Here is a 55,395-nt window from a genome sequence, read left to right as displayed (position 1 = left end):
GCGGTCTGCGGGACGGCGGCTGCGGCGCAGCGCGGCGAGGAGGAAGACCTCGTTCACGCTGTCGGCCACCGAGTGCGCCGCCTCGGACAGCAGCGCGGGGGAGCCCGCGAGAAAACCGCCGACGGCCTTGGCGACCGCGATCACGAGGTTGGCCGCGAGGGCCACCAGCACGGTGATCCGCGTCCTGCGGTCGGCACCGCCGGCCTTCCCCCTGCTCTGCCCGCCGGATGTCCCGGTGTGCGCCCCGTCGGCCGTCCCGGGGCCTCTCCCCCGGTCCGTCTCTCCGCCGGACCGCCCGTCGTTCGCTGCCCTGTTCGAAAATGTCCCGCTCACGAGGGGCGACTGCCCTCCCGCAGGCGCGCTCACACCCGGCCCGTGGGTGGCCCGTCAGTGCCGGCGGCGGAAAACTGGGAACGCGTTCCCCAGGGCACGGCGACAACAGGGAGGTACGTCCCATGAGCGGCGACGGCGACGGGACGCCCGGCAACAGCGGTTACGGCAGGAAGGCGTTCAAGCGGTCCAGGAGCCACTTCACGGACCGCATCACCGCGGACGGCCGGGACGGCTGGCCCGTGGAGGCGGGCCGCTACCGGCTGGTGGTCAGCCGCGCCTGCCCGTGGGCGAGCCGGGCCCTGGTGTCCCGGCGGCTGCTCGGTCTGGAGGACGCGCTGTCCCTGGCGGTCGCCGACCCGGTCCAGGACGACCGCAGCTGGCGCTTCACCCTGGACCCGGACGGCCGGGACCCCGTCCTCGGCATCCGCTTCCTCAGCGAGGCCTACGACAAGCGGGAGACCGGCTACCCGGGCGGGGTGAGCGTGCCGGCGGTCGTGGACGTGCCCAGCGGGAAGCTGGTCACCAACGACTACCAGCAGATCACCCTGGACTTCGCGACCGAATGGACGGCCCTGCACCGGCCGGGCGCGCCCGACCTGTATCCGCACGCCCTGCGCGACGAGATCGACGAGGTGATGGCGGGCGTCTACGAGGACGTCAACAACGGCGTCTACCGGGCGGGTTTCGCCACCGGCCAGGAGGAGTACGAGGCCGCCTGCGCGGGCGTGTTCCGGCGGCTGGAGCGGCTGACGCCCCGGCTGGAGAGGCAGCGCTACCTGGTCGGGGACACGATCACGGAGGCGGACATCCGCCTGTTCACCACGCTGGTGCGCTTCGACGCCGTCTACCACGGCCATTTCAAGTGCAACCGCTGGAAGCTGACGGAGAATCCGGTGCTGTGGGCCTACGTCCGCGACCTGTTCCAGACGCCCGGATTCGGCGACACCGTCGACTTCGACCACATCAAGCGGCACTACTACCAGGTCCACACCGGCATCAATCCGACCGGCATCGTGCCGCTGGGCCCGGACCTGTCCGGCTGGCTCACGCCGCATCACCGGGAGGAGCTGGGCGGCCGTCCGTTCGGCGACGGCACCCCGCCGGGGCCGGTGCGCGCCGGGGAGGAGGTGCCGGCGCGCGGCAGGCCCTGACCCCGCGGCGCGTACGCGCCGCTCACCGGAGTCACTCACCGGTGTCGTTCACCGCAGTCATCCACCGAACCCGAAGGAGATCCACGTGGCCAAGAAGAAGAAGCAGAAGCTCCCCCTCGCCTACAAGCCCGTCGGCTTCGTCCTGGGCTGGGCCGGCGGCGCGCTGGCCGGGATGGCCTTCCAGAGGACGTGGAAGCTCCTCCGTCACGAGGACGACGCGCCCGACGCCCTGGACCCGGACCGCGGCTGGGGGGAGATCCTGCTGGCCGCCGCGATCCAGGGTGCCATCTTCGCCGCCGTACGCAGTGCCGTGGACCGGACCGGGGCCAAGGCGATCGAGCGCTCCACCGGTGTGTGGCCGGTCGGCGACAAGGGCGGCCGGGACTGACCGGGCCGGACGGGGCCGTACCCGGGCGGCCAGGACCGGCCGCCCGCGGCACGCACGGCGCAGGCGGCACCCTCCGGGACGCGGGGATCAGCCCTGCTTGGGTGCCGTCGGCGCCGTGCCGCGGCGCAGGGTGAAGGAGTGGCCCGCCGGGTCGGAGAAGCCGCGCTCCTCGTGCGGGCCCGGCGCGTCCTTCGCCTCCAGCGGGCGCCCGCCGAGCCCCACCACCCCGCGCTCCGCCTCGTCGAGGTCGTCCACCACGAAGTCCAGGTGGGCCTGGAGGGAGTTCTCGGGGCGGGGCCAGCTCGGCGGGGTCGCGTTGACGTCCCGGCGGAACGCCATGCGGAAACCGCCGGGCCCGCTGATCTCGATGCGGTTGGCGGACACCTCGGTCTCCTCCGCGTCCAGCAGCCCCTTGTAGAACTCGGCGAGCCTCTCGGGTTCCGAGCAGTCGAGCACCACGACGCCCGCGTTGACCAGTGCCATGTCTCCTCCGAAGGATTCCGGGCACGGGACGCCGTGCCCCGCGGCCCTGTACCTTGCGCATTTCCCGGCCCGGCGAATTCAGTCGGCCGGCGGGCAACGACGCCCGGGGGAGGGCGCGTCGGCCGGCCGTCAGGAGATGCCGGTCCGGCGCCGCGCCCGTCCGCGTGTGCGTCTCAGCGTGCCGACCGGAACGTCCGGCGGTACGCCTGCGGCGAGACCCCGATCGTCGCGTGCAGGTGCTGGCGCAGCGAGGCGCCCGTGGCGAAACCCACCCGGCCCGCGATCTGGTCGACCGGGAGGTCGCTGGACTCCAGCAGATGCCGGGCCCGTGCGACGCGCTGCTGGATCAGCCAGCGGCCGGGGCTGACGCCCACTTCGCCCTGGAAGCGCCGGGCGAAGGTGCGCAGGCTCATCCGGGCGTGCGCGGCGAGATCGGCCAGCGTCAGGGGCTCGTCGAGGTGGTCCAGGGCCCAGGCGCGGGTCGCGGCCGTGCTCGCGGCGCCCCGTTCGGGCACGGGCTGCTCGATGTACTGGGCCTGTCCGCCGTCCCGGAAGGGCGGGACCACGCAGCGGCGGGCGACCGTGTTGGCCAGTTCGCTGCCGTGGTCCTCGCGTACGAGATGGAGGCAGAGGTCGACGCCGGAGGCCGCGCCCGCGGAGGTGAGGACACGGCCGTCGGCCACGAAGAGCACGTCCGGGTCGAGGGGAATGTGCGGATACATGCGCCGGAACAGGCCGGTCAGCCGCCAGTGGGTGGTCGCCCGGCGGCCGTCGAGGAGCCCCGCGGCGGCCAGCACGAAGGCGCCGGTGCAGATGGAGACGATGCGCGCGTCGGGGCGGATCCGGGCCAGGGCCGCGACGACCTCGGGGGGCGGTTCGCCGGTGACCCGGGAGGGCGCGACGGCGGGGATCACCACCGTGTCGGCCGAGTCCAGGACCTCGGGCCCGTGGTCGGCGGTGACGGTGAAGTCCGCGTCGGTGCGCACCGGCCGGCCGTCGACGCTGCAGGTGAGCACTGTGTAGCGGCCGTCGGCGGCGCCCAGGACACGGCTGGGGATGCCCAGTTCGAAGGGGTAGACGCCGTCGAGGGCCAGCACCACGACCCGTTCCGCCCGCCCGTCCGGGCGCTTCGCATGCCGCATGGCACGATCCTATCGAGTCATGGCCATCATGCCATTTTCCTGGGGGGCGCCGGACGGCAGGCTGGGTCAGCATGAGCGATGTGAACACGATGCGAGCGATCAGCCAGGACACCCTCGGCGGCCCCGAGGTGCTGCGCGAGGTACGGCTGGAACGGCCCGAGCCGCGACCGAACGAGGTGCTGGTGCGGGTGCGCGCCGCCGGAGTGAACCCGACCGACTGGAAGCACCGGGCGAACGGCGGTTTCCTCGGCGAACCGCCGTTCGTCCTGGGCTGGGACGTCTCGGGCGTGGTGGAGGCGGTGGGGATCGGCGTCGCCGATTTCCGGCCGGGCGACGAGGTCTTCGGCATGCTGTCCTACCCGTTCGGCCACGGCTCCCACGCCGAGTACGTCGCGGCCCCGGCCCGCGGCTTCGTCCACAAGCCCGCCGGGATCGACCACGTCCGGGCGGGCGCGCTCCCGCTGGTGTCGCTGACGGCGTGGCAGGCGCTGGTGGAGCGGGCCGACGTGCGGCAGGGGCAGCGGGTGCTGATCCACGCGGCGGCCGGCGGTGTCGGCCACGTGGCGGTGCAGATCGCCAAGGCCCGGGGCGCGTACGTGATCGGCACGGCCAGCGCGGGCAAGCACGAGTTCCTGCGCTCGCTGGGCGTGGACGAGCCGGTGGACTACCGGGAGACGGACGTCACCGAGGCGGTGAAGGACGTGGACGTCGTCCTGGACACGATCGGCGGCGAGACGTCGCTGCGGTCCCTGCGCGTACTGCGTCCGGGCGGGGTCGTGGTGTCGATCCTGCCGGTCGGGTCGCAGGAGTTCTTCGAGGAGGCGGAGCGGCTCGGCGTGCGGGCCGTGCGGATGCTCGTCGACGCGGACCGGGCCGGCATGCGGGAGATCGCCGGTCTGGTCGAGTCGGGCGCGCTGCGGGCCACGGTCGAGAGGACGTTCCCGCTGAGCGACGCGGCGCAGGTCCACGCGCTCGGCGACACGGGCCGCACCACGGGGAAGCTGGTCCTCGTGGTCGACTGACGGGACTCCCCGCCGCTTCCGGACGGTTGACGGGCCGTCACGGCGCCGGGGGTGTGCTCGACGAGGGCGGGTGGGTGCGCTTGTCGCGCGCCCACCCGCTGACGCCGTACATGCCGCGGGTCACCGGCACGACGGGCGGTGTCCCGGCCCGGCTGCTCACCGCCGCGCCGGCACCGCACCTGCCACCGCCCCGCACCCGCGCGCCCCCGCCCTTCGTCCCGTCCGCCAACTCCTCTGCCTGCCAAGGGAGATGGCGGGCATCCGGACAGCAGGAAGGAGGGCCGTCGCCATGACGACACCCAACAGGCACCTCCCCCGGCGCATGCCCGGCTGGGCGAAGGCGGTGAGCGCCGTCGCGCTGGTGCTCGTCGTGCTGTTCGCGGGGCTGCGACTGAGCGTCGTGCCGGGACTGAAGGACCTCTTCGGCTCCGAGACCCACGACCGGTCGGGACCCGCCCTGCTGCAGTCCATCCGGGACATGAGCCGCTACGAGGCGGCGTCCGGCAGCTTCCAGGTCGTCGTGGACCTCGAGAAGGACGCCAGGTTCCTGCCCGACGCCGTCCGCGGCACCCGCACCCTGTACGTCGGGGCCGGCACCGTCGGCGCCTATGTCGACCTCGGGAAGGTCGGCGAGGACGACGTGTCGGTGAACGGCGACCGCACCTCGGCCACGCTGCGGCTGCCGCACGCCGCGCTCGGCGAGCCGGCCCTCGACCCGGAACGCTCGTACGCCGTCTCCAAGCAGCGGGGTCTGCTGGACCGGCTCGGCGACCTGTTCTCGGACAACCCGAACGGCGAGCAGGCCGTGCAGAAGCTCGCGGCCCGGCACATCGGCGAGGCGGCGAAGGAGAGCGGACTGACCGCGCGCGCCGAGCACAACACCACGGCGATGCTGCGGGGCCTGCTGCGCTCCCTCGGGTTCGAGGAGGTGCGGGTCACCTACGGGTCCTGAACGGCGGGCCCCGGACCGGGAACGTCCCGGCATCCCCGGCGGCTTCGCGGGTAACCGGCCCGGCACGCGGGGAAGTTGACGACTGGAGGACCACATGGCTCGTGCCGTCCCACGACCGAGTTCCCTGCGGCGCCCCCGCGCCGACGAGGCGCAGGACGCCGGCCGGCGCGAACGGCGCCCGCTCCCTCTCCCGCTGCGCCTGCTGGCGATGGCGTGCGCGTTCGTGTTCATGGTGGCGTTCGCGGCCGTGCTGGCCCGGCTGACCCTGCACCCCTCCCCCGCCTCGGAGGCGCTGACGCACACCAACATGCATCCCGGCCGCTCCCTGCGGGCCTATCTGGACCAGCCCGCGCTGCGCGACGCCGTGAAGCAGATCGGCGGCAACCTGCTGCTGGGCGTCCCCTTCGGCGTCCTGGTCCCGGTGGTCGCGCCGCGCACGCGCGGGGTACTGCGGGTGCTGCTGCTGACCGCCGTGGTGATGCTGCTGGTGGAGTTCGCGCAGGGCTCCCTGGTCACCGGGCGGGCCTTCGACATCGACGACGTGATCCTCAACAGCACAGGCGCGCTGATCGGCTACCTTCTCCTGGGCCGGCGGACCAGCCGCGCGGTACACGCCCGCCGCCCCCGCGGCTGAGCGAAGGGCCCGCTCCTGCCCGGGAAGGGGCCGGACGGACCTCAGCCGGCGCGCAGGACCCGGAAGCGGCCGGGTTCCGCCGGGTCGCGGTCGGCGACCTGGAGGGGCGGCCACGTCCACTGCCAGACGCCGACGCCCGGCGTGCGGGAGAACCGGATCCGCCCGCGGGTGCCCTCGGCCTCGACCCGCGGCCAGGCCTCGGCCGTGCGCGCCCGGTCCACTCCGTGGGCGCGCAGCGCTTCGGCGAGGACGAGGACGGTGTCGTACCCCTCGAGGGCGACGAACGAGGGCGCTTCGGCGAGCCGCTCCCGCAGCGCCGCCGCGACGCGGGTGCCGAGGGGGCCGAGGCGCTCGGGCAGGTAGCGCAGGAACGGGATCCCGGCGCCGTCGCCGCCCAGTGCCGCCGTCCATCCGGCGAACTCCGGCTGTCCGGCGGGTGCGCCGATCAGGACGTGGGCGAGGCGCGCGTCGCGGCGGACGGCCCTGACGACCGGCACCGCGGGCTCCGGGTGGCCGACCAGCAGCAGGAGGGCCGTCGCGCGGTGGGCGACGAGTTCCTCGCACACCGCCGCGGGGTCCGGTGCGCTCATGTCGAGCTCGACGACCGTGCCGCCGTGCGGAGCTAGGTGGTCCCGCAGGATGCGGGTCCCGGAAGCCCAGTAGACGCTCGGCTGGGTCGCGACGGCGATCCGGCGGTGCCCCTCCCCGAGCAGGAAGTCCCCGTAGAACCGCCAGCCGCGGGACTGCGCCGGGGCGAGGCGCGCGACCCGGTCCGCCGGCCGGTCGGTGAGCGCGTCGAGAACCGCCGACGAGCACAGGAAGGGCAGGCCGAGGGCTTCCGCCCCGGCGGCGGCGGCGCGGGCGACGACGCTGTGGTACTCCCCCGCCAGCGCGGCCACGCCCAGGCCGGCCAGTTCCTCCACGGCCGCCGCGGCCCGGTCCGGGTCGGCGGCGGTGTCCCGGACCAGCAGCTCCAGCGGTCGTCCGTGGACTCCGCCGGCGTCGTTGACGTCGCTCACGGCCAGCTCGAGCCCGGCCAGCAGGTGCCGGCCCGCCTCGGTCCAGCCGGGCGGAGCGAGCGGGGCGAGGGCTCCGATCCGGACAGTCGTAGCAGTGCGCCGTGGCGGTCGTGTCTGGGTGGCCATGGCGGTCATTGCATTCGCCGCCGTCGCCGACGGCAACCGATTATGTGTCCGCAGGACCGGCGGGCCCCGCGGCCCGGCCGGTCCGCGCGGTCAGGACCGGCGCGGTGTCAGGACTGGCGCGGTGTCCAGGTGAACTTGTCCCCGCCCACCCAGCGGACCACGTCGGGGTCGTCGAGGTCGTGGACCTTGATGCCGAAGGCGGCGGCGGCCTCCAGGACGTCGACGACGGTCGTCGCCTCTCCGACCACCTGTCCGTCGATCTCCACGATCCGGAACGGCGGCGTGCCCGGTTGCACCCCGAGCACGAGGATCCGCGGACTGCCGATGTGCGGGCTCGCGATTTCGGTCATGAGTCGAGGGTAGGCCGCGAACCCGGGAAGCGGCCTCGCGTCCCCGTCCGCGCGGGTCCCCGTACGGGGTCCGCGGCGGTCCGTGGCCGCGCGGGAAGCCGGTGTGCGGCCACGCGCCGCGCTCAGGGGCGCCGCCAGTCGTCGCTCGTCAGATGCGATCCGGCCATCGGGCCCATGCGGAGCATGCCGCCGTCCACGCTCCAGGACGCGCCGGTGACGTAGGAGGCGTCGGGACCGGCGAGGAAGGCGATGACGGCGGCGACCTCGCGGGCGTCACCGGGACGGCCGAGGGGCACGCCGGGGCGGTGCTCGGTGTGCGGGTCGGTGTCCTCCTGGCCGGTCATCGGGGTGGCGATCTCGCCCGGGGCCACCGCGTTCACGGTGATGCCGTGCTCGGCCAGCTCGATCGCCATGACCTGGGTGAGCAGGCCGAGGCCGCCCTTGGCCGCGCAGTACGGTGCGGCGCCCACCCGCGGCTGGTGCTCGTGCACGGAGGTCACGTTGACGATCCGGCCCCCGCCGCCCTGGCGGATCATGCGCCGGGCCGCTTTCTGCCCGCACAGGAAGGGCCCGGCCAGGTCGACGTCCAGGACGTGCCGCAGATCGTCGAGGCCCAGGTCGAGGAAGGGCGTGGCGGTGCCGGTGCCGGCGTTGTTGACCAGGACGTCGATCCGGCCGAGCCGTTCGCACAGCGCGTCCACCGTGTCGGCGGCCCCGGGCAGCCGGGTCAGGTCCACGTGGGCGGTCTCGGCGCGGCGTCCGAGGGCCCGGACCTCCTCGGCGGTGCGCTCGGCGCCCTCCTCGTCGGCGTGCCAGGTGATGCCGATGTCCATGCCCGCCTCGGCCAGGCGTACGGCGGTGGCGCGGCCGATCCCCGAGTCGGAACCGGTGACGACGGCCACCTTGGTCTCGGTCGGCGTGGGACTGGGCACGACGGGCCTCCTCGCGGGCGCGGACGGTGTGACGGGGCATCGCAGTACCCGGGGGCCGGGCGGACAAACCGCCGGTGCCGTCGTGCGGCCCCGGCCCGCCGGGAACCCCGAAGGCGCCGGCCCGGACCCGGGAGGGCCGGCCGCCCGGCGGTGTGGCGGATCCCGGAGTGACGGGCCGCTGACGTGGTACTCGCCCGGCTCACGCAGCGAAGGCACGGGAGAAGGGAACGGCGCATGCAACGGGCGGCCGTGTTCGACGTCGACGGAACCCTCGCCGACACCAATCATCTGCACGTGGTCACCTGGTGGGAGGCGTTCCGGCAGGCGGGCCATCAGGTGCCCATGCACGCCGTCCACCGCGCCGTCGGCCTGGCCTCCACCGACCTGATCGCCCGCCTGCTGGGCGAGGACCGGGACAAGGACGGGGACGCGCAGCTCAGCGCCGCCCACAAGACGCTCTACGCACAGTACTTCGACCGGCTGCCGGCTCTGCCGAAGGCGGGGGAACTGCTGCGGCGGCTGGCCGGCGACGGCTGGAAGGTCGTCCTCGCCACCTCGGCGGGAGGCGCGGAGCTGGAGGCGCTGCGGCGGGCGATCGACGCGGACGACGCGATCACCGCCACCGCCAGCGCCGACGACGTCGACGCGGGGAAACCGGCGCCCGAACCGGTGCAGCACGCCCTGGAGCTCGCCGGGGTGCCGGCGGAGCGGGCGGTGTTCGTCGGCGACACGGTCTGGGACATGCGCGCCGGGAGCAGCGCCGGGGTGCGGTGCGTGGGCGTGCTGTGCGGGGGTCTGCCGCGCGCCGACCTCGAGGAGGCGGGCGCGGACGCGGTGTACGCGGACCCGGCCGATCTGCTGGCCTCGCTGGCGGACAGTCCCCTTGCATGAGCCGACGGAACGCGGGCAGGCCCCGCGGCATGTGGAACGTATGACGGAACCGGAACACGCCGCCCGGCGAGCGGCCGGGGGCGAGAAGACGGACGGCGGGGCGGGACGGCGGGGCCGGTGGTGGTCCGACACGGTGCGGGCGGTGCGCGGAGCACGTCCGCTGGACCGGGTGCGGCGGGAGGCCGGCGCCGCCTGCCAGGCCGCCCGGGCCGCCTGGCAGGGCCCCGGACGGGAACGCGACCTGGTCGTCCAGTCGCTGAAGGCCGCGGGGGCGGCACTGCTCGCCTGGGCCGTGGCCGGCGTCTGGCTGGACGATCCGATGGCGATGATGGCCCCCTGGGTGGCGGTGGTCCTCGTCCAGGCCACCGTCTACAGCTCCGTGCGCCAGGGGGCGCAGCAGTTCGCGGCGATCTGTCTCGGGTCGCTGGTGGCGTCGGGGGCCCAGGCGCTCACCGACGACAACACCGGGGCGCTGGCCCTGTCCCTGCCGCTGCTGATGCTGCTCTCGAACTGGCCCCGCTTCGGTCAGCAGGGCGTCTACGCGGCCACCACGGCACTGTTCGTCCTGGCCGCGGGCACGCCGGTGTCCGCGTCCGCGGTCGGGCACCGGGTGGGGCAGGCGGCGCTCGGCGCGGTCATCGGCATCGCGGTGAACGCGTTCGTGCTGCCGCCGATCCATCTGCGCGACGTCCGGGAGAACCTCGCGGCGCTGGCCCGGGAGGCGGGCGACGTGCTGCACACCGTCGCGGCGGACCTGCGGGAGTCCGAGTGGGACGAGCAGACCGCGGCCGGCTGGACGGGCGAGGCCGCCCGGCTGCAGCGGAGGGTGGACGCGCTGGCGTCGGCCCGGTCCTGGAGCCGGGAGAGCCTGCGCCTGACCTACGGCCCGCTGCGGGTGCTGCACCGGGCGCCCCCGCCGGCGCCGCCGGAGGAGGAGGACCAGCGGTGGGGCCGGGTCACCGGGAACATCACGGCGCTGACCCGGACGCTGGCGGTGGCGGCCGACGAGCACCGTACGCCCGCGCCTCCCGAAGGCCCGGTCCTCGGCCTGTACGCGCGGCTGCTGGAGCTGATCGGCGACTCCTGCCACGCGGAGGCCGGCCGGGTGGTGGGCGAGAACACCGGGGCCCGTCCGGAGGCCGCGACGGAGGCGACGATGCGGGAGCTGCACCGGCGGTTGCAGGAGGGCCTGCGGGAGCACGCCGGACAGGGCGCGGCACAGGCGGCGGTGCTGGGATCGCTGCTGCTGCAGGCCGAGAACCTGTGGGCCGAGATCGTGCCCGAGGCCGAGGACGGCACCCAGGACGTCACCGGCGCCGGCACCGGTGACGCCTGAGGGCCAGTGACGCGGATCACCCCAAAACGCGACAGACGGTGGAACACCGGGAGGGTGTCCGCCGTTGAAAAGGGCGTGGGTACGGACGGGACAGTGTCCCCGGGCCTCACCTATCGCCCACAGGGACGATCGTTCGGCTGAAGCCCTGTGGAGCCCTTCGCCGAGAGGCGACCGCCGTCCGTATCCACCACAGACCGCCCCGACCGTGATCCCCCCGTCCGGTCGGGGCTCTTCTTTGTCCCGGCCCGCGAGGGGTACCCGGCCCCTGCGAGCGAGCAGGCGGACGGGAGGAGCGGAAGGTGAGCAGTTCAACGGGCGGCCGGATCGTGGTCACGGGAGCCACCGGCAATGTGGGGACCAGCGTCGTGAAGGTCCTCTCGGAGGATCCGGAGGTCGGTTCCGTCCTGGGACTGGCCCGGCGGATCCCCGCGTGGTCCCCTCCGAAGACGGAGTGGGCCGCCGTCGACCTGGCCTCGGAGGGGGCCGATCCGACCGGACTCTTCGCGGGCGCCGACGCGGTGATCCATCTGGCGTGGGCTTTCCAGCCGACGCACGATCCGGTGACGACCTGGCGCACCAACGTCCTCGGCTCCCTGCGGGTCTTCGACGCGGTGGCCGCGGCCGGGGTGCCGACGCTGGTGCACGCCTCGTCGGTCGGCGCGTACTCGCCGGGGCCGAAGGAGCGCGCCGTGGACGAGTCGTGGCGACGCACGGCTGGCCGGACGCGGCGTACTGCCGGGAGAAGGCCTATCTGGAGCGGGTGCTGGACACCTTCGAACGCGACCATCCGGGTGTCCGTGTCGTACGCATGCGGCCGGCGTTCCTCTTCAAGCGGGAGTCGGCGAGCGAGCAGCGGCGGATCTTCGGCGGCAGGTTCCTGCCCGGCCCGGCGGCCCGTCCGGAGCTGCTGCCCTTCCTGCCGGACGTGCCGGGGCTGCGGATGCAGGCGCTGCACACCGACGACGCGGCGGGCGCCTACCGGCTGGCGGTGCGCACGCAGGACGCCCGGGGACCGTACAACCTGGCGGCCGATCCGCCGGTCGACGCGGAACTGCTGGGCGAGATGCTCGGCGTCGACCGGCGGGTCCGGCTGCCCCGCACGGTGGCCCGGTCGGCGATCGCCGCCGCGTGGGGCCTGCGTCTGCTGCCGGCGTCCCCGCACCTGTTCGACGCGGTGCTGCGGCTTCCGCTGATGGACTGCACCCGCGCGCGTGCGGAGCTCGGCTGGCGTCCGGTGCGCACGGCGACCGAGGTGCTGGAGGAGTTCCTGCGGGGCTTCCGGGAGGGCGCGGGAGCGGAGACGGAACCGCTGCGGGGACGCAAGGCCGGCTGAGCGCGTACGGGCGGCGGGCCGGGACGCGGGGCGCCCCTTCCGTACGTACGTCCTGGTACGGCGAGCGGCCCGCCGGGCGGACCCGGCGGGCCGTTCTCGTCCCGGGGCGCCGGCGGTCGCTCCGTGCGGTCCCGCGAAGGGGGCCGTCCGCCGGTGCCGCCGGCCGGTGCCGTCAGCCGGAGGACTCGTCCGGCACGGGGTGCTCGGGGTGGACGTTGCCCGACCGCGGCCCGTTCTGGCGGCCGGTCCCCGCCTCGTCCGTGTCGGGGACGTCGTCGCCGGAGCCGGAGGTCTCGTCGCCGTCGCCCTCGGTGTCCCCGGCGCCGTCGGAGTCCGCCCGGGCGGGCGCGGTCTCCCAGGGGTCCTCGCCGCTGCCGGCCTGCTGGTCCGGCATGTCCCGCGGCACGGGGGCACCGTTCTCGCCGGGTCCTTCGAGGCGGTGGTCGGTCACGGCGCGCTCCTTCCTGCGGTGTCCGGGCTCGTCCGGACGCCGTCGGGTACCTCCGGGCCGGCCGGTGAAACCCCGGCGCGGCGCTCAGTGCCCCACGGAAAAAGCCTTTGGCTCTCTCCCGGGCGGCTATATACCCTAGGCAGCCGCCTAGACACCCTAGGCATTGCCGGGTGACCGGCACCCACGACCGCCTCCGGAGGCTTCCCATGCGCAGACTCACCGAGCGGGACATCCGCGATTCCTTCATCAACTGCTCGAAGGGCGAGGCGAAACGCCTGGCCGTGCCCCGCGATCTCGACGAGCGCCCGTGGGAGGACCTCGATTTTCTCGGCTGGCGGGATCCCGGCGCGCCCGACCGCAGTTATCTGGTCACCGAGCAGGGTGACCGTCTGGTGGGGGTGGCGCTGCGCTTCCAGGCGTCCCGGCGCGGCTTCCTCCACCGCAGCCTGTGCTCGCTGTGCCTGACGACCCACCCCGGTGGCGGCGTGTCGCTGATGACCGCGCGCAAGGCGGGCCCGGCCGGCCGCGAGGGCAACTCGGTCGGCCTGTACATGTGCACCGACCTGGCGTGTTCCCTGTACGTGCGCGGCAGGAAGGTGCCGGAGTCCGGCGGCCGTTTCGAGGAGAGCCTCACCCAGGAGGAACAGATAGCCCGCACCGTGGACAATCTCTCGGCCTTCCTCGCCAAGCTCACCGGCTGATCCCCGCGCCGCGCGGCGGCACCCGGCGCGCGGGAACCGTTATGGCCGCCTGCGTCCGGTTACCGTCCTGTCCGGATACGTTCGTTGCGCCGGGGGAAGGGGAACAGCCTGAGGATGCTGGATGTACGTGAGGCCGCGGTGTCCGCCGTGCGCCGGGTGAAGTCTCTGCTGAAGTGGCACCGGGACCCCGTGGTCGCACAGGCGGTGCGGTCGGCCGCCGCGGCGTCGATCGCCTATGTGATCGCGGTGCGGCTGAGCCCCGACAAGTCGGCGGCGCCGCTCACCGCGCCGCTCACCGCTCTGCTGGTCGTCCAGGTCACCCTGTACGCCACGCTCAAGATGAGTTTCCGCCGGGTGAACGCCGTGGTGGCCGGTGTCCTGGTCGCCATCGCCTTCAGTCAGCTGGTCGGTCTGAGCTGGTGGAGTCTGGCCCTGGTGATCCTGGCGGCGCTGGGCGTCGGGCATCTGGTGCGGGCGCACGAGTTCACGGCCGAGGTGGCGATCAGCGCCATGCTGGTGCTCGGCGTCACCGCGCACGGCTCGCTGGCGTGGGCCCGGGTGGTGGAGACGCTGATCGGGGCGATCGTCGGTCTGGTCTTCAACCTCCTGTTCGCGCCGCCGGTGTGGGTGGAGCAGGCCGGGGAGTCGATCGAGGGTCTGGCCCGGCGGGTGCGGCAGCTGATGCTGCGCATGGGCGAGGAGGCCGCGGGCAGCACGGCGTTCCACGAGGCGGCGGCACGGCTGCACGAGGCCCGCCGCCTCGACCACGACATCGCCGAGGTGGACGAGGACCTGCGGCAGGCCGAGGACAGCCTGCGGCTGAACCCCCGCGTCCGCGAGGGCCTGCTGCACCGGGTGGTGCTGCGCACCGGTCTGGACACCCTGGAGATCTGCACGGTCGTCCTGCGGGTCCTCGCGCGCACCTTCACCGACCTCGCGAAGGAACGCGAGCCCGACCCCCTGTTCCCGCCGGAGACGGGCGCGGCCGTCCAGCAGCTCCTGTCCGAGATCGCCGACGCCGTGGTCAGCTTCTCGGTGCTGGTCACCACCAGCGTCAGCGAGAACGCCGAGTCGGCGGAGGAGCGGCTGACCGCCGAGCTGCGGCAGGCGGCGCTCACCCGGGACAGGCTCGCCCAGCTGCTGCTGGAGAACGTGCAGCGCGACGCCCGGCAGTGGCAGCTGCAGGGCGCGGTGCTCACCGAGGTGAACCGCATCATCGACGAGATGGACACCGAGCACCGCTCGCGCAGGCTGCTGGAGGAGCTGGACCGCCACACGCGCGAGCAGCGCGAACGCCTGCCGCGGCTGACGGGCCTGCGGGACCGGATGCGCGCGCTGTCACGCCGCCGCCGGAACCGCGGCGCCTCGGGACATCGTTCTCGCTGAGAGAGGGACGGACCGGCACCGGCTCGTCCGCCGGCGGGCAGAACGGAAAGAGGGACGCGGGGATGACCGACACCGGTGTGCGCATCGACGGGGACACGCTGCGGCTGCCGGGCGGGGCGGCGGTGCGCTTCAAGCGCACGCTGCGCCTGCCCGAGACGGGCACGCACGCGCTGCCGCCGGGGCTGGGCACGTTCCCGCTCCGCCGGGTCGCCGACCACGCCGACACCGTGCCCGAGGCGTGGCGGGCGCGCGGCGGCGTGATGCTGCCGGTGTACCTGCGCGAGGCCATGTGGCTGAATTTCGTCGGCACCAGGGAGCCGACGGCGCTGCAGGTCGGGGTGGGCAAGGTGTGCGCGGTCTCCGGAAAGCCGTGGAGCGATCGGCTGTCCCGCGACCCGCAGAACTACGTGGTGCTCCCCCGCCAGCCGTGGCTGGACGGCATCAACTCGGGGACGGGCACGGTCCGCCAGTTCGTGGCCGTGCCGCTGGGCATGGGGGCCACCGTCGAGGGCCAGGTGACCGGCGAGGAGGTGTGGGGCGGCGTGCAACTGCAGGTCTTCACGCTCGGCGACCGGGCGCTGGCCCGCTGGCGGGAGGAGGAGCGGCGCCGGGCCGAGGCGCTGCGCGCCCGGGGCGCCAGGCCGCGCGGCGCTCTCGCGGCCTCGGCGCCGATGCCCGCGCCGGGCGCGGCACCGGCGGCCCCCGGCGCGGCCCCGCGCCGTTCGGCGCCCGCCATGGGCCTGGGAGTCGGCGGGACCATGCGGCAGGAGATCTACCGGGACGAACGGCCCCTCGGGGACTGGGCCGGACAGCCGGCGGGCCGGGTCTTCGTGCACCTGGTGACGCCCCCGCAGTGGCGGCGCATCACCGGCGAGGAACCGCCGCCCTCCCCCGTCGACCGGGCCGCGTACACCAGGGCGGGACTGCCCTGGTACGACTACTACGACGAGGACGCCCACGACCTCGCGCCGTCCGGCACCCTGGGGGACGTCAAACCGGTCGGGGAGTGGATCGGCGACGACCACGAGCCCTGGCAGCCCCCGGCCCCCTCGCAGGTGCACCCCCTCGGGGACGCCCCGGGCGCGCCGGTGCAGGACGGCGACTGGTAGGACGCCGCCCCGCGGTCCGCGCGGGTGCGTGCGGGAACGTGCGGGTCACGCCTCGCCGTCGGTGTGCCGGCGCTGCAGCGCGGCGCGCGGGCACGGGGCCGCGCCCGCCTGCCCGAGCAGCACGTGCACGCGTTCCGTGAGCTGCGCGAGGTCGTCCGCGGGCGCGTGGAACGGCAGGCGTACGTCGCCGTGGGCGCGGAGGCGCTCGATGCGCAGCGTCAGCCCGTGCCGGTCGACGGCGAGGGGACGGACCCGGACCGCGCCGAGCAGACTGCCGGCGTCGACGAGCCGGGTGAGCCGCTCGACGGCGTCGCCGTGGCAGTCGGCGAGGTGGGTCAGCAGCCGGGCCTCGGCCGTGGCCAGCGGGTCGGGCGCCGCGGCGGCGAACTCCTCGAGGCCGACCACCGTGACGCCGGACGGCCGGCGCAGCACCACGCGGGTGGGCCGGAACGCCAGGTGGCCGTCGTCCGGGGCGAACCAGCCCGCCAGCCAGAGCCGGGCGCGGATCCGGGAGCGCACCGGGACGGGTGCCACGTCGGCGAACTCCAGCACGGCGGACGGCTCCCCGCGGGGTGCGCAGACCGCCGCCGCGAGCAGGGCGCTGTCCTCCGGCACGCGGAGCAGCACCCGGCCGTCCTCGGTCACGGTGTGCGCGCCGGCGAACTCCTCGCGGGCGCCCTCCGCGGTCACCGCGCAGGACCAGGCGGTGGCGAGCACGGAGCGGGCCTGCTCCGCCGCGGCGGGCGCGGCCGTCCAGGTGTGGTGGTCACCCATCCCAACCTCCGTCGTTCAATCAATTAGGTAAGGCTTGCCTAAGCTATAGGAGATCGGAGGGTGAGCCAACCAGGACGGGTGTTCCACGGGGATTCGGGCCGGTATTCCGGACACGGCCGTCGCCGTCAGGTGGGCGGAGGAGATACGCGTAATAGCCGCCACTTCATAGCAGAGCGTGATGGTCGAATACGGTGAGTGTGCGTACGCTTCGTGATCTGGCCCTGGCCCCGCTACCGGGATCGTCGCTGTTTATGGTGGCCGCTGTCAGTCGGTCGGGCGTGGGGCGGTTGGTGTGGCGTCGCTGGAGCGGACGGCGTATCCGAGGTTCAAGAGGCTTATCTCGGAACGGGAGTTGCGGGAGTTCTTCACGCCGACGGCGGAGGAGGTGACGTGGGCCCGTGAGCGTACGCATGACCGCCCGGGCCGGGTCTTGGCGCTGCTGGTGTGATGCTGAAGTCCGCGGCACGGCTGGGACGTGTCCCCAAGCTCGGGGAGATACCCGAGGCGGTCGTGGCCCACGTGCACGAACAGGTGGGACTCGCTGCGGGGACGGTGCCAGAGACGGACTCCGAACGGAGTGAGGAGCGCTACCGTTCCGCCGTACGTGACCGCCTGGAGTTGTAGCACAGGCCGGGCGAGGCCCGCGCGGTCGCGGAGGCGGCGATGCGGGTGGCGGCGCCGGTGAAGGCGCATACCGCGGACCTGGTGAACGTGGCGCTTGAGGAGCTGGTCCGGCAGAAGGAGCGGCTGGAACTGCCGGCGTTTTCCACCCTGGACCGGATGGCTGCCCGTATCCGCTCTGCGGTGGAAGCCTCGCAATGCGAGGCGATCGTCTCACGCATGAGTGACGCGGCACGGGAGCGGGTCGCAGGCATGCTGGAAGTCGTCGGGGGCGAGTATCAGAGCCTGTTCGCGTGGATCAAGCAGCCCGCCCGGCGGGCGACCTGGTCGCGGTTTAGGGCCCATGCGGAGCGGATGGAGAGGGTGGACGGGCTCGGGGATGCCGTCTTCTGGGTGGGGAAGACACCGTCGGCGAAGGTGGCCGCGCTGGCCGAGCAGGCGAGGGTGCTGTCGGTGGGCGAGATGAAAGACATCGCCGAGCCCCGCCGCACCGCGATGACCGTGTGCCTGCTGGCGCAGGTTCAGGCGGCGGTGCGGGACGAGACCGTGGTGATGCTCTCCACGCGCATGTCCCGGCACCTCAAGCGGGCCCAGGAAGAGCTGCTGGAGATCGAGAAGCGGCAGAAGGAGACCACTGTGCAGCTCCTGGCCACCTTCCGGGACGTGCTGACCGCCCTGCGTGGCAGCGGTGAGGCCGCTCCCGGCGCGTGGGAGGGGGAGGCGTCGCTGGATGACCTGCTGGCGCTGAAGAACGCCCGGGCTGCGATCGAGGCGGCGGGCGGGTTCGAGGCCCAGATGGCGGAGCTGGAGGCCCTGGACGCCTACCGGGGCAGCAACTACACGGCGCTGGTGGAGCGCTTCTTCAAGCCGGACCGGCCGACCATGTTCAAGATCGCCCGCCGTCTGTCGTTCACCGAGACCTCGACCGACCGCAGCGTGCTGGACGCGCTGGACCACGTCCTCGCTCACCAGCACCTCACCCGGCCCCTCGTGGCGGACACCCATCCCACCCGCACCGACGAAAACGGGGAGCCCGTACGGCTGGACCTGTCGTTCGAGCCGAAGATGTGGCTGAAGACCGTCTACTCCCGTGAACAGCCGGGGATGCTGGTCCGCCGCCATTTCGAGGCAATGGTGTTCTCCTGTCTCGTGGAGGAGCTGCGCTGCGGTGACGTCGCCGTGATCGGCGCCGAGGACTACGGTGACTGGACCCGCATGCTCCTGCCCTGGGAGCAGTGCGAGCCCAAGCTCGCCGGCTTCTGTGAGCAGGCCGGCATCCCGGCCACCGCGAGCAAGTTCACCGTTCGGCTGCGCGAGCGGCTCACCACGATCGCCGAAACCGTGGACGCCGGGTATCCGGACAACAAGGACCTCACCATCGACCCGGTCACCGGCGTCCCCTCCCTTGCCCTGCGCAGAGCAGGCGAGCGCACCGCCTCCGCAGAGAAGCTGGAAGAAGCTCTCTCCGAGCGGCTTCCCGCCCGCAGTGTGCTGGAGCATCTGGCGCGGGCGGCGCACTGGACGGACTGGTGGAAGCGGCCCGGCCCGCGCTCGGGCAGCGAGCCGAAGCTGAAGGAGCCTCTGCCGCGCTACGTGACCACCGCGTTCGTCTACGGCTCCGGGCTCGGCCCCGCCCAGGCGGTGCGCCACATGCGGGGCAGCGTGGCCGCGCACGAACTCGGTGCCATCGCGAAACTTCACCATCCCGGTTCTCAACCGGTGCGGCGCCGACGTCGTCAACGCCCACGCCGGCCTGGACCTGACCGCGGCGTGGGGAATGGGTCGGTGGCGGCAGTGGACGGCACCATGATGGACACCGTCATCGACAACCTCCTCGCCGAGACCTCGATCCGCTACGGCGGCTACGGCGGGATCGCCCACCACCTCGTCTCCGACACCTACGTCGCGCTCTTCTCCCCGTTCGTCCCCTGCGGGGTCTGGGAAGCCGTCTACCTCATCGACTCGCTCCTCGCGAACGAATCGGAGGCCAAGCCGGACACCGTACACGCCGACACCCAGGGCCAGTCCTTCCCGGTCTTCGGCCTCGCCCACCTGCTCGGCATCGACCTGCTGCCACGGATACGCAACTTCCAGGACCTCACCTTCCACCGCCCCGACCCCCAGCTGCGCTACCGGCATATCGACGCGCTGTTCTCCGCCGATCCGCGCACCTGCATCGACTGGCAGCTCATCGAGAACGGCTTCAAGGACCTCATGCAGGTCGGCCTGTCGGTACGGGAGGGCACCGTGTCCCCCGTCACCCTCCTGCGGCGCCTGAACAACCACTCCCGCAAGAACCAGATCTACCGGGTCTTCCGCGAGGTCGGCCGCGCCGTCCGAACGACCGTTCTGCTCCGCTACCTGTCGGACCCACAGCTGCGGGAGCAGATCACCAGGGCGACGAACAAGGCCGAGGCATACAACGGGTACACGAAATGGCTGCACTTCGGCGGAGACGGCTACCTGCGCTCCCGCGATCCCGAACTCCAGGAGAAGGCCGTCAAGTTCCTCGACCTGATGGCCAACAGCATCATCTTCTCCACCACCGTCGACATGACCGACACCCTGCGCCAGATGGCCGCCCAGGGCTGGGAGCTGAGCCCCGACGACATCGCCGCGCTCAGCCCGCACCGCAGGGACAACGTGCTCCGCTTCGGCGACTACGACACCGCCACCCTCCACATCCCGCCCGGCCCGTACGACAGCGCGCTTCGCCTTCCTGCGGATGGCCTCTGACGGTGTTTGAAGAACGCGCAGGTCACACGAGGGGACCTGTCCCCGAGCGGTGGACAGGTCCCAGCCCATGCCGGGACGCCTGCCCTTTGCCGGGTAGGGTGATCACATGCAGCTGTTTCTGACCCCTCCGCCGCCCGCCGCTTAAGGCGGGCAGTCATGCAGAGCCATCCCGGGGTTACCGGGGTGGCTGCGCGGGTTGCCCACGGAGACATCGTGATGGCAATCAATCGAGGAGATCTCAGTTGCAGTCCTCTTCTGCCCTGCACGTTCGGCAGGGTGTTCTCTACGTCGCAATTGCGGCCACAGCATGGGGCACTGGTGGCGCAGTGGCCGCCGAACTGTACGACGTCGGCGGAATCGGCCCCATCTCCGTTTCCTTCTGGCGGTTCCTCAGCGGGCTCGGGCTGCTTCTGGCAGCTCACCTGGTCCGACGATCCCGGCGGCCGGAGACGGCGCTGTCGCTGCGCGCAACGTTCGCGGCGAACCCGCGGCGAGCCCTGATCACAGGCTTCGGACTGGCGGTGTACCAGACGGCCTACTTCGCCTCCGTGCAGCAGGCCGGGCTGACCGTGGCCACGGTGGTGACCCTGGGCTCGGGTCCGGTACTGGTCGCCGTCGGAGCCCGGCTCACGCTGGGCGAGCGCACCGGCGTCGCCGGAACCGCCGCAGTGGCGAGCGGCGTTGCCGGCCTGGTGCTGCTGATGGGGGGCGCAGACGGGAGCACCGGCCCGGCTCCCCTCCTGGGCATCGGATACGGGCTAATCTCCGCAGTCGGCTACGCGGGCGTGACTCTGCTGGGCCGCTTCTCCGGCCGAAAGAACACCGGGGGCGCGTTCGAGTCCACGGTGACCGGCTTCGCGGTGGGCACGGTCTGCCTTCTGCCGATGGCTCTGCTGGAGGGCTTGCTGCCCGAAATGGAGCGTCCGGCATGGACCTTGGGCCTGATCCTCTACTTGGGGGCGGTGCCGACGGCGCTGGCGTACACGTTGTTCTTCGCCGGCCTCGGCGTCGTACGGGCGACCACGGCATCCGTGGTCGCCCTGGTCGAGCCGCTCACCGCGGCGGTCATCGGCGTCCTGGGCTTCGGTGAGCGGCCCAACGCGATCGTCCTGACCGGCACGGCCCTTCTGCTGTTCGCCGTTGTCTTCCTCGCCGCCGACGAGGGGGTCGGCCGAGCGGCCTCCCGAAGGGCGTCCGGTCCAGATGCTGACCACGGTCAGCGCACGTCGCATCCGGCCACGCAGGCCAAGGACTGACGCCCAAGCACCATGCACAAGGCGGGCGGCGGCTGTTGAGGCCGTCGCCCGCCATTACTACCGGTAGCGGATGATGCACATCGCGCCACATGGATTCAGCGGACATCCATCCTCATATCAGCCCTGTCAAGAACCCTCATCACGTCAACCTCACGGTGCGATGAAGCTCCTTGAACAACAATGCAGTTAGCGTTCCGCAGGTGGCCATGCCGCTGGCATGGAGAACCGGCATACGACAGGAGACGATGTGAGCACAGGAGCTCACTTACTCGACCAGAAAACGGGCTTGGACGCCTATCTGGTGGTGGGGGAAATATCCTCGCTGCTGAATCGTTCCGCAGAAGATCTTGACACCTCATTGGCTCCGGGCGAGCGGGCGGACCTTCGTAAAGCCGTCAGCGAACTCAACGCGCAGTCCGCAACCGGTGATCAGGCAGCCTTCTATGGCCAGCAACTCCTGCTCTCCCGTATCTACGGGCTCTCGACGCAACTACCCGAGGCGCCCACCGCCGAGGGATCCGTGGTCGTCCAAGAGGTACTCCGCCTGCTCGAACAGGCCACCATGGACGCCGAAGACGCCATGCTGGAGCCCGGCGCACTCGACGCCGCGCCGACGGAGCCCTCCGCGTTTCTCTCGTGGCTGAAGAAACTCGCCCGTGAACACCGGGTCTACAAGCACCCGTACTACCGGGAGTTCATCCGCAATCAGGCAACGGAAGGCGACCTGCGGAACTACGTGATCCAGGAATCGGTGGTCGACGGGCGATTCGACGATCTGCTCGCCATGATGCAGGTCGGCACCAGTGGCGCCGCGAAGATGGAGATAGCTGAAAACTTCTGGGATGAGATGGGAAACGGGGACCCGTCGCAGGTCCATACCCATCTCTTCAACCAGATTTTTCGTGTCTTCGAAATTCCCGCCGATGAACTGGAGCGGTCACTCACCGCCAACGCGCTTCTGTCCGGAAATCTCGCGGTGCTTCTCTGCCGGTACCGGCACCTGTACCCCGAAGCCGTCGGATTCCTGGGAATGACCGAGTGGCTGGCGCCCGACCGCTTCGTGCAGGTCGTGCACGCCTGGGAGCGCCTCGGACTGCCCGACGTCGGCATCGTGTACCACCGGAGGGTGTGCACCACGACGGCCACGAGTACGTCATGATCGCCGTACTGCGGCGGAACAACGTCGGCGGAAGCGAGACCCGTCTGTGGAAGCCGGGCGCCGACGCGCCGTTCTGGACGGGCACACTGGCGGCCGGACAGGCCGTCCTTCTGGACGACAAGGCACTTCAGCACGACGTCACGGACGTGACTTCCGCTGACGGCGGGCCCGGCCACCGGGACATCGTGATCATCGCCTTCTCCCGCTGGAAGGACAAGTGGTACGGCGACGAGCACGACGAGGCGGCCCTCGCCAACCGCCCGAAGAACTGACCCGCCGTAGCCGTCAGCTCATGGTCGACTTCGTGAAGTATCAGGCGCTGGGCAACGACTACCTGCTCGTCGACCCTCGATGCGGCGATAAGGCCCTCGGCCCCGAGCCCGCCCCCGAGGCCGTCCGCTTGCTCTGCGACCGGCACTACGGAGCAGGGGCGGACGGGCTGCTCCTCGGGCCGCTGGAATCCCCCAAGCCCGACACCCCAGTAGCGCTGCGCATCTTCAACGCGGACGGCAGCGAGTGCGGGATGAGCGGCAACGGACTGCGCATGTTTGCCCTGTACCTCGCCGAGCACCACCTCGAGCAGTGGCGTGCGGGCAGGCCGTTCACGATACGGACACGAGGCGGCGACGCGGAGGTTCGGATCGTGGATTTCGCCGACGGCCTGGTGCGCGTGGGCATGGGGCTGCCGCGGTTCACCACCGTGGAGGGCGACGGGGACAGCGACGTCGGTGGCGTTGCCGTCCCCCTCGCCGGTGAAGGGCGGGACGCGGCGGTCACCGTCACCGACCTGCACCTGGGCGTTCCGCACACCGTCGTGTTCAGGGATCGGATCGACGGGGAACTGGCTCAGCGCCTGGGCCCCGCTCTGGCCTGGCATTCCCGCTATCCCGACGGCACCAACGTGGAGTTCGTGCGCGTACACGACGACCACACGTTGGATGCGGTGGTCTGGGAGCGTGCCGCCGGCCATGTACCCGCTTCGGGGAGCGGCGCGTGTGCCGCGGCGGCCGTGGCACACGCGCGCGGCTTCGTCGGCCGGGACGTGAGAGTCCGCATGCCTGGCGGTGAAGTCCAGGTGAGTGTGGCCCGGGACGGCCAGGTCAGCTTGACCGGAACCGCCCGGGAGGTGATGCGGGGCGTCCTTTCGCCCTCGCTGCGCACAGAGCTGGCCGCTCGGCGCGCAGCGCCGGGGCCATCTGGAAGGGAGGGCACATGAGTGTCACGCAAGTCCCCGGAGCATGCCCGCTGGACTGTCCGGACGGCTGCAGCTGGCAAGTGACGGTCCGAGACGGTAAGGCCGTCGCGCTGCGCGGCACCCCGGACCATTCCTACACCAGGGGCACCCTGTGCGTGAAAGTCAACCAGTTCCTGGAGCACACGCGCGCGCCCGACCGGCTGCTTCACCCGCTGCGGCGCATCGGCCGCAAGGGCGAGGACCGGTTCGAGCGCATCAGCTGGGACAGCGCCCTCGGCGAGATCGCGCGGCGGTTGAAGGAGACCATCGAACGTCACGGTGGCGAGGCGATCTGGCCGTACCAGGGCACCGGAACCCTCGGCTTTCTCCAGGGGCTTCAGGGGCGGGCCGGCAGCAGGCTCTGGAACGTACTGGGTGCTTCGCGCCACGACATGACGATCTGCTCGATCGCCGGTCTCGCCGGACTCCAGTACGCACTCGGCACCAGTACCGGGATCGACCCGGAGAATCTGGTTCATTCCCGGCTGATCCTGCTGTGGGGGAGCAATCCCCTCACGACCCACCACCACCTGTGGAAGGTGATCCAGCGTGCACGGCGCGACGGTGCACATGTCGTCGTCATCGACCCGGTCCGCAGCCGCACGGCGGCCCAGGCCGACGAGCACATCGCGCCCCTTCCGGGCACGGACGCGGCGCTCGCCCTCGGTCTCATGCACGTGGTTCTCCAGGAGGGTGCCGAGGACCAGGAGTACCTGGAAACCAACACCGTGGGGTGGGAAGCGTTCCGGAAGAGAGTGCTGGAGTTCAGCCCGCGGCTCACTGCGCGGGAAACGGGGGTTGCCGAGGAGGAGATCGTCCGGCTCGGACGGCGTATCGCCAACAGCCGGCCCACCGCCATACGGGTGTCGCAGGGCATTCAGCGCCACGCCGGGGGCGGCACTGCCCTGCGAACTCTCGCCTGCCTGCCCGCCGTTACCGGCGACTGGCGGCGACCCGGCGGCGGTCTGCTCTACTCGACCGACGGCTACTTCGGCGGGAACCGTGAGGCCCTCTACCGGGACGACCTGCTGAGCCGTCCCGTTCGGAGCCTGTCCATGACGCGGTTGGCCGAAGGGCTGTTGGAGACGGACGATCCGCCTGTCGAGGCCCTGATCGCCTACGGCGCCAACCCACTGGCCAGTACCCCCGATCAGAACCGAATCCGCCAGGGACTGGCCCGGGAAGACCTCTTCACCGTGGTCATGGATCACTTCCAGACCGACACCGCCGACTACTCAGACATCGTGCTGCCCGCCACCATGCAACCCGAGCACCTGGACGTGCACGACGGCTACGGCCATCTGTACATCACCTGGAACGAACCGGCGGTTGCCCCACCCGGGGAGTGCCTGTCCACCACCGAGACCTTCCGGCGCCTGGCCAGGGCCATGAAACTGACGGAACCGGCGCTGTACGCCAGCGACGAAGAACTGGCGAGCGAACTCCTCGACTCACGGCATCCGTCCCTGGCCGGCATCACCGTGAACACACTGCGCGACAAAGGATGGGCGCGGCTCTCCTACCCGAAGGGGTACGTGCCCTTCGCGAACGGATTCCCCACCCCCTCGGGGAAACTCGAGTTCATTTCGGAGACCGCCCGGACGGACGGCTTCGACGCCGTGGCCGGATACATTCCGGCCACGGAGACCCACGACAGCCAACTGGCACAGTCCTTGCCCTTCGTCCTCCTCTCCGTTGCGAACCACTTCTTCCTCAACACCATCTTCGGGAACAAGCCGGCGCTGCGCCGCCGGGCTGGCCCGCCGTATGTGGTGCTGCACCCGAAGGACGCCGCGGCGAGCGGCATCGCGGCCGGCGACCGCGTCGAGGTGGCCAACAGCCGAGGCGCCTTCGATGCCTTGGCCAGGACCGACGACGTCGTACGCCCAGGAGTCGCCATGACGACCAAGGGCCACTGGCCCAAACTGACTGACGGCTCCGGCCCGAACGCCACCGTCGACGAACGGGACGCAGACATGGGCGGCGGAGCGGTCTTCCACGACAACCGCGTGCGGATCACGCCCCTGCCTCCGCGTGGGGACGACAGCAGTGAGGATTGCGGATGAAATTCAGACAACTGGGCTGTAGCGGACTTCAGGTCAGCGAGATCGCCTGCGGCAACTGGCTCACGCACGGCGCCCAGATCAACGACGACCAGGCCGTCCAGTGCGTCCACACCGCACTGGACGCCGGAATCACCACGTTCGACACGGCCGACGTGTACGCGGGCACAGCCGCCGAGGCCGTACTCGGCGGGGCGCTGAAAGGCCAGCGCCGCGAGTCCCTGGTGATCTCCACCAAGGTGTTCTTCCCGACCGGTCCCGGACCGAACGACGGTGGTTTGTCCCGCAAGCACATCACCGAGGCCATCAACGGCTCACTGTCGAGACTGGGCACCGACTACGTCGACCTGTACCAGGCGCATCGCTTCGACCACCGGACTCCACTGGAGGAGACCCTCAAGACCTTCGACGACCTCATCCGGCAAGGCAAGGTCCTCTACATCGGCGTCTCGGAGTGGACCGCGGACCAGATCGCACGGGCCATGAAACTCGCCGGCGAACTGGGCCTGGACCAGTTCGTATCCAACCAGCCCCAGTACTCGATGCTCTGGCGTGTCATCGAGGAGGAGGTTGTACCCCTCTGCGAACGGGAGGGGCTCAGCCAGATCGTCTGGTCGCCCCTCGCCCAAGGCGTACTCACCGGCAAATACCTGCCCGGGCATCCTCCGCCCGCCGGATCGCGAGCCACGGATGAGGTGGGCTCCGGCTGGGTGAAGACCTTCCTGCGTGACGAAGTGCTCGAGAGGGTGCAGCAGCTCACCCCCATCGCTGAGGAACTGGGCCTGACCCAGGCTCAGCTCGCTGTCGTCTGGACGCTGCAGAACTCGAACGTCGCCGCGGCCATCGTGGGCGCCTCCCGGCCGGAGCAGATACGTGAGAGCGCGAAGGCTGCGGGCGTCCGTATCGACCCGGCGCTGATGCGTCGCATCGACACTGTCCTCGGCCCGGTCGTCGAACGTGATCCAGCCAAGGTGGACAGCGCCCAGTAGCGCCACCTCCCATGCGTTCATTCCGCCAAGTCCCTGGGGGATATCCATGACCTTCACCCCGTTCGAACTGCTGGAATGGCAGGGGCGACTGGGAGCCACCGCCACGTACAGCCTGGCCGACAGCGGCTGTCGGCCGATCCGGCTGCGCGACCTCGTGGACAGCGAGCAGTCGCTGAGCCGACTTCTCAACAGCGAGCTGAGCTACCCCCCGACATGCGGCACCCACCAACTGCGCGCGCAGATAGCGCAGTGGCACGCCGGGAGCGCGGACCATGCCTCGGAGGTCATCGTCACGGTCGGGGCGGCAGAGGCCAACACAGTCGCCGTCGAGACCCTCATCCGCCCTGGGGACCATGTGGTGACCATGTCACCCGGCTACCGTCAGGTCTGGGGTGCCGCCCTCAACCGGGGCGCCGTCGTCGAGGATTTCCCACTGGACCCGCAGCGTGGGTGGCGACCCGACATGGACGCGCTGGCAAAAGCGGTCCGCCCGGACACCCGAGCCATCTCGGTGACAACCCCTAACAACCCGGCGGGCACCATCCTCACCGAGGAGGAGATACAGGCGATCGTCTCCATCGCGGACCGTGTAGGCGCATGGATCCTCTCCGACGAAGTGCACCGCGGCACCGAACTCCACACCGACGAGGCCAGTCCCACCTTCTGGGGGCGGTACAACCGAGTCGTGTGCGTCGGCAGCCTCTCCAAGGCATTCGGCATGCCAGGTCTGCGTCTCGGCTGGCTGATCGCACCACCCACGCTCACGCCGCAGCTTCGCCAACGACACGAATACACCACCGTCTCCGCGGCCGGGCCGGCCATGGCTCTCGCGGAACTGGCGCTCACTCCCATCACCCGCGCCCGGCTGCTGAACCGCTACCGCGGCTTCCTCCGCGAGAGCTGGACCCAGATGCAGCAGTGGATCGACTCCCACGACCAGCTGCTGTCGGCCGTGCCGCCCCAGGCCACATCCCTTGCCTTCGTCCGCTACCACCTAGACCTGCCCAGCACCGAAGTCGCCGAGGCACTGCACGCCCGCGGCGGCGTGCTGGTCGGTGCCGGCGCCCACTTCGGAACCGAGCACCACCTCCGGTTCACCTACGGGCAGGAACCGGCCCAACTGGCAGCCGCACTGGAGAAGACCTCACACGTTCTGAAGGAACTGAGTGCGTGAACCCCACAGCACTGCCACTGATCGACGCCGACGAACTGGCGCGCCGCCTGCCCATGCCACAAGCCATCCAAGCAGTGGAACAAGCCCTGCGCGCAGGGCTGGACCCCGAAGCGGACATCCCCCGCACCGTGCTCGACGTCGACGCGGGCCAGCTGCTGCTGATGCCCTCCACGACATCCGCGTACACCGGAGTAAAGATCGCTGGAGTCGCTCCCCGCAACCCCGCCCGCGGGCAGCCACGCATCATCGCCTCCTACCTCTTGATGGACGCGGCCACACTCCGTCCAAAAGCCCTGATCGACGGCTCCGCCCTGACCCTGCTGCGCACCCCCGCGGTTTCCGCCGTGGCCGTGGACCACCTGGCGGTCCCGGATTCCGAACGGCTCGTCGTCTTCGGCGCCGGACCACAGGCATGGGGCCACGTGGAGGCAATCCGGGCCGTGCGCCCCATCTCCTCGGTCGGTGTCGTCGCGCGTCGCCCAGAGCAGGCAGCGACTCTGATCAAGCGCTGCCGGGAGGTCGGCCTGGACGCAGAGGCAGTCTCGTCGGAAGCCGTCGCGACCGCCGACATCGTGGCTTGCTGTACGACATCGCGTACGCCGCTGTTCCCGGCCGCAGACGTCGCATCCCACACGGTCGTCGTAGCCATCGGGTCTCACGAACCGACGGCCCGAGAGGTAGACACCGAATTCGTCGCCCGGGCCACAGTCGTTGTCGAAGCCCGCGCGGCGGCGCTGAGTGAGGCAGGCGACATCCTGATTCCTTTGCGCTCCGGCGACGTCGGTACTGGGGCAATAGCGGGCAACTTGTCCGAGCTTGTATGCGGAGCTATGAATGTCAGGCCCCTGAGGCCAAAGCTTTTCAAGAGTGTGGGCATGTCATGGCAGGACCTGGTTGTGGCCGCTGCCACCGTCGAACGGCTCTCATAAGCGCACAAATGTGGCCGGAATCCGATGCCAGGTGACAGCCGTGCCGCTGTCGCCATGCCATGCCATGCCAATGACCAGGCTGGGAGCCATGAACAACACCTTCGACACCACCGTCCAGACCGTCATCACTCTGGCCATACTGGCAATCGCGGTACTCCCCGCGATCATCGGGACCATCCGCGACCGCCGTATCAATGTCCAGTTACGGGACGCGGAGGAGGGCCGAGACCGTCGCACCGGCGTCCTGGTCGTGTTCGACCTCGCTTACGGTCCGCATGAGGACAGGGTCTTTCGCGCGCATGCGGGCCGAAGCACCTGGGGGACACGCCGTTGAGCTGGGCAGCACCCTGTACGGCGCCATCGCCTCGCCACCGCCCTCTGGCAAGGCGGTCGGGAAGGCCCTAGAAGCAGTTACCCACAGTGACAAATCGCGAGTAGCTGATCCTCTACCGCCCTGTAAAACAGCTCTCCTCCAACCGCCCGTCACCGCGGAAACAGTTCGAAGCCGACGGCGGGCCGGCCGCCGAAGCGGCGGCCCGTCTCCTGGGCGGCTCGCGTGAGAAGTCCACGCGCGTATGCCTCGGGCTCCTCGTCGGTCAGCGCCTCGATGTAGGTGCGGTGCTCCAGCAGCGAACGGACCGCGCGCTCCAGTCCGGACGTCGCGTCCACGGCGTGGGTGGGGGTGTCGGAGCCCGCGACGGCGACCCAGCGGACCCCGTCCCAGGGCTCGAGACCCTGCTCGGCCAGTTCCGGGAAGATCCACCGGTTGCCGGCGTCGCCCGCGGCGTCGAGCGTGGCACGGCCGACGGCGACGTGGTCCGGGGTGTTCCAGACGACGCCGCCCCAGGTGTCCCGGTGGTTGAGCGTGACGACCAGCTCGGGCCGGTGCCGGCGGATCGCGGCGGCGATGTCGCGGCGCAGGGCGGTGCCGTACTCGACGACGCCGTCGCGGTGGCCGAGGAACTCCACCTCGCTCACCCCGACGACGGCGGCGCTCGCCCGCTGTTCCCGCTCGCGCAGGGGGGCGCACTCGGCGGGCGGCAGGGTGTCGATGCCCGCCTCGCCGCGGGTCGCGAGGAGGTAGGCGACCTCGCGTCCGCCGTCGGTCCAGGCGGCGACCGCCGCCGCGCAGCCGTACTCCAGGTCGTCCGGGTGGGCCACGACGGCGAGGGCTCGCCGCCAGTCCTCGGGCATGGGCTCCAGTTGCGTGCTCGTCGGCTCCGTCATGCCCGCACACTAACCGGCGACGCCGCCCTCGCACCCGGTGTCCGCACGCCGCCGCGGCACCCCGCCCGGGCCGGCTCCCGTCGCCCAGGCCTCGTCGCTCAGGCCTCGTCGCGGGCCAGCGCCAGCAGCCGGTCCAGGACGCGGGGGCCGCCGGCCCGCACACCGTCGTGCTCGAACTCGTCGGTGACCCAGGTGCGCAGTCCGCGGATCGCGCGGGCCGTGGCCAGCGAGTGGCCGGTGTCGACGTACATGTCGTCGTGGTAGACGGCCGCGGCGACCGGCACCTCGTTGGCGGCGAGACGCGCGGGGTCGTACAGGGGCGTCCAGTCGGTGCGGGCGGCGAGCAGTTCGGCGGTCTCGCGCAGCGGGCGCAGGGCCGGGTCGCAGTCGAACATCCAGGGGTGGACCGTCTCGCCGGTGAACAGCAGCGGTTCGTCGCCCGCGAGGGCCCTGGCGGCGTCGAACCGCGGGAACTCGGCGCGGACCCGCTCGGCCGACCAGTTCGTGGGACGCGCGTCCTGGGCGTAGATCGCCTCGTGGACGAGGGCGTACAGGGGGTGGCCGGCGTACGACAGCAGACCCTGGACCTCTTCCTGGAAGGCGTCGGACAGTTCCGTGCCGTGCGGGGTGGGCACGAAGGCGTCCTCCAGCAGGAAGTGCAGGCGGTGGCTGCCCTCGCCGCCGCCGAGGAGGATGCCGAGGGACTGGAAGGCCTCGACGGTGAGCCGGTAGCCGTTCGGCAGGACCACGTCGTGGGTGAGCAGGTGGTCGGCGATGCGGCGGGCGCGCTCGACGTCCTGCGGGTAGCGGGCGTAGTGCGCGGCGACCTTGCGCTCGATACGGGGGTAGGCCGCGCGGTAGACGTCGTCGGCGTGGGCGTCCAGGGAGGGCAGGCCGCCGGTGATCAGCGCGGTGCGCAGGCCCTCGGGGGCCAGGGAGAGGTAGGCGACGGTGCAGAAGCCGCCGAAGCTCTGCCCGAGGACGGTCCAGGGGGCGCCGCCGGTGACCTGGGGGCGGACGGCCTCGCAGTCGCGGACGATCGAGTCGGCGCGGAAGCGGGTGAGGTAGTCGGCCTGCTCGGCGGGGCCGCCGCGCAGCGGGAGCGTCTGCCGGTTGGCGGGCGTGGACGCGCCGGTGCCGCGCTGGTCCAGGAGCAGGACGCGGAACTCCTCCAGCGCCCGGCCGAGCCAGGCGGGACGGCCGATGAAACGGTTCGCTCCGAAACCGGGGCCGCCCTGGAGGTACACCAGCCACGGCAGGTCGTCCCGGTGCGCCTTGTCGCTCGCGACGACCTCGCGGGCGTACAGCTCGATCGTCTCCCCGGCGGGGTCGGCGTGGTCGAGGGGCACGGTGAAGCGGCGGTCGGTGAGGACGACGCCGGGCTGGCGGTAACTGGCGCTCAACGCAGGCTCCCGGGACGGACGGATCACGGCGGCCGGGTCTTCCGGCCGTGTCCCAGTTCAGCACACGGTCCTGCGGCCTCCGTCCCCCGGGACCGGGAAACCGCGCCCGACGGCCGGTCAGCGGACGACGAGGCTGGAGCGGCGCACCACCAGTTCGGGCTGGAGGACGACCCTCCGGTGGGTGTGGGCGCCGCCCGCGCCGCGCGACTCCGTCTCCTCCAGCAGGAGTTCGGCGGCGAGTGCGCCCATGGTGACGGCGGGCTGGCGCACCGAGGTGAGCGGGACGGCCGCCGCGGCGGCGAACTCGATGTCGTCGTACCCCACGATGGCCAGATCCTCCGGCACCCGGACACCCGCCGCGTACATGGCCTGCAGCAGCCCCAGCGCCAGCAGGTCGTTGGCGCAGAAGACGGCGGTGGGCCGGTCGGCGAGGCCGAGCAGGCGGGCGCCGGCGTCGCGGCCCGCGGCCACGTCGAGGCGTTCGGTGGGCAGTTCGCGCAGGGCGTCGGAAGGGAGTCCTGCCTCGGCGAGCGCGTTCAGGGCGCCGGTGCGGCGGTCGCGGACCTGGTGGAGGCCGGGCGGGCCGCTGACGTAGGCGAGGGAGCGGTGTCCGGCGTCGACGAGGTGGCGCACCGCCAGCGCGCCTCCCGCGACGTCGTCGACGGAGACCGAGCACTCGGTGGTGCCCTCGGCGACCCGGTCGACCAGCACGAAGGGGATGTTGTGGCGCCGGAAGCCCTCGATGTTGCGGCCGGTGGCGTCGGCCGGGGTCAGCAGCACGCCCCGCACCCGCTGTTCGGCGAAGAGCGAGAGGTACTCTGCCTCCTCGCCCGGACTCTGGGCGCTGTTGCAGACCATCACACCGAGCCCCGCCTCGCGCGCGGCCCGCTCGGCACCGCGCGCGACGTCCACGAAGAAGGGGTTGCCCATGTCGAGGACGAGCAGTCCCATGATCCGGCTGCGGCCGGCGCGCAGCTGGCGCGCGGACTCGCTGCGGACGTAACCGAGCCGGTCGATCGCGGCCAGCACCCGTGCGCGGGTATCGGCCGCGACGCTGGCCGGACGGTTGATGACGTTGGAGACCGTGCCCACGGATACTCCGGCGGCGCGGGCGACGTCCTTGATACCCACCGAAGGGGCCATCGGGCAGGGACCTCCAGGGTCGGTCTGGGAGGGGCGGCGGGAGGACCTTCAGATTACCCGCGCCGCACCGGGTCGCCCTGGTCACCCAGGACAAGCCGCTCTGCCCCCGCTTCACCGTGGCCGACACGCTGCGCATGGGCGGCAGGCTGAACTCCGTGTGGGACGCCGCGGTCGCCGAACGGGTCGTCCGCGAGGGCGGCATCGCCCGGACGGCGCGCGTGGGCGAGCTGTCGCCGGGCCGGCTCACCCGTGTGGCGCTCGCCCTGGCCCTCGGCAAGCGGCCCGGTCTGCTGCTGGACGAGCCGCTCGCCGGCCTCGACCCGGTGGTGCGCGGCGAGATCATGGCGACGCTCATGGCCGAGGCGGCCGAGCGCGAGGTGAGCATCGTGCTGTCCTCGCACGTCCTGCCCGAACTGGAACAGACCTGCGGCCGGGTGGTGCTGCTGCGGGACGGACGGGGCGAGCTGGGCGAGGACGCCGACGCGCTCCGCGAGGGCCGCGCCCTGGCCACCGCGCACGTCGGCGAGGAGCCCGCGCCGGACGGCCGCACGGTGGTGCACCGCCGGGCGCACGGACGGCGGCTGACCGCTCTCGTCCGGCCTCGGGGGCGGCTCGGCGGCGACTGGCACGTGGAGCGGCCGAGCCTGGAGGAGATCCTGCTCGGCCCCCTCCGCTCGGGCACCGACGGCCCGGCCGGCCACCGCCCTGCCGGTGACGGTCCGGCCGGCAGGGGTCCGGCCGGAAGCGGTCCGGCCGGCGAGACGAAGGAGGCGGCGTGAAAGGCTCGTTGTGGCCGGCCTGGCGTCAGCAGCGGAACCCGGCCGCCTGCGGCGCCGCCGTCCTGCTGGCCGTCGCCGCGCTCGCCGCGTACTTCCGCTCGGACATGCTCGACGATCTGCGCAGCGGGCTGTTCGACCACTGCGGTCCCGGGCCGCTGTACTGCAGCGGCCCGGACGACGGAGTGCCCCGGTTCCTGGACGTGGAGCCGCTCAGGCTCCTCGGGGCGCTCGACATCGCCCTGCTCGCCCTGGCCCGCAGGCACGGTCTGCACGCGCGGTTCACGGAGGACTGGGAGACGCGGCCGCACGGCCAGTCCAAGATCCGCGTCAGCCGCTCGCCCCTGCCGGCGTAACCGCCCGCCTCCGCTCCGCCCCGCGGCCGTGGTGCGGGACGAGTCGTCCGGCACCACGGCCGCGTCCCGTCACCCCGGGCCCACGGCTTCCGGGGGCAGACGCCCCCGGCGTCCTACGGCCGCGGATTCACGCGCCGCCACGCGGGGCGGGCGTCCGCGCCGTGCCGGCCTGCGACCGCGGCGCAGCGGGGGCAGACCCGGCGCACGGCGTCGGCCGCGCCGCCGGACTCGGGCAGTACGTCGCTCCAGGCGACGCCCGCGAAGCGGGTGAGCCGCGAGCGGTGCAGGGACAGTCCGCACACCGTCTGGTTCGTGCCCTGCTCCCACGCGTGCACCTCGCCGGCCGGCAGCCGGCGGTTGTCGTCCTCGTCCCACCAGCTCCCGGAGGCCGCCACCTCGTAGCGCCGTCTCCTGGCCATCGGCTCCGCCCGCCGCCTTCCCTCGTCGTGTACGCCTTCGCGCCCGCCCCGGGTTCCCCGGGCGCCGGACGGCCACACGCGCGTACCGCCTCCTGTGTGATCACCCCGCACGCCCTGCCCGTTTTGCGCGCTTCGTCTGCCTAGCATGCGGGGTCCGCGTCTCACGGGCCGGCGTCGTCGCACGCCGGGGCCCCGGGCGTGGACCGCGCACACCGGTCCGTCCCGACGCCGGCATCCCGGGGCCGGTGTGCGCGCGGCGACCGCCCGGGACCCCACCCCGCCTCGCCCCGTGCCGTTCGCCCCCGGACCCCCGCCCCCGTACGAGAGGACACCAGATGGCGCCCACGGGCCGTCACCGCGCACTGGCCGAGCACGCCTTCTCCCCGCACGACGCCGTGATGGGCGCCGCCGTCCGGCACCTGGGCCGCCGGCGCTTCCTCACGGTCACCGCGGCGGCCGCCGCCCTCGCCTTCTCCACCAACCTGCCCGCCCGCGGCGCGGTCGCCGCGCCCGAACGGGGCGGTGCCCGGATCGGCAAGGACCCCTTCACCCTCGGGGTCGCCTCCGGGGACCCCCTGCCGGACTCGGTGCTGCTGTGGACCCGGCTGGCGCCCGAGCCGTTCCTGGAGGACGGCGGGATGGGCACGGAGCGGGTCACGGTCGAGTGGGAGATGGCCGTCGACGAGCGCTTCGCGGCCGTCCTGTTCCGGGGCACCGCCGACGCCCACGCCGAGTACTCCCACAGCGTGCACGTCGACGTGAAGGGGCTGACGCCGGGCACCGTGTACTACTACCGCTTCCGGGCCGGGACGTGGATCAGCCCGACGGGCCGCACCCGTACCGCGCCCCCGGCCACCGGTGACGTCTCCGCGCTGCGCCTGGCCGCCGTCGCCTGCCAGGCGTACCAGGACGGCTACTACACCGTGCTCCGGCACGTCGCCGAGGACGACGTCGACGTGGTCTTCCACCTGGGCGACTACCTGTACGAGTACGCGGTGAACCCGGCGGGCGGGGAACGCCGTTACACCGGCGTCACGCTGCCCGACGTGTTCAACCGCGAGACCGTGACCCTCGCCGACTACCGGCTGCGCTACTCGCTCTACAAGAGCGACGAGGACCTGCGGGCCGCGCACGCCGCGCATCCGTTCGTCGTCACCTGGGACGACCACGAGACGGAGAACAACTACGCCGGCAGCGTCCCGGAGAACGACGTGCCGCCGGCCGAGTTCCTGCTGCGCCGCGCCGCCGCCTTCCGCGCCTACTGGGAGAACCAGCCGCTGCGCGCCGCCCAGCTCCCCCAGGGCCCCGACGCGCAGCTGTACCGCCGGCTGCACTGGGGCACGCTCGCCCAGTTCGACATCCTGGACACCCGCCAGTACCGCTCCGACCAGGCCTACGACGACCGTCCGCACGCCCCCGGGCCCGAGTCCGACGACCCGGCGCGCACCATCACCGGGGCCGCGCAGGAGAAGTGGCTGATCGACGGCTGGCGGGACTCGGCCGCGCTGTGGAACGTCATGCCGCAACAGGTCTGCTTCTCCCAGCGCAAGCTGGACGCGACGGCCGACGCCGCGCTGTCCATGGACGCCTGGGACGGCTACCGCGCCTCCCGTGACCGGGTCGTCGCCGGCGCCAAGTCGGCCGGGGTGGACAACTGGCTGGTCCTCACCGGCGACGTCCACGTGGCGTACGCCTTCGACATCAAGGACGACTTCGACGACCCGGAGTCCAGGACCCTCGGCACGGAACTGACCTGCTCCTCGGTGGCCAGCGGCCGGGACGGCGTGGAGAAGCCCGCCAACTGGGACACGTACATGCGGGCCAATCCGCACCTGAGGTTCTACAACGGCAAGCGCGGCTACGCCCGGGTCGAACTCGGCCGCCAGGCGGCCCGCGTGGACTTCCGGACGGTCTCCGCCGTCACCACGCCCGGCGCCTCCGTCACCACGGCCGCCTCGTTCGTCACCGAGGCGGGCGCCCCCGGGCTGAAGCCCGCCTGATCCGGGCGCCGCCGTACGGGCGCGTACTGCACTTGCCGCCCGCCGCGTCCCCCATCGCGCGAAAGACACCCCCGTTCCGCATCGCCGCAAAACCCCGCGGCAAGGCCTGTGGCTTCCCCGCGGACGCACCGTGCCCACGGTGGGCCGACGTCCCGCTTCTCGCACAGCCCTCGAAGGAGGCACATCGCATGGTCGGCAGACATGCCGCGCGCAGCCGCCGCGCCGCCCTGACCGCGCTCGGCGCCCTCGTCCTGACCACACTCCCGGCGGCCGCGGCGACGGCGCCCACGCCGGGTGCACAGCCCGCCGCGCGGACGCCGGCCGCGGGCGGGGCGCCGCCGCGGCTGCTGCGCGCCATGGAGCGCGACCTCGGCCTGACGGCGGGCCAGGCGTCGGTCCGGCTGGTCAACGAGGCGGAGGCCGGCACCCGCGCGGGTCTGCTGCGCAACGCCCTGGGCGACCGTTTCGCCGGGGCCTGGGTCAGCGGCACGACCTCCGCGCAGCTGACCGTCGCCACCACCGACGCCGCGGACACGGCCGCGATCGAGGCGCAGGGCGCGAGGGCGGCCGTCGTCGGGAAGTCACTGGCGGAGCTCGTGGCGGTCAAGGAGAAGCTGGACGCGGCGGCCGCCCGCACCCGGACCGACGAGACACCGGTCTGGTACGTCGACGTGCGGGCCAACCGGGTCGTGGTGCAGGCCACCGGCGAGCCGGCCGCGGCGGCCTTCGCCGAGGCCGCCGGGGTCCCGGCCGGGGACGTGGGCGTCCGGGTGTCCGCGCACCGGCCCCGGCTGCTGAAGGACCTCGTCGGCGGCGACGCCTACTACATCGACGGGCGGGCCCGCTGCTCCATCGGCTTCTCCGTCGTCAAGGAGCAGCAGCAGGGCTTCGCCACGGCCGGTCACTGCGGCGGGCCGGGCGCGAGGACCACCGGCTCCGACGAGAGCGAGCAGGGCACCTTCCAGGGCTCCGTCTTCCCCGGCAAGGACATGGCCTGGGTGGGTGTCAACGCCGACTGGACCGCCACGCCCGACGTCAAGGCGCAGGACGGGCAGAAGGTGCAGGTCGCCGGCTCGGTGGAGGTGCTGGTCGGGGCATCGGTGTGCCGCTCGGGCTCGACCACCGGCTGGCACTGCGGCACGGTCCGGCAGCACGACACCAGCGTCAGCTACGCCGAGGGCACCGTCGACGGGCTGACCGAGACCACGGTGTGCGCCGAACCCGGCGACTCCGGCGGCCCCTTCGTCGCGGGCGTCCAGGCCCAGGGCACCACATCGGGCGGCTCCGGTGACTGCACCGGCGGGGGCACCACCTTCTACCAGCCGGTCAACCCGCTGCTCGGCGCCTTCGGCCTCACCCTGAGGACCACCTCAGCCCAGTCCGCCACACCCTCGCCGCAGGACAACGCGGCGGCGGACGCCTGGGCCGCGGGCCGGGTCTACGAGACCGGCGTCACGGTCTCCTACGAGGGCCGGCGCTACCGCTGCCTGCAGAACCACCAGGCGCAGGGCGTCTGGGCACCGGGGAGCACGCCGGCCCTGTGGCAGCGCGTGTGACGGGAGCGCGGGACGCCTGACGGACACGCCGGTGGCGCGGGGAACGGCCCCGCGCCACCGGCGTGTCCGCGTCCGCTGTGCCGCTGTCCCGCTATCCCCCGGCGAGGAGCGCGTAGGCGGTGGCGATGAACGGGTCGCGGGCGCGGAAGCGACGGGTGCACACCGCCGCCAGGGCGGTGCCGGTGTCGGGCCGGAAGCCGAGGAAGGCCTGCTGGCCGAGGGTGGCCCCGCTGTGGAAGTACATCGGCCCGCCGTCGGTGGGGTGCCGGAACCAGGCCGTCGTGTGCACGTGCCGGTGGCCCAGGCCGCGCCGCAGCACCGGTACCCGTACCGCGCGCAGGGCGCCGGCCAGGGGCGAGCCGTCCGGGGCGAGGTGGGCCTCGAGGAAGGCGAGCAGGTCGTGCGGGGTGGCGCGGACGGCCCCGGCCGCCTGGAAGCCTCCCGCGTCGAAGGGCGGGACGGGGGTGCGCCCGTCCTTGCCGTGCCCGACGGCGTCGGTCTTCGGGTCCTCGGCCCTCAGGGCCGTGCCGCTCAGCCCGAGGGGGCGCAGGACCTGCTCGGTGAGCAGGTCCTCCCACGCCGTGCCGGTGACGGCGGCGACGGCGTGGCCGAGGACGGAGACGCCGAAGTTGGAGTAGTGCCAGCGGGTGCCGGGCCGGTGCCGGGGGCGGTGGCCGAGGAAGGCGTCGATCACGCGGGCGGCCGGGTAGCGGGCGTAGGGGTTGGTGCGCCAGGCGGGCAGGGCGCGCGGGAGGAAGTCCCGGGGCAGCGCGGGCAGTCCCGCGGTGTGGGTGACGAGGTGGGCGAGGGTCACGGGGTGGGGGCCGGCGGACCGGCCGGGGTCCAGGCAGGCGGCGGCCGGTTCGCCCCCGGTCAGCACGCCGCCTCGGATCAGCCGGGCCAGCAGCAGGCCGGCGAAGGTCTTGGAGGCCGACCCGGTCTCGTAGCGCAGGTCCTCGCGGGGGGTGGCGGGGGGCGGGCCCGTGCCGCCGCTGTGGAGGGTGCGGCGGCCGTGGCGGGACACGGCGAAGACGGCGTCGGGCGCGTCGGCGGCGTCGACGGCGGCGGCCAGCCGCTCGCGCAGGCCGCCGTCGGCGGGAGCGGGGGCGGGGGCGGCCTGCGGGACGGTCTCGTCGTCGGCGGGGAGGCCCGGCCAGGGACGGTGGGGGGCCGTCATGAGGCCGCGTGCGCCAGCTCGGTGAGGGCGCGTGAGGTGGCCAGCAGGGAGGCGAAGGCGGCGACGAGCGTCGGATGATAGACGATGTCGAACACCGTGTCGGGGTCGCCCTCGGGCATGGTGCGGATCGCGGGCATGGCGCCGTCGGGCTGCTGAGCTGCGGCGAAGCCCTCCCAGGCCGCCCGGTCGAGGGTCGGGCGGGGCAGGCAGGCGTCGACGACGAGGAGTTCGCCGAGGAGGTCCCAGCGCTGCAGGTCCAGCCAGTCGTCGAGCCAGACCGGCAGCCAGGTGGCGAGGTAGTCGGCGATGCCGGGCGGCAGGCCGCCCGGGTTCTCGCCCCAGTCGGTGAGGTGGAAGACGGTGTGCGTGATGTCGTAGGCCGTGTGGCCCTCGACCGTCCACGGTTCGGGGGTGGCGGCGAGCCAGGTGCCGGCGACGAGGTCGGCCTCGGGCGGCCGGGCCGGCAGGCCGAAGCGGCGCTGGAAGGCGGACAGGCCCAGCCGGCGGGTGGGCGTCACCGGGAACCGCACCCAGCTGTCGAGGCGGTGGTTCAGTACGGTGGCGCGCTCGATCTCGGGCTGGCTGTAGCCCAGTTCCTTGAACGGGACGTACACCTCGAAGGGGACGGGTGAGAACGGCTCGACGCGCTGGCCGCGCACCAGCATGCGGCCGCCGTCCAGGGTCTCCCGCCAGGTGTGGTCGAGGAGCCGGCGGGCCAGTTCCGCCTGGCGGGAGCCGGCCACGCCCTCGCGGAACAGCACCGTGCAGACGAGGGCGAGTTCGCCGATCGGCTTGAAGCGTTCCAGGAATCCCACCTCGGGGTCGACGTCCGGCTCCAGCCGGAATCCGTCGCGGTGGGCCCACAGCCACTCCAGGGCGCCGACGCCGACGTGGTGGATCAGCCGGGTGTCCGTCATCGCAGCGCTCCTTGTCCGACGGGCCGGGGCTCCGCGTTCCGGGACCGTGCCGCCGTCAGGGCCGCCGCGAACGCCGCCATGAGGGTGGAGTGGTAGCAGTCGGTGAAGTCGTAGGGGTCCTTCGCGGGGGCGGGCGCGGCGGCGTCCTGCACGGCGCCCTCCTCGGGGACCGTGCCCGAGGGGTGCTGTGCCGCCGCGAGGCGCTGCCAGGCGTCGCGCAGGACGGCCGGCGGGGGCGGCTGGGGGACGCTCGCCGCGACCGCCAGCAGTTCGCAGCTCAGGTCCCACATCCTGGCCTCCAGGCAGGTGTCCAGCCAGGGCGGCAGCCAGTGCCGCAGGTACGTCGCCAGGTGCGGGGGCACGCCCCGGGCGGTGCGTCCCCAGTCGGTGAGGTGGAAGACGACGTGGGTGAGCGCGTAGCCGGCGGCACGCTCGAAGGTCCAGGGTTCGGGCAGGCCGCCGAGCCAGGTGCGGTCGAGCGCCTGCCCCGGCGGGGCGTGCGGGGGGATGCCGCTGTGCCGTTCGGCCTCGAGGACGCCGAGGCGCCGGGTGGGGTACTGCTCGGTCAGCCGCCAGCCGCGGGTGCGGGCGATGAGGGCGGCGGACGCCTCGTAGCCGGGGTGGCGGTGGCCGGCCGAGGCGAAGGCGGCGTACACCTCGAGGGGGTAGGTGGCGAAGGGTTCCAGCGACTGCATCAGCCGGAACATCTCGCCTTCGCCGGTCTGCTGCCAGGCGAAGTCCAGCAGGGCGCGCACGCGGGCGTGCAGCGGGTCCGCCGACGGGGTGCACAGGGCGACCGACGCGCAGACGCGGGCCAGTTCGCCCAGGGGTTTCCAGGTGCGGTTCACCTGGCCGTCGGCCGCCAGCGCGTCCTCGCCGAGCGCGAAACCCTCGCGGTGCTCCCACACCCAGTCCAGCGCGGCCTCCTCGATCCGCCGCACCCGCCGGGCGTCCTCCTCGTCCCACCCGCCGTCCCGCGCCGCCCCGGCCGTGCCGACGGCGTCCACGGTGCTCACAGCAGGACCGCGGCGGGCATCAGCCGCGCCGCCTCCAGCTGCAGGGCCACTCGCGGGTCGCCGCCGCCCATGAGCCGTACGAAGTCCAGGCCGGCCTCCAGGCCGAGGGTGTCCGGTACGCCGTCCAGGAGGGTGAGCCAGCGTCCGGCACCGGCCGCCTGCTGCCAGTCACGGCGGCGTACCGCCCGCACGAAGCCGCGGGCGACGTCCACCGGGCGGCGCCGGGCCGCCCGGGTCACCGCGCACTCCTCGCCGGGCAGCGCCAAGGGGGCGAGCACGGCGAGCTGGTGGGTCAGGTACTGCCAGCCGGCGTCGTCGAGCCAGCCGGCGTCGGGTTCCGCCGCCCCGTCACCGGCGAGCGGCGCGGGCAGGGGTTCTCCGAGGCGCCGCAGGGTCCGGGCCATGGCCCAGTGACTCCATACGACGGCGGGGGCCGCGTCGGCGCGCGGCGGATGGGCCGCCACCGCGTCCTTGAACACGGCGAGTCGCCCCGGGTCGGCCGGAACGCCCAGGAGGACGGCGGGCAACAGCGTGTCGGCGCCCAGTACGCGGACCGCCGCACGTGCGACGCTCCCGCCCGCACCGCTTCCCGCCGGGGTGCCGCTCGCTCGCACGTGGTCTCCGCCCCGAAGGGCGGAGACCACGTCGGAAGCGAGGTCCAGCACCGTTCCCTGAAGAAGGGACGACGTGCTCGACTGCTCCATCTCACTGCTCCCGTCGGTCCGTCAGCCCTTCTTCGGGCGCGGGGTCGGCGGGGAGAGCAGCAGGTGGGTGCCTCCGGACTGCAGGGCGAGCGCTGCGCACTCGCGGCTGTCGCGGAAGACTCCGTCCGGCTCGGCGGGGTCGAGCACCGCTTCGATGTCGACGTTCTCGATGACTTCCTCGAGCACCTTGTCGTTGGAAGGCATTTCACCATCTCCCTCTGGTAGCCAAAGGCCTTCACACCACAGGTGTCCGGTAAGTCACAAAACATGCCTCTCTTCTCAAAAATCCCCGAAGGCAGTTTTTTGACAAAACGGGCAGTCAGAGTGCTTTGCGGACCACGCGCAGCGTCCGGAGCGAGGGGTCGGCGGCGTCCGGGATCAGAACGCCGTGCTCGACGCCGCTGCGCAGGTAGTCGAGGACCTCGTCGGTGACGACCTCGCCGGGGGCGATCACGGGCACGCCCGGCGGATACGGGCTGACCGTCTCCGCGCAGACACGTCCGGCGGCCCGTTCGGCCGGCACGTGCTCCGTCTCGGCGAAGAACGCGGTACGCGGCGGCATGGCCTGTTCCAGCTCCAGCACCGAGGGCTCGGGCAGGTGGACGGGCGGGCGGCGTCCGATGGAGCCGGCCCCTTCGGCGAGCGCGCGCAGGGCGCCGGTCAGGACCTCCTCGGTGTGGTCGTCGTCGGCGTGGGTGATCGAGGCGCTGATCCGGCAGGTGTCGGAGCCGCCGAGGTCCACGTGGTGGTGGTCCCGCAGCCATTCGGTCGCCTGCATGCCGCTGATGCCCAGTTCCCGCACGTCGATCACGATCTTGAGGGGGTCGTAGGCGGCGGCGAGTCCCGCGTCGACCACCTCCTGCCCCATGGGCCGCAGACCGGGCAGGTCCGCGGCCGCCGCCCGGATCCGCTCCGCGCGGCCGAGGGCGGTGTCCAGCAGGCCGTGGCCCTGTTCGACCATCTGCCGGCGCCAGCCGTCGAGCGCGGCGTACACCAGTGTCGAGGCGCTCGTCGTGCCCAGCAGGTCCTCGCGCTGCGCCAGCACCTCGGGAGATACCCGGTCGTACTGGAGGTGGAAGACGGAGCTCTGCTCGATGGCGCCGCCCATCTTGTGGACGCTGGTCACCACCAGGTCGGCCTCGGCGTCCATCCCCCAGGCGGGCAGGGCGGGATGGAAGGGCAGATGGGCGCCCCATGCCTCGTCCACGATGAGGGGGACGTCGTACTCGTGGCACACCCGGGCCACACCGGCGATGTCCGCGCAGGTGCCCCAGTCGGTGGGCGTGATCAGCAACATGCCCTTGGCGTCCGGGTGTTCCTCCAGCCTGCGGCGTACGTCGTCCGGCTCGGGCGGGTGGGCGAGGTGCCGCTCGGTGTCGAACTTCGGGTGCACCCAGACCGGTTCGACGCCGTTGACGACGACCGCCGCGACCACCGCCTTGTGCGCGTTGCGCGACAGCAGCAGCTTCTCGCCGGGGCCGGCCACGGCCAGCATGGCGGTCTTGACCGACAGGGAGCTGCCGCAGGTGGAGAAGAAGGCCCGGTCGGCGCCGACGGCGTCCGCCATCAGCTCCTGGGCCTGGCCGATCACCCCCTGGGACTGGCGGCGGTCGTCGAGTCCGTTGAGGGACAGGACGTCCGAACGGAACACGTCCATCCCGAGGATCTCCGCGACCCGCGGATCGACCCCGCGCCCCTGCTTGTGTCCCGGCGGGCCGTAGGCGATGTCGCCCCGGCGCCGGAAGTCCCGCAGCGCCTCCAGCACGGGCACCCGTGAGTGGTCCATCGTTCCTCCCGCGTCGGTTCGGGCGCCGCCCGTCCGTGATCCACGGCTCCGCGGCGCATGGAACGTATTGCACCCGCCCGGCCGGCGAAACCCGGCGGGTGTCACGGCACCCGGACGGTGGCACCCGCACCGTACGGACCGTCAGGCCGTCAGGCCGTCAGGAACGCGACACGAGGAGGCCGCGTGGCCCGCACGCCCGAGGACGTCCACGAGGACGTCCACGAGGAGATCCGCCGGGAGGTGGCCGGCCGGGCCGCGGCGCTGTGGGACGTCGCGCTGCGGCTGCACGCCGACCCCGAGTACGCGTTCGCCGAGCACCGGGCGGCCGCCCTGCTCACGGGCGAACTGGAGGACGCCGGATTCACGGTCGAGCGCGGTACCGCGGGGATGCCGACCGCGTTCACCGCCCACTCGGGCGAGGGCCGCCCGGCCGTGGCGCTGCTGCTGGAGTACGACGCGCTGCCCGGCCTCGGTCACGCCTGCGGCCACCACCTCATCGCGGCGGCGGGCCTCGGCGCGGCGCTCGCGCTGCACGCCGTCCTGGGCGGCTCCGCGGGCTGCGTGACGGCGGTGGGCACGCCCGCCGAGGAGGGCGGGGGCGGGAAGGCCGTCGAGGCGGACGCCGGGGTGTTCGACGGGGTGGACGCGGCGCTGATGTTCCACCCGGGGGTGTACGACTGGCGGCGGGCGCCGCTGACCGCGCAGGTGCAGTACCGGGTGGCCTTCCACGGGCGGGCGGCGCACCCCACGGGCAACCCGACCGAGGGCGTCGACGCGCTCGCGGCCCTCGTGGAGCTGTTCAACGTGCTGGCCGTGGTGGGCCGGCGGCTGCCGGAGGCCTCCCACGTGCAGGGCATCGTGACGCACGGGGGCACCGCCACGAACATCGTCCCCGACTTCGCCGAGGGGCGGTTCGGGCTGCGCGCGGCCACCTCACGGGCGCTGGACGAGCTGATCGGGCAGCTGCGCGCGTGCGCGGAGGGCGTAGCCCGGGCGACCGGCACCCGGGCCGAGGTGGAGCGCGCCACGGTCCGCTACGACCACTTCCGGGACAGCGGGGTGCTGTCCGACCGGTTCGCCGCGCACCTGTCCGCGGCGGGGATCGAGCTGACGCCGCCGGTGCCGGGCGTGTACCTGGGCTCGTCGGACATCGGCAACGTGAGCACGCGCGTGCCCGCCGTCCACCCCTTCGTCGCGATCATGGGCGAGGACGGTTCCGACCACACCCCCGAGTTCGCCGCGGCCGGCGTCTCGGAGCGGGCCCGCCGGGTGCTGGTCGCCGCGACCGCGGCACTGGCGTGTACGGCAGCCGACGTGCTGCTGCGCCCGGAGCTGCGGGAGGAGGCCTGGGCCGGGCACCGCGCGGCGGAGGCGGCGGAGGGCTGATCCGCCGCCTCCGTCCCGCCGTCCGGTCCGCCCCGCCGCCCGGGCCCGCTTTCCCGGCTCCGTCCTTCCGGGATGTGCGGCCTCGGTTCCGTCGCCCGGGCCGGGCGCGTCGTTCAGGCCCCGGGCTCCTCGTCGCGGGGGTCGTCCGTCCGGTCCGCGTCCCGGGTGCCGACACCCTTCAGCGGCTCGCCCGCGGTCGTGCCGCGCTTCGGCCGGTAGCCCTCGTCGGCGGTCGCCGTGCCCCGCACCGTGCGCTCGCGGGCCTGGCTCTCGGAACCCGAGTGGGCTCCCGGTTCGTCGCCGCGTGCCCGCGCGTACCGGTCGTCCGGGCGGTCCTCGCGCTTCTTGTCGCCGGTCATCTGCGCACCTCCGGTCGGTGTTCGGCTGACGGTGCCGGGTTCCCCCGGGGCGGAGGGGGAAACGGCGGCGAGGGACGCGGAGGCGCTCACGCCCCGCCGCCCTCCCGCGGGAGCACGGCGGGCAGGCCGTCGCGGCCGGCCGGGGCCACCGGTGACACAGCGTGCGGTGGGCGGCGGCGGCAGGTCACCGGCCGCGTCCGCGTCTCACACGCGCCGCAGCCGCCACACGTGGTCGTCGCGGAAGCCCTCGGTGCCCTCGGGCGAGGTGCTCGGCCGGCGTACGGTCTCCCTGGTCCCGACGGCCCACCCGGCGTCCGGCAGGGCGAGTTCCCCGAGGACTCCGTCCAGGGTGGGGAAGTCGGCGTCGAAGGGCGGCTCGGTCTGCCAGGAGGGCCAGCCGGCGTGCAGGACGACCAGCAGGGTGCCGCCGTCCGCGACGGCACGCGCGGCGGCGCGCAGGACCGTCTGCCGGTCCAGGGGCACCGGGGACTGCAGGTAGTGGGCGCTCACCAGGTCGAAGGTGCCCTCGGGGAAGGAGCGCCCCAGCTCGTGGCGCTCCCAGGCGACGCGGTCGCCGACCCCGGCCTCGGCGGCGTGCGCGGCGGCGCGTTCGAGGGCCGTGGCGGAGATGTCCACGCCGGTCACCCGCCAGCCGCGCGTGGCCAGCCACACGGCGTCCGCTCCCTCGCCGCAGCCCAGGTCCAGGGCGGTCCCGGGGGTGAGGCCGGCCGTCTCGCGCACGAGCAGGTCGTTGGGGCGGCCGCTCCAGACGCGGGCGGTGTCGCGGTAGCGGGCTTCCCAGAAATCGGCGGGTGCGGGGGTGTCGGTCACGGGTGCCTCCTGAGGAACGGGCAGCGTCGTCGGTTCGGGGCGGGCACGCGAGGCGCGCGGTCCGTCCCGGGCCAGGCTGCCCCCGTCCGGGCGCCGGCGGCGAACGGCTTTGCCGGAACGGCAAGCGGATCATCCCCCTCCGGTCGCAGGCGTCAGCGCAGGGGCGCGGCCCCGGACTCGGACGGATCACCGCCGCGCACCCACACGTTGCGCGCGAAGGGGATCTCGGTGCCCGCCTCGTCCAGCGCTTCCTTGCCCCGGCGGCGCAGTTCGCGGGTGACGGCCCACTGCTGCAGCGGCGCGGTCCTCGCCGCGACGCGCACCACGACCCCGTCGGGCTCCAGCACGGCGCTGCTGAGCACCGAGCCGATGGTGCGGGCCCGCTGTTCGCGCCGCCGCCTCGCCCGGGTCCGGTCGCGGTGCGGTACCGCGGGGCACGGCCCGGCCGCCGGGAACGGGCCCGCTCGGGCTCGCCGGCCGACGGTTCCGGTACGCGCTGCACGACCCGGACCCGGAGGCACGCCCCGTCCCGTTCGCCGGAAAAATTGCCTTTCACGCCATGTGTCCGGCCGTTGCCCCGTCTTCACACGCGCGGGCCCATCACCGGTCCCGGCCGGGGCATCCGGGAGGAAGTCGTCCCAGCGGAGGAGGCCTGTGCCGTGGTTGCCGTCGCCGTCCTGCTGCTGCCCGGACTCGGGCTGCTGCTCTTCACCATGACGTGGCTGGAGGACCGGCTCTTCCGGGAGGCGGAACCCGCCCGGCACGCCCGGCGCCGCCATCTGCGGCTGATCCCCGGCGGCAGGGCCGGCACGGGCCGGGGGCCGGCACCGGCGGCGGTGCGGTCCTCGGACCCGTCCGCGGGCCGTTCCCCCGCGCCGGCCGGGCGACGCCCGTCCTCAGCGGGCCGGCACGCCGCCTGACCCGGGAACGGCCGGCAGGACGCGCGGGCGGGCGGTGCGCCGCTCGGGCCGCCAGGTGGTCACCAGGGCCGCGGCGAGCAGCAGTTCGGCGATGTCACCGCCGTAGTACATGATCTCGGCGCCCTGCCGCACCTGGTCGGCGGGCGCGTGGACGCCGGGGAGGAACCCGCCGTACATCGCCTGGGCGATCAGGGCGTGGGCGGCGACGGCGATGCCGAGGTACACGAGCCGGGCCGGTACGCCGGGCCGCGCGGGCGCCGGGTCGGGGCCGGCGACGGCGTACGCGAAGAGGCAGCCGGAGAGCAGGAAATGGGCGTTCATCAGCCAGTGTCCGGCGGGGTGCGCCATGGCGGTGGCGTGGAGCGGCGTGCCGTACAGCGGGATCAGGGTGCCGGTGCTCAGCGCGAGGGCCGTGGCGGGGTGGGTGAGCAAGCGTGCGGGACGGCTGTGCAGCAGCCGGGTCACCCGGCGGGCGCGCGCCGGCGGCAGGACGCGCAGCAGCAGGGTGACCGGTGCCGCGAGGACCAGCAGCAGCGGCGCGTACATGCCGATGAGCATGTGCTGGGCCATGTGCCCCCGGAAGTCGGTGTGCGCGGCCGGCCCGAGCGGCGGCAGCACGGCGACGGCGAGCACCGCCAGCGCGCCGAGGAACGACGCCGACCGCCGGCCGTACCCGCCGAGGGCGGGGTTGCGGCGCCGGGCCCGGCGGACGGCGAGCAGATAGCCCGCGGCCGCGGCCAGGAGCGCCAGGACGAGCAGCAGGACGAGCGGGCCCGTCGCGTCGCCGGGGACGGTGTCACCGGCCGGTCCGTGGTGGTGCGGGGTGTGCGCGCCGTCCGCGCCGTCCGTCGGCCCCATCAGGCGCGGCCTTCGGCCCGGCCGGTGTCCCGCGGCGTGCCGGGGCCGGCGCGGCGGCCTCTGCGCTGCAGCAGGAAGCCGCCGGCCAGGAACAGCACGCCGAGGAGGAGGAACCCGGCGTCCCACCAGGCCTGGTGCGGGCCGCCGCGGACGTGGTGGATGCCGAGGATCTGGTGGTCCAGGAGGCCCTCGACGAGGTTGAACAGGCCCCAGCCGGCCAGGATCCAGCCCCACAGCACCCTGGAGGCCCACACCGCGCGCCGGTTGCGGGTGACCCGCGCGTACAGCACGGCCAGGCCCAGCAGGACGGAGAGCCAGCACACGGTGTGGAAGACGCCGTCCCACACGGTGTTCATCTCCAGGCCCGGGACGGTGTCCGGGTCGTAGTACTTCACGCCGATGCGGTCGTGGTCGGTGCCGGTGAGCATGTGGTGCCACCGCAGGAGCTGGTGGAGCAGGATGCCGTCGACGAAGCCGCCGAGCCCGACGCCGAGGAGGATGCCGGGCAGCCGGATGCCGTCCGGCGCGGTCCCGGCCGTCCGGGTCCCGTCCGTCGTGGTGGCCATGTCCGTCCTCCGTCCCGTCCGCGAGGGCGCGCGGACCTCCCGGACACGGTTTCCCCGTCCGGCGGGATCCCGCCGCCGTTGCGCGGCACTCGGGTGACGGCGCCCCCGCGCGCCGCGCGTCGTAGGGTGAGGGGCCGACGGGCCGGCCGCCCGCGGCGGTGCGGGGACGGCCGGGGCGACAGACACCGAGGAGACCCATGGAGACCGGGCAGCACGACGACGCCGACGCGGAGTTCACCGCCTTCTGGCAGGAGCGCCGGGTGTGCTTCCTGTCGACGCCGCGGGCCGACGGCAGTCCGCACCTGGTCCCGGTCGGTGTGACGTACGACCACGCCACCCGCACGGCACGCGTCATCACGAGCCGCGGCACCGCCAAGGTGCGCAACGTCGAGCGGGCCGGCCGGGCCCGCGTCGCCGTGAGCCAGGTGGACGGCCGCCGCTGGTCCACGCTGGAGGGCGTCGCGACCGTACGGGACGACGCCGGCGCGGTCCGGGACGCGGAGGCCCGGTACGCGGCCCGCTACCGGCAGCCCCGGGCGAACCCGGCGCGGGTCGTCATCGAGATCGACGTACGGCGCTTCCTCGGCACGGTGCGTCCCCACCGGGACGCGGCGGACGGCGCCGGGACGGGCGGCGCCCCGGCCGGGTGAACCTCGCCGGCCTGGCGGCGCCGTGTCCCGGCGTCAGGGTGCGGGGCGCGTCCCGGCGGGCCGCCCGCCCGCCGTGTCGCCGGCGGCCCGGTGGCCGGGGCGGCCCGGCCACCACGCGACGTCGCCGATGTCCCGGGCGAGGGCCGGGACCAGCAGCGAGCGCACCACCAGCGTGTCCAGCAGCACGCCGAAGGCGACGATGAAGGCGATCTGCACGAGGAAGGCCAGCGGGATCACGCCGAGGGCGGCGAAGGTGGCGGCGAGCACGACTCCGGCCGAGGTGATCACACCGCCCGTGGCGGTCAGCCCGCGCAGGATGCCCTGCCGGACCCCGTGGTGCAGGGACTCCTGCCGGACCCGGGACATGAGGAAGATGTTGTAGTCCACGCCGAGGGCGACCAGGAACACGAACCCGTACAGCGGGACGGAGGCGTCCGTGCCGCTGAAGCCGAACACGTGGCGGAAGACCAGGGCGGAGACGCCCAGGGTCGCCAGGAAGTTCAGCGCCACCGTCACCACGAGCAACACGGGCATCAGCAGCGAGCGCAGCAGGACGGTCAGGACGACCAGGATGATCGCGAGCACCACGGGGACGATGAGCGTGCGGTCGTGCTCGGCGGTGCGCTGGGTGTCGTACTGCTGGGCGGTGTAGCCGCCGACGAGGGCGTCCGCGCCCGGCACGGCGTGCACCGCGCTCCGCAGGCGGGCCACCGTCTCCTTGGCCGCGTCGCTGTCCGCCGGGGCACGCAGGGTGGCGTCGATCCGGACGCGCCCGCCGACCGTCTTCGGGGCGCCGTCGCCGGGCCGGCCCGACGCGGTGGCCGCGGCGGCGGAGGCGACGCCGCGCGTGTCACGGGCCGCCGTGAGGACGGGGCCGAGCCGGTCCGCGTCCGCGATGATCACGGCCGGGTTGCCGGAGCCGCCGGGGAAGTGCGCGGCGAGGGTCTGCTGCGCGGCGACCGAGGGGGCGTCGTCGACGAAGATCTCGTCCAGCGGGACGCCCTTGGAGTCCAGGGCCGGGGCGAAGGCGGCGCAGGCGAGGAGCGCGGCGAGGCAGATCGCCCAGATGCGGCGCGGTGCCCGGTCCACCATTGCGGCGACGCGGTGCCACAGGCGGTGGCCGGCCTGCGGGTCGTCGGCCCGCACCGGCCTGGCCGGCCAGTAGGCGGCCCGGCCGAGCAGGGCCAGTACGGCGGGCAGGAAGGTGAGCGTGCTCAGGACGGCGCAGACGATGCCGATGGCGCCGACGGGGCCGAGGGCGCGGTTGTTGGTCAGGTCGCTGAGCAGCAGGGCCAGCAGGCCGAGGGCGACGGTCGCCGCGCTCGCGACGACGGTCGCCCACGAGGCGCGCAGCGCGGCGCGCACGGCGCCGAGGCGGTCCGGGTGGCGGGCCAGTTCCTCGCGGAAACGGGCGGTGAGCAGCAGCGCGTAGTCGGTGGCGGCGCCGATGACGAGGATGGAGAGGATGCCCTGGACCTGCCCGTCGACGCGCACGACGCCGTGGTCGGCGAGGGCGTAGACGACCGCGCAGGCCAGGCTCAGCGCGAAGACGGCGCCGAGGATGATGACCAGAGGCAGCAGGACGCTGCGGTAGACGAGCAGCAGGATCACCAGCACCGTGACCAGGGCGACACCGAGCAGCAGCCCGTCGATGCCGGAGAAGGCGTCGGAGAGGTCGGCCTGGGAGGCCGCCGGGCCGGCCAGCTGCGCCCTGGTGCCCGGGACCCGCTCCGCGGCGACGCGGATGCCGTCCAGGACGCCGGGCAGGCGGTCCCCGAGCCCGGGTTCGACCTGTACGACGGCCTGCAGGGCCTTGCCGTCGCCGGAGGCGGAGGCGGGCGTCGGGGGGCCGACGACGCCGGGTCCGCCCTTGAGGGCAGCGACCGCACGGGTGGCCTCCGCCCGGTGGGCGGTGACGTCTGTCCCGCCCTCTGCGGTCCACACGACGATCACAGGCAGGGTCTCGTACCGCTGGAACGCCTTCCGCGCGTCGATGACCCGGGTGGACTCGGCGCTGCGGGGCAGGAAGGCGGCCTGGTCGTTGGTGGCGATCTCGCCCAGTTTCCCGGCGTACGGGCCGAGCGTCCCGCCGATGCCGAGCCAGACCAGGAGCAGGACGACGGGGACGAGCCACCGGGCTCGTGAGGAAGGGGGCATCGGGCCGGGGTCTCCAGGTCTTCCGTGGTGCGGGGCGCCGGCGGAGCCGCTCGCTCGTGAACGGTCCCGGCGACCGGGTCGTGTTCGCCTCCGTGCCGTGCCGGCACACCGACTGGTGCCCGCGCCCCGTCCCTCGATACCGGCGGTCCCCCGCTCTTGATACCGGCGGTCCCCCTGTCCGTCGGCCGGACGGCGGAGCCGGCGGCCGCCTGCCCCTCCTCGTCGGGCCCCCGCTCGTGCGCGCGCCGGCCGCCCCGGAGGGAGCGGAGTCCCCGGAGGCGGGAGGACGGCCGGCACGCCCCCGGTCAGGCGCCGACGTACGCCGCGAGGTGTTCGCCGGTGAGGGTGGAGCGGGCGGCGACGAGGTCGGCGGGGGTGCCCTCGAAGACGATCCGTCCGCCGTCGTGACCGGCGCCCGGGCCGAGGTCGATGATCCAGTCGGCGTGGGCCATGACCGCCTGGTGGTGTTCGACGACGATGACGGACTTCCCGGAGTCGACGAGCCGGTCCAGCAGGCCGAGCAGCTGCTCCACGTCGGCGAGGTGGAGGCCGGTGGTCGGCTCGTCGAGCACGTAGACGCCGCCCTCGTCGGCCATGTGGGTGGCCAGCTTGAGCCGCTGCCGCTCGCCGCCGGACAGGGTGGTCAGGGGCTGGCCGAGGGTGAGGTAGCCGAGACCGACGTCGGCGAGCCGGCCGAGGATCCGGTGCGCGGCGGGCGTGCGCGCCTCACCGGCGCCGAAGAACTCCGCGGCCTCGGTCACCGGCATGGCGAGCACCTCGCTGATGTCGCGGCCGCCGAGCCGGTACTCCAGCACGGACGCCTGGAACCGCTTGCCCTCGCAGTCCTCGCAGGTGGTGGCCACGCCGGCCATCATCGCCAGGTCGGTGTAGACGACGCCGGCGCCGTTGCAGGCGGGGCAGGCGCCCTCGGAGTTGGCGCTGAACAGGGCGGGCTTGACGCCGTTGGCCTTGGCGAAGGCCTTGCGGACCGGGTCGAGCAGGCCGGTGTAGGTCGCCGGGTTGCTGCGCCGTGAGCCCTTGATGGGGCTCTGGTCGACCGTGACGACGTCCGCCCCGGCGGGGAGCGAGCCGTGGATCAGCGAGCTCTTGCCGGAGCCCGCCACGCCGGTGACCACGCAGAGCACCCCGAGCGGGATGTCGACGTCGACGCCCTGCAGGTTGTGTGTGGTCGCGCCGCGGATCCCGAGCGTGCCGGACGGCTCGCGCACGCTCTCCTTGATGCGGGCCCGGTCGTCGAGGTGGCGGCCGGTGACGGTGCCGCCGGCCCGCAGCCCCTCCACGGTGCCCTCGAAGCAGACGGTGCCGCCCGCCGTGCCGGCGCCGGGGCCGAGGTCGACGACGTGGTCGGCGATGGCGATGACCTCCGGTTTGTGCTCCACGACGAGCACCGTGTTGCCCTTGTCCCGCAGCCGCAGCAGCAGCTCGTTCATCCGCTGGATGTCGTGCGGGTGCAGCCCGGCCGTGGGCTCGTCGAAGACGTAGGTGACGTCCGTGAGCGAGGAGCCGAGGTGGCGGATCATCCTGACGCGCTGCGCCTCGCCGCCCGACAGGGTGCCCGCGGGCCGGTCGAGGGAGAGGTAGCCCAGTCCGATCTCCACGAACGAGTCCAGCGTGCCCCGCAGCGCGGTGAGCAGGGGCGCCACCGACGGCTCGTCGAGACCGCGGACCCACTCGGCCAGGTCCCGGATCTCCATTGCGCAGGCGTCGGCGATGGAGACCTTGCCGATCCGCGACGACCGGGCGCCCTCGCTGAGCCGGGTGCCGTCGCACTCGGGGCACGTGGTGAAGGTGACCGCGCGCTCCACGAAGGCCCGGACGTGCGGCTGGAGCGCCTCCTTGTCCTTGGCCAGGAACGTCTTGCGTATCTTGGGGATCAGGCCCTCGTAGGTGAGGTTGACGCCGTTGACCTTGACCTTGACGGGGTCGCCGTACAGGAAGTCCCGCAGTTCCTTCTCGGTGTAGTCGCGGATCGGCTTGTCCGGGTCGACGAAGCCGGACTGGGCGTAGACCTGCACGGTCCACTGGCTGTCGGACTTCCAGCCGGGGATGGTGAAGGCGCCCTCGCTCAGCGACCTGGAGTCGTCGTACAGCTCGGTGAGGTCGATGTCGGAGACGGTGCCCCGGCCCTCGCAGTGGGTGCACATGCCGCCGGTGCGCTCGTAGGTGGCCCGTACGGCCTTCTTGGCGCCGCGCTCGACGGTGATCGCGCCGCTCGCGCGGACCGAGGCGGTGTTGAAGGAGTACGCGCTGGGCGGGCCGATGTGGGGGTCGCCGAGCCGGCTGAACAGGATGCGCAGCATCGCGTTGGCGTCGGTGGCGGTGCCGACCGTGGAGCGGGGGTCCCCGCCCATCCGCCGCTGGTCGACGCTGATCACGGTCGTCAGGCCGTCCAGGACGTCGACGTCGGGCCGCGCCAGGGCCGGCATGAAGCCCTGCACGAAGGCGCTGTAGGTCTCGTTGATCAGCCGCTGCGACTCCGCGGCGATCGTGTCGAACACCAGTGAGCTCTTGCCCGATCCGGAGACCCCGGTGAACACCGTCAGGCGGCGCTTGGGGATCTCGATGCCGACGTCCTTGAGGTTGTTCTCCCGGGCGCCGTGCACGCGGATCATGTCGTGCCGGTCGGCGACGTGCGGCGCAGGCGGGCGAGAGTCGTTCCGCGCGGCCTTGCTCATGGTGTCTCCATCTCTCGGGCGGGACCGCGGACATGGTCTCCGCCGGCACCGCCTGGTCGGTGTGCCCGAGCAGTATCCCCGGTCGTCCCCCGCCACCGGGGCCGAACACCGGATCGAGACGCGGGAGCGGTGGGCACGGGGGCGCGGCGGCACCGCGGGCGCCGGGCGGGGCCTTCGGGGCGACCGGATGCCGGGGCCGCAGGCAGGGCGTAATGTCCGCATATGGGTGACATTCGGTCTGGCCGGCACGGTGCGGCCCTGCCGGAGCCGGCGGGGAGCGGCGGCCGACGCCGGGGTGCCACGCCGGCCGCGGGCCGCGGAGTGCCGGCGCGTCCGGCGCGGCGTCCGCCGCGGGCCGGCGCGGACGGACCACCGGCCGGCGGGCAGGGCCGTGCGGCCGACGGGCTGAGCCGTGCGGCCGGCGCCGGGCAGGTGCCCGCCCGGCCGCCGATCCGGGCGGGCCGCTGATGGACGCCGCGCTGACCGCCGTGATGCGGCAGAGCGGAGCGTTCTGCGGGATGCTCTACGTGCTGCCGCCGGGCGGGGACGCGCTGTGGCTGGCCGTGATGGCGGGGATCCCGCAGGAGATCGCGGCCCCGTGGCGGCGGGTGGCGCAGGACGACCCGATGCCGGTGGCGGACGCCGTGCGCGAACGGCGCCTGGTCTGGGCCGGCGGCCAGGAGGAGATGGCCCGCCTGTATCCCCGGCTGGCGCTCGTCCTGCCGTACGACTTCGCCCTGGCGGCCGCTCCGGTCGTGTCGGACACCGCGGTGCGGGGCGGGCTGGTGCTGCTGTGGCCCGGGGCCCGTCCGGCACAGCTGAGCGAGGTGGAGCGCGACGCCGTCGAGCGGGGCTGCCGCCGTCTGGGCCGGCTCCTGGAGGAGGCGGTGGAACGCGGTGACCCGGTGGTACCCGTCCGACGGCCGCGGACCCTGCCGTCACCGGCCGGGCGCGTCCCCGCCCCCGACGAGGCGGCGGCGGTCTCGGCCTTCGCCGACCGCCTGCCGGGAGGGTCCTGCGCGCTGGACATGAACGGCCGCATCACCTTCATGACCCCGGCCGCCGCCGAGCTCCTCGGCCGATCGGTGACCGAGCTGCTGGGCACCCTGCCCTGGGAGGCGCTGCCGTGGATGGACGTGCCCCAGGTCGAGGACCGCTACCGCGCCGCGCTGATCAGCCGCCGGCCGCAGACCTTCACCGTGCTGCGCCCGCCGGACATGTGGCTGTCCTTCGAGCTGTACCCGGACTCCTCCGGCATCAGTGTCCTCATCCGGCGGACCGCCTCCGCCGAGGACGCTCCCGCGCCGCCGTCCGCGGCGGCCGCGGGCCCCAGCCGCGCCACCGTGCTGTACCACCTGATGCACCTGGCCGCCACCCTGACCGAGGCCGTCGGCGTCCAGGACGTCGTCGAGCAGACCGCGGACCAGTTGCTGCCCGCGCTCGGCGCGCAGGCCATGGCGCTGATGGCGGCCGAGGACGGCCGTCTGCGGATCCTCGGCCACCGGGGCTATCCCGCCGAGCTCATGGACCGTTTCGACGCCGTCCCCCTGAGCCGGGACATCCCCGGCAGCGAGGTGCTGGTCACCGGCGTCCCCGGCTTCTACACGTCCTTCGCCGACCTCGAGCGCGACTATCCCGCCATGACGCACGAGGACGGGATGGCCTCCTGGGCGTTCCTTCCGCTGATCGCCTCCGGCCGCCCCATCGGCTCCCTCCTGCTCGCCTACGACCGGCCCCGCGGCTTCCCGCCCGGTGAGCGCGCGGTGCTCACCTCACTGGCCGGGCTGGTCGGGCAGGCCCTGGACCGTGCCCGGCTCT

The 55,395-nt window shown here is 73.3% G+C and carries 52 protein-coding genes and 3 pseudogenes (2 of these 55 running past the window's edge); 30 read left to right on the top strand and 25 right to left on the bottom strand.

The genetic code is table 11. The features are described from left to right. Window positions 1-333: the beginning of a cation diffusion facilitator family transporter gene (locus tag ACFYOJ_RS16150; RefSeq protein ID WP_388597084.1), read on the bottom strand. The gene continues 750 nt to the left of window position 1, outside the view; 333 of the gene's 1,083 nt are visible here — the first part of the coding sequence; it begins with the start codon at window positions 331-333; its stop codon lies off the left edge, out of view. A gap of 122 nt (window positions 334-455) precedes the next feature. Here ACFYOJ_RS16150 and ACFYOJ_RS16145 point away from each other — a divergent pair, with 122 nt between their 5' ends. Beyond that, window positions 456-1,484: a glutathione S-transferase C-terminal domain-containing protein gene (locus ACFYOJ_RS16145; RefSeq protein ID WP_356557058.1), complete on the top strand. Its 1,029-nt coding sequence runs from the start codon at window positions 456-458 to the stop codon at window positions 1,482-1,484. An 85-nt stretch (window positions 1,485-1,569) separates the two neighbouring features. After that, window positions 1,570-1,872, top strand: a complete 303-nt coding sequence (locus tag ACFYOJ_RS16140; protein WP_356557057.1) for a DUF4235 domain-containing protein — start codon at window positions 1,570-1,572, stop codon at window positions 1,870-1,872. An 87-nt stretch (window positions 1,873-1,959) separates the two neighbouring features. On the opposite strand, the gene ACFYOJ_RS16135 is transcribed toward ACFYOJ_RS16140, so the two are convergent. After that, window positions 1,960-2,355, bottom strand: coding sequence for a VOC family protein (locus tag ACFYOJ_RS16135; protein WP_356557056.1), 396 nt, complete (start codon window positions 2,353-2,355; stop codon window positions 1,960-1,962). 173 nt (window positions 2,356-2,528) lie between these two features. Beyond that, on the bottom strand, window positions 2,529-3,497 hold the full coding sequence (locus ACFYOJ_RS16130; RefSeq protein WP_356557055.1) for a helix-turn-helix domain-containing protein: 969 nt from the start codon (window positions 3,495-3,497) through the stop codon (window positions 2,529-2,531). 71 nt (window positions 3,498-3,568) lie between these two features. On the opposite strand from ACFYOJ_RS16130, the gene ACFYOJ_RS16125 reads away from it, so the two are divergent. The 3 genes from ACFYOJ_RS16125 to ACFYOJ_RS16115 all read left to right on the top strand — a co-directional run bounded on the left by ACFYOJ_RS16125 (window position 3,569) and on the right by ACFYOJ_RS16115 (window position 6,105). Further along, window positions 3,569-4,519, top strand: coding sequence for an NADP-dependent oxidoreductase (locus tag ACFYOJ_RS16125; protein WP_356557054.1), 951 nt, complete (start codon window positions 3,569-3,571; stop codon window positions 4,517-4,519). 289 nt (window positions 4,520-4,808) lie between these two features. Continuing rightward, entirely contained in the window at window positions 4,809-5,471 is a 663-nt protein-coding gene (locus ACFYOJ_RS16120; protein WP_356557053.1) for a DUF4230 domain-containing protein, read from the top strand. Between the two features lie 94 nt (window positions 5,472-5,565). Next, the gene (locus ACFYOJ_RS16115) at window positions 5,566-6,105 is read left to right on the top strand and encodes a VanZ family protein (protein WP_356557052.1); all 540 of its coding nucleotides are present in this window, start codon (window positions 5,566-5,568) and stop codon (window positions 6,103-6,105) included. Window positions 6,106-6,146: 41 nt separating this feature from the next. On the opposite strand, the gene ACFYOJ_RS16110 is transcribed toward ACFYOJ_RS16115, so the two are convergent. From ACFYOJ_RS16110 to ACFYOJ_RS16100, 3 genes are all read right to left on the bottom strand, one after another. Beyond that, the gene (locus tag ACFYOJ_RS16110) at window positions 6,147-7,259 is read right to left on the bottom strand and encodes an ABC transporter substrate-binding protein (RefSeq protein WP_356557051.1); all 1,113 of its coding nucleotides are present in this window, start codon (window positions 7,257-7,259) and stop codon (window positions 6,147-6,149) included. Between the two features lie 98 nt (window positions 7,260-7,357). Beyond that, window positions 7,358-7,600, bottom strand: a complete 243-nt coding sequence (locus ACFYOJ_RS16105; RefSeq protein WP_356557050.1) for a hypothetical protein — start codon at window positions 7,598-7,600, stop codon at window positions 7,358-7,360. 122 nt (window positions 7,601-7,722) lie between these two features. Beyond that, entirely contained in the window at window positions 7,723-8,532 is an 810-nt protein-coding gene (locus tag ACFYOJ_RS16100; RefSeq protein ID WP_356557049.1) for an SDR family oxidoreductase, read from the bottom strand. Window positions 8,533-8,766: 234 nt separating this feature from the next. On the opposite strand from ACFYOJ_RS16100, the gene ACFYOJ_RS16095 reads away from it, so the two are divergent. The 3 genes and pseudogenes from ACFYOJ_RS16095 to ACFYOJ_RS16085 all read left to right on the top strand — a co-directional run bounded on the left by ACFYOJ_RS16095 (window position 8,767) and on the right by ACFYOJ_RS16085 (window position 12,092). Then, a complete protein-coding gene (locus ACFYOJ_RS16095) occupies window positions 8,767-9,423 on the top strand; it encodes an HAD family hydrolase (protein ID WP_356557048.1) in 657 nt (218 codons plus the stop codon). Between the two features lie 40 nt (window positions 9,424-9,463). After that, the gene (locus tag ACFYOJ_RS16090) at window positions 9,464-10,759 is read left to right on the top strand and encodes an FUSC family protein (protein WP_356557047.1); all 1,296 of its coding nucleotides are present in this window, start codon (window positions 9,464-9,466) and stop codon (window positions 10,757-10,759) included. A 299-nt stretch (window positions 10,760-11,058) separates the two neighbouring features. Further along, a pseudogene (locus ACFYOJ_RS16085) lies at window positions 11,059-12,092 on the top strand (SDR family oxidoreductase). Window positions 12,093-12,264: 172 nt separating this feature from the next. On the opposite strand, the gene ACFYOJ_RS16080 reads toward ACFYOJ_RS16085, so the two are convergent. Further along, window positions 12,265-12,543, bottom strand: coding sequence for a hypothetical protein (locus ACFYOJ_RS16080; protein ID WP_356557046.1), 279 nt, complete (start codon window positions 12,541-12,543; stop codon window positions 12,265-12,267). A gap of 206 nt (window positions 12,544-12,749) precedes the next feature. Here ACFYOJ_RS16080 and ACFYOJ_RS16075 point away from each other — a divergent pair, with 206 nt between their 5' ends. From ACFYOJ_RS16075 to ACFYOJ_RS16065, 3 genes are all read left to right on the top strand, one after another. Beyond that, window positions 12,750-13,244, top strand: coding sequence for an FBP domain-containing protein (locus tag ACFYOJ_RS16075; protein ID WP_356557045.1), 495 nt, complete (start codon window positions 12,750-12,752; stop codon window positions 13,242-13,244). A gap of 114 nt (window positions 13,245-13,358) precedes the next feature. Continuing rightward, on the top strand, window positions 13,359-14,630 hold the full coding sequence (locus ACFYOJ_RS16070; RefSeq protein ID WP_356557044.1) for an FUSC family protein: 1,272 nt from the start codon (window positions 13,359-13,361) through the stop codon (window positions 14,628-14,630). Between the two features lie 62 nt (window positions 14,631-14,692). Further along, window positions 14,693-15,739, top strand: a complete 1,047-nt coding sequence (locus tag ACFYOJ_RS16065; protein ID WP_356557043.1) for a hypothetical protein — start codon at window positions 14,693-14,695, stop codon at window positions 15,737-15,739. Window positions 15,740-15,784: 45 nt separating this feature from the next. Here the strand turns inward: ACFYOJ_RS16065 and ACFYOJ_RS16060 are convergent, their stop codons facing one another. Then, window positions 15,785-16,513: a DUF2470 domain-containing protein gene (locus ACFYOJ_RS16060; RefSeq protein WP_356557042.1), complete on the bottom strand. Its 729-nt coding sequence runs from the start codon at window positions 16,511-16,513 to the stop codon at window positions 15,785-15,787. A 292-nt stretch (window positions 16,514-16,805) separates the two neighbouring features. Between ACFYOJ_RS16060 and ACFYOJ_RS16055 the strand changes: the two genes are divergently transcribed. The 11 genes from ACFYOJ_RS16055 to ACFYOJ_RS16005 all read left to right on the top strand — a co-directional run bounded on the left by ACFYOJ_RS16055 (window position 16,806) and on the right by ACFYOJ_RS16005 (window position 29,008). Continuing rightward, window positions 16,806-16,961: a hypothetical protein gene (locus ACFYOJ_RS16055; protein ID WP_356557041.1), complete on the top strand. Its 156-nt coding sequence runs from the start codon at window positions 16,806-16,808 to the stop codon at window positions 16,959-16,961. 257 nt (window positions 16,962-17,218) lie between these two features. After that, on the top strand, window positions 17,219-19,870 hold the full coding sequence (locus tag ACFYOJ_RS16050) for a Tn3 family transposase (protein WP_388597073.1): 2,652 nt from the start codon (window positions 17,219-17,221) through the stop codon (window positions 19,868-19,870). A gap of 242 nt (window positions 19,871-20,112) precedes the next feature. Then, a complete protein-coding gene (locus tag ACFYOJ_RS16045; RefSeq protein ID WP_388597071.1) occupies window positions 20,113-21,126 on the top strand; it encodes a DMT family transporter in 1,014 nt (337 codons plus the stop codon). 286 nt (window positions 21,127-21,412) lie between these two features. Next, window positions 21,413-22,285: an iron-containing redox enzyme family protein gene (locus ACFYOJ_RS16040; protein ID WP_356556823.1), complete on the top strand. Its 873-nt coding sequence runs from the start codon at window positions 21,413-21,415 to the stop codon at window positions 22,283-22,285. Continuing rightward, complete coding sequence (locus tag ACFYOJ_RS16035) at window positions 22,255-22,557, top strand: 2OG-Fe dioxygenase family protein (protein ID WP_356556822.1); 303 nt, start codon at window positions 22,255-22,257, stop codon at window positions 22,555-22,557. Before ACFYOJ_RS16040 ends, ACFYOJ_RS16035 begins: the two co-directional genes overlap by 31 nt. A 20-nt stretch (window positions 22,558-22,577) precedes the next feature. Continuing rightward, window positions 22,578-23,501, top strand: coding sequence for a diaminopimelate epimerase (gene dapF / locus ACFYOJ_RS16030; RefSeq protein WP_356556821.1), 924 nt, complete (start codon window positions 22,578-22,580; stop codon window positions 23,499-23,501). After that, window positions 23,498-25,585 carry a molybdopterin-dependent oxidoreductase gene (locus ACFYOJ_RS16025; protein WP_356556820.1) on the top strand — a complete coding sequence of 696 codons (2,088 nt, stop codon included), beginning with the start codon at window positions 23,498-23,500 and terminating at the stop codon, window positions 25,583-25,585. The genes dapF and ACFYOJ_RS16025 overlap by 4 nt, the downstream gene beginning before the upstream one ends. Beyond that, window positions 25,582-26,571, top strand: a complete 990-nt coding sequence (locus ACFYOJ_RS16020; protein ID WP_356556819.1) for an aldo/keto reductase family protein — start codon at window positions 25,582-25,584, stop codon at window positions 26,569-26,571. The genes ACFYOJ_RS16025 and ACFYOJ_RS16020 overlap by 4 nt, the downstream gene beginning before the upstream one ends. Window positions 26,572-26,617: 46 nt before the next feature. Further along, window positions 26,618-27,745 (top strand): aminotransferase class I/II-fold pyridoxal phosphate-dependent enzyme, encoded by a 1,128-nt coding sequence (locus ACFYOJ_RS16015; RefSeq protein ID WP_356556818.1) that lies wholly within the window; start codon window positions 26,618-26,620, stop codon window positions 27,743-27,745. Continuing rightward, window positions 27,742-28,674 carry an ornithine cyclodeaminase family protein gene (locus ACFYOJ_RS16010; protein ID WP_356556817.1) on the top strand — a complete coding sequence of 311 codons (933 nt, stop codon included), beginning with the start codon at window positions 27,742-27,744 and terminating at the stop codon, window positions 28,672-28,674. The genes ACFYOJ_RS16015 and ACFYOJ_RS16010 overlap by 4 nt, the downstream gene beginning before the upstream one ends. An 88-nt stretch (window positions 28,675-28,762) precedes the next feature. Further along, complete coding sequence (locus ACFYOJ_RS16005; RefSeq protein ID WP_356556816.1) at window positions 28,763-29,008, top strand: hypothetical protein; 246 nt, start codon at window positions 28,763-28,765, stop codon at window positions 29,006-29,008. 149 nt (window positions 29,009-29,157) lie between these two features. Here ACFYOJ_RS16005 and ACFYOJ_RS16000 read toward each other — a convergent pair whose 3' ends face one another. The 3 genes from ACFYOJ_RS16000 to ACFYOJ_RS15990 form a co-directional block, all read right to left on the bottom strand. Then, a complete protein-coding gene (locus tag ACFYOJ_RS16000) occupies window positions 29,158-29,901 on the bottom strand; it encodes a PIG-L deacetylase family protein (protein ID WP_356556815.1) in 744 nt (247 codons plus the stop codon). Between the two features lie 98 nt (window positions 29,902-29,999). Beyond that, window positions 30,000-31,304, bottom strand: coding sequence for an alpha/beta fold hydrolase (locus ACFYOJ_RS15995; protein WP_356556814.1), 1,305 nt, complete (start codon window positions 31,302-31,304; stop codon window positions 30,000-30,002). 117 nt (window positions 31,305-31,421) lie between these two features. Further along, window positions 31,422-32,447, bottom strand: coding sequence for a LacI family DNA-binding transcriptional regulator (locus ACFYOJ_RS15990; protein WP_356556813.1), 1,026 nt, complete (start codon window positions 32,445-32,447; stop codon window positions 31,422-31,424). 74 nt (window positions 32,448-32,521) lie between these two features. Here ACFYOJ_RS15990 and ACFYOJ_RS15985 point away from each other — a divergent pair. After that, window positions 32,522-33,226, top strand: a pseudogene (locus ACFYOJ_RS15985) (ABC transporter ATP-binding protein); the annotation flags it as partial. 239 nt (window positions 33,227-33,465) lie between these two features. Further along, window positions 33,466-33,579: pseudogene (locus ACFYOJ_RS15980) on the top strand (methyltransferase); the annotation flags it as partial. A 113-nt stretch (window positions 33,580-33,692) separates the two neighbouring features. On the opposite strand, the gene ACFYOJ_RS15975 reads toward ACFYOJ_RS15980, so the two are convergent. Further along, entirely contained in the window at window positions 33,693-33,998 is a 306-nt protein-coding gene (locus tag ACFYOJ_RS15975; protein ID WP_356556812.1) for a hypothetical protein, read from the bottom strand. Window positions 33,999-34,333: 335 nt separating this feature from the next. Here ACFYOJ_RS15975 and ACFYOJ_RS15970 point away from each other — a divergent pair, with 335 nt between their 5' ends. Both ACFYOJ_RS15970 and ACFYOJ_RS15965 read left to right on the top strand, forming a co-directional pair. Then, entirely contained in the window at window positions 34,334-35,998 is a 1,665-nt protein-coding gene (locus ACFYOJ_RS15970) for an alkaline phosphatase D family protein (RefSeq protein ID WP_356556811.1), read from the top strand. A gap of 188 nt (window positions 35,999-36,186) precedes the next feature. Further along, complete coding sequence (locus ACFYOJ_RS15965; protein WP_356556810.1) at window positions 36,187-37,554, top strand: alpha-lytic protease prodomain-containing protein; 1,368 nt, start codon at window positions 36,187-36,189, stop codon at window positions 37,552-37,554. 91 nt (window positions 37,555-37,645) lie between these two features. Here ACFYOJ_RS15965 and ACFYOJ_RS15960 read toward each other — a convergent pair whose 3' ends face one another. From ACFYOJ_RS15960 to ACFYOJ_RS15935, 6 genes are all read right to left on the bottom strand, one after another. Next, entirely contained in the window at window positions 37,646-38,731 is a 1,086-nt protein-coding gene (locus ACFYOJ_RS15960; protein WP_356556809.1) for a serine hydrolase domain-containing protein, read from the bottom strand. Beyond that, window positions 38,728-39,648 carry a DUF6895 family protein gene (locus ACFYOJ_RS15955; RefSeq protein ID WP_356556808.1) on the bottom strand — a complete coding sequence of 307 codons (921 nt, stop codon included), beginning with the start codon at window positions 39,646-39,648 and terminating at the stop codon, window positions 38,728-38,730. The genes ACFYOJ_RS15960 and ACFYOJ_RS15955 overlap by 4 nt, the downstream gene beginning before the upstream one ends. Continuing rightward, on the bottom strand, window positions 39,645-40,589 hold the full coding sequence (locus ACFYOJ_RS15950; RefSeq protein WP_356556826.1) for a DUF6895 family protein: 945 nt from the start codon (window positions 40,587-40,589) through the stop codon (window positions 39,645-39,647). Before ACFYOJ_RS15950 ends, ACFYOJ_RS15955 begins: the two co-directional genes overlap by 4 nt. Window positions 40,590-40,660: 71 nt before the next feature. Beyond that, entirely contained in the window at window positions 40,661-41,368 is a 708-nt protein-coding gene (locus tag ACFYOJ_RS15945) for a hypothetical protein (protein WP_356556807.1), read from the bottom strand. 21 nt (window positions 41,369-41,389) lie between these two features. Continuing rightward, on the bottom strand, window positions 41,390-41,572 hold the full coding sequence (locus tag ACFYOJ_RS15940; protein WP_356556806.1) for a hypothetical protein: 183 nt from the start codon (window positions 41,570-41,572) through the stop codon (window positions 41,390-41,392). Between the two features lie 115 nt (window positions 41,573-41,687). Next, window positions 41,688-43,154 (bottom strand): ornithine decarboxylase, encoded by a 1,467-nt coding sequence (locus ACFYOJ_RS15935; RefSeq protein ID WP_356556805.1) that lies wholly within the window; start codon window positions 43,152-43,154, stop codon window positions 41,688-41,690. A gap of 183 nt (window positions 43,155-43,337) precedes the next feature. Between ACFYOJ_RS15935 and ACFYOJ_RS15930 the strand changes: the two genes are divergently transcribed. Beyond that, window positions 43,338-44,540, top strand: coding sequence for an amidohydrolase (locus tag ACFYOJ_RS15930; protein WP_356556804.1), 1,203 nt, complete (start codon window positions 43,338-43,340; stop codon window positions 44,538-44,540). A gap of 113 nt (window positions 44,541-44,653) precedes the next feature. Here ACFYOJ_RS15930 and ACFYOJ_RS15925 read toward each other — a convergent pair whose 3' ends face one another. The 3 genes from ACFYOJ_RS15925 to ACFYOJ_RS15915 all read right to left on the bottom strand — a co-directional run bounded on the left by ACFYOJ_RS15925 (window position 44,654) and on the right by ACFYOJ_RS15915 (window position 46,092). Beyond that, window positions 44,654-44,899 carry a hypothetical protein gene (locus tag ACFYOJ_RS15925; protein WP_356556803.1) on the bottom strand — a complete coding sequence of 82 codons (246 nt, stop codon included), beginning with the start codon at window positions 44,897-44,899 and terminating at the stop codon, window positions 44,654-44,656. A 204-nt stretch (window positions 44,900-45,103) separates the two neighbouring features. Beyond that, the gene (locus ACFYOJ_RS15920; protein WP_356556802.1) at window positions 45,104-45,730 is read right to left on the bottom strand and encodes a class I SAM-dependent methyltransferase; all 627 of its coding nucleotides are present in this window, start codon (window positions 45,728-45,730) and stop codon (window positions 45,104-45,106) included. Between the two features lie 152 nt (window positions 45,731-45,882). Next, window positions 45,883-46,092: a hypothetical protein gene (locus ACFYOJ_RS15915; protein WP_356556801.1), complete on the bottom strand. Its 210-nt coding sequence runs from the start codon at window positions 46,090-46,092 to the stop codon at window positions 45,883-45,885. A 297-nt stretch (window positions 46,093-46,389) separates the two neighbouring features. Between ACFYOJ_RS15915 and ACFYOJ_RS15910 the strand changes: the two genes are divergently transcribed. Continuing rightward, entirely contained in the window at window positions 46,390-46,650 is a 261-nt protein-coding gene (locus ACFYOJ_RS15910) for a hypothetical protein (protein WP_356556800.1), read from the top strand. Here the strand turns inward: ACFYOJ_RS15910 and ACFYOJ_RS15905 are convergent. Next, window positions 46,627-47,508 (bottom strand): cytochrome c oxidase assembly protein, encoded by an 882-nt coding sequence (locus tag ACFYOJ_RS15905; RefSeq protein WP_356556799.1) that lies wholly within the window; start codon window positions 47,506-47,508, stop codon window positions 46,627-46,629. The two genes, ACFYOJ_RS15910 and ACFYOJ_RS15905, sit on opposite strands and share 24 nt — an antisense overlap. Further along, the gene (locus ACFYOJ_RS15900; protein WP_356556798.1) at window positions 47,508-48,074 is read right to left on the bottom strand and encodes a DUF2243 domain-containing protein; all 567 of its coding nucleotides are present in this window, start codon (window positions 48,072-48,074) and stop codon (window positions 47,508-47,510) included. The genes ACFYOJ_RS15905 and ACFYOJ_RS15900 overlap by 1 nt, the downstream gene beginning before the upstream one ends. A 197-nt stretch (window positions 48,075-48,271) precedes the next feature. On the opposite strand from ACFYOJ_RS15900, the gene ACFYOJ_RS15895 reads away from it, so the two are divergent. After that, window positions 48,272-48,724, top strand: coding sequence for a PPOX class F420-dependent oxidoreductase (locus ACFYOJ_RS15895; protein ID WP_356556797.1), 453 nt, complete (start codon window positions 48,272-48,274; stop codon window positions 48,722-48,724). 33 nt (window positions 48,725-48,757) lie between these two features. Here ACFYOJ_RS15895 and ACFYOJ_RS15890 read toward each other — a convergent pair whose 3' ends face one another. Both ACFYOJ_RS15890 and ACFYOJ_RS15885 read right to left on the bottom strand, forming a co-directional pair. Beyond that, window positions 48,758-50,881, bottom strand: a complete 2,124-nt coding sequence (locus tag ACFYOJ_RS15890) for an MMPL family transporter (protein ID WP_356556796.1) — start codon at window positions 50,879-50,881, stop codon at window positions 48,758-48,760. 305 nt (window positions 50,882-51,186) lie between these two features. Further along, a complete protein-coding gene (locus tag ACFYOJ_RS15885; RefSeq protein WP_356556795.1) occupies window positions 51,187-53,577 on the bottom strand; it encodes an excinuclease ABC subunit UvrA in 2,391 nt (796 codons plus the stop codon). Window positions 53,578-54,044: 467 nt separating this feature from the next. Here ACFYOJ_RS15885 and ACFYOJ_RS15880 point away from each other — a divergent pair, with 467 nt between their 5' ends. Continuing rightward, window positions 54,045-55,395, top strand: the 5' portion of a protein-coding gene (locus ACFYOJ_RS15880) for a SpoIIE family protein phosphatase (RefSeq protein WP_356556794.1). The gene runs 713 nt beyond the window's last position; the window shows 1,351 of its 2,064 coding nt (coding positions 1-1,351); the start codon lies at window positions 54,045-54,047; the stop codon falls past the right edge of the window.

Origin of the sequence: Streptomyces sp. NPDC006384 (genome assembly GCF_042870695.1) — a bacterium.
Classification (GTDB): Bacteria; Actinomycetota; Actinomycetes; order Streptomycetales; family Streptomycetaceae; genus Streptomyces.
Note: the sequence above shows the minus strand (reverse complement) of the source record. Positions and strands in the feature narration are given on the sequence as shown.

What these genes read in the sequence shown, in the direction of transcription:
- ACFYOJ_RS16145 (WP_356557058.1), top strand. Translation starts at nt 456, where the DNA reads ATGAGCGGCGACGGCGACGGGACGCCCGGCAACAGCGGTTACGGCAGG.
- ACFYOJ_RS16135 (WP_356557056.1), bottom strand. Translation starts at nt 2,355, where the DNA reads ATGGCACTGGTCAACGCGGGCGTCGTGGTGCTCGACTGCTCGGAACCC.
- ACFYOJ_RS16130 (WP_356557055.1), bottom strand. Translation starts at nt 3,497, where the DNA reads ATGCGGCATGCGAAGCGCCCGGACGGGCGGGCGGAACGGGTCGTGGTG.
- ACFYOJ_RS16125 (WP_356557054.1), top strand. Translation starts at nt 3,569, where the DNA reads ATGAGCGATGTGAACACGATGCGAGCGATCAGCCAGGACACCCTCGGC.
- ACFYOJ_RS16120 (WP_356557053.1), top strand. Translation starts at nt 4,809, where the DNA reads ATGACGACACCCAACAGGCACCTCCCCCGGCGCATGCCCGGCTGGGCG.
- ACFYOJ_RS16115 (WP_356557052.1), top strand. Translation starts at nt 5,566, where the DNA reads ATGGCTCGTGCCGTCCCACGACCGAGTTCCCTGCGGCGCCCCCGCGCC.
- ACFYOJ_RS16110 (WP_356557051.1), bottom strand. Translation starts at nt 7,259, where the DNA reads ATGACCGCCATGGCCACCCAGACACGACCGCCACGGCGCACTGCTACG.
- ACFYOJ_RS16105 (WP_356557050.1), bottom strand. Translation starts at nt 7,600, where the DNA reads ATGACCGAAATCGCGAGCCCGCACATCGGCAGTCCGCGGATCCTCGTG.
- ACFYOJ_RS16095 (WP_356557048.1), top strand. Translation starts at nt 8,767, where the DNA reads ATGCAACGGGCGGCCGTGTTCGACGTCGACGGAACCCTCGCCGACACC.
- ACFYOJ_RS16090 (WP_356557047.1), top strand. Translation starts at nt 9,464, where the DNA reads ATGACGGAACCGGAACACGCCGCCCGGCGAGCGGCCGGGGGCGAGAAG.
- ACFYOJ_RS16075 (WP_356557045.1), top strand. Translation starts at nt 12,750, where the DNA reads ATGCGCAGACTCACCGAGCGGGACATCCGCGATTCCTTCATCAACTGC.
- ACFYOJ_RS16070 (WP_356557044.1), top strand. Translation starts at nt 13,359, where the DNA reads ATGCTGGATGTACGTGAGGCCGCGGTGTCCGCCGTGCGCCGGGTGAAG.
- ACFYOJ_RS16065 (WP_356557043.1), top strand. Translation starts at nt 14,693, where the DNA reads ATGACCGACACCGGTGTGCGCATCGACGGGGACACGCTGCGGCTGCCG.
- ACFYOJ_RS16060 (WP_356557042.1), bottom strand. Translation starts at nt 16,513, where the DNA reads ATGGGTGACCACCACACCTGGACGGCCGCGCCCGCCGCGGCGGAGCAG.
- dapF (WP_356556821.1), top strand. Translation starts at nt 22,578, where the DNA reads ATGGTCGACTTCGTGAAGTATCAGGCGCTGGGCAACGACTACCTGCTC.
- ACFYOJ_RS16025 (WP_356556820.1), top strand. Translation starts at nt 23,498, where the DNA reads ATGAGTGTCACGCAAGTCCCCGGAGCATGCCCGCTGGACTGTCCGGAC.
- ACFYOJ_RS16020 (WP_356556819.1), top strand. Translation starts at nt 25,582, where the DNA reads ATGAAATTCAGACAACTGGGCTGTAGCGGACTTCAGGTCAGCGAGATC.
- ACFYOJ_RS16015 (WP_356556818.1), top strand. Translation starts at nt 26,618, where the DNA reads ATGACCTTCACCCCGTTCGAACTGCTGGAATGGCAGGGGCGACTGGGA.
- ACFYOJ_RS16005 (WP_356556816.1), top strand. Translation starts at nt 28,763, where the DNA reads ATGAACAACACCTTCGACACCACCGTCCAGACCGTCATCACTCTGGCC.
- ACFYOJ_RS16000 (WP_356556815.1), bottom strand. Translation starts at nt 29,901, where the DNA reads ATGACGGAGCCGACGAGCACGCAACTGGAGCCCATGCCCGAGGACTGG.
- ACFYOJ_RS15990 (WP_356556813.1), bottom strand. Translation starts at nt 32,447, where the DNA reads ATGGCCCCTTCGGTGGGTATCAAGGACGTCGCCCGCGCCGCCGGAGTA.
- ACFYOJ_RS15975 (WP_356556812.1), bottom strand. Translation starts at nt 33,998, where the DNA reads ATGGCCAGGAGACGGCGCTACGAGGTGGCGGCCTCCGGGAGCTGGTGG.
- ACFYOJ_RS15970 (WP_356556811.1), top strand. Translation starts at nt 34,334, where the DNA reads ATGGCGCCCACGGGCCGTCACCGCGCACTGGCCGAGCACGCCTTCTCC.
- ACFYOJ_RS15965 (WP_356556810.1), top strand. Translation starts at nt 36,187, where the DNA reads ATGGTCGGCAGACATGCCGCGCGCAGCCGCCGCGCCGCCCTGACCGCG.
- ACFYOJ_RS15960 (WP_356556809.1), bottom strand. Translation starts at nt 38,731, where the DNA reads ATGACGGCCCCCCACCGTCCCTGGCCGGGCCTCCCCGCCGACGACGAG.
- ACFYOJ_RS15955 (WP_356556808.1), bottom strand. Translation starts at nt 39,648, where the DNA reads ATGACGGACACCCGGCTGATCCACCACGTCGGCGTCGGCGCCCTGGAG.
- ACFYOJ_RS15945 (WP_356556807.1), bottom strand. Translation starts at nt 41,368, where the DNA reads ATGGAGCAGTCGAGCACGTCGTCCCTTCTTCAGGGAACGGTGCTGGAC.
- ACFYOJ_RS15940 (WP_356556806.1), bottom strand. Translation starts at nt 41,572, where the DNA reads ATGCCTTCCAACGACAAGGTGCTCGAGGAAGTCATCGAGAACGTCGAC.
- ACFYOJ_RS15935 (WP_356556805.1), bottom strand. Translation starts at nt 43,154, where the DNA reads ATGGACCACTCACGGGTGCCCGTGCTGGAGGCGCTGCGGGACTTCCGG.
- ACFYOJ_RS15925 (WP_356556803.1), bottom strand. Translation starts at nt 44,899, where the DNA reads ATGACCGGCGACAAGAAGCGCGAGGACCGCCCGGACGACCGGTACGCG.
- ACFYOJ_RS15905 (WP_356556799.1), bottom strand. Translation starts at nt 47,508, where the DNA reads ATGGGGCCGACGGACGGCGCGGACGGCGCGCACACCCCGCACCACCAC.
- ACFYOJ_RS15900 (WP_356556798.1), bottom strand. Translation starts at nt 48,074, where the DNA reads ATGGCCACCACGACGGACGGGACCCGGACGGCCGGGACCGCGCCGGAC.
- ACFYOJ_RS15895 (WP_356556797.1), top strand. Translation starts at nt 48,272, where the DNA reads ATGGAGACCGGGCAGCACGACGACGCCGACGCGGAGTTCACCGCCTTC.
- ACFYOJ_RS15890 (WP_356556796.1), bottom strand. Translation starts at nt 50,881, where the DNA reads ATGCCCCCTTCCTCACGAGCCCGGTGGCTCGTCCCCGTCGTCCTGCTC.
- ACFYOJ_RS15885 (WP_356556795.1), bottom strand. Translation starts at nt 53,577, where the DNA reads ATGAGCAAGGCCGCGCGGAACGACTCTCGCCCGCCTGCGCCGCACGTC.